Origin of the sequence: Aureimonas altamirensis (assembly GCF_023702225.1) — a bacterium.
In the GTDB taxonomy this organism is placed as follows: domain Bacteria; phylum Pseudomonadota; class Alphaproteobacteria; order Rhizobiales; family Rhizobiaceae; genus Aureimonas; species Aureimonas altamirensis_B.
In genome coordinates this window covers 1-56,252 of record NZ_JAMQCO010000004.1, presented here as the reverse complement: position 1 = coordinate 56,252, position 56,252 = coordinate 1, and the positions used below count along the sequence as shown (strand labels likewise).

Below are 56,252 nucleotides of genomic sequence, written 5' to 3'. Positions count from 1 at the left end.
ATACACGAAGGGCCGCTTCGGAAACGAAGCGGCCCTTTTCATGTCTGCCGGTATGGCCTCAGGCCTCGGCCGCCTGCAGCCGGCGCTCGCGGCGATAGACGGAATAGGCCGCCCATGCGCTCCAGATGAGGATAAGCGCGGTGATGGCCAGGACCGTGCCGCTGATCGGCCGCTCGACGAAGGTCATCAGGTTCCCCCGCGAGATCAGCATGGCGCGGCGGAAATGCTCTTCCATCAGGGGCCCCAGGACGAAGCCCAGCAGCAACGGGGCCGTCGGCAGGTCCAGAAGCCGCATGAGGTAGCCGAGGCCGCCGAAGAAGACGACCAGCCAGACGTCGAACGGGTTGTTGTTCACCGTGTAGACGCCGATGCAGATGAACATCAGCACGGCCGGGTACAGCAGGTGGTAGGGGATCAGCAGCAGCCGGACCCATAGTCCGATCAGCGGCACGTTCAGCACCACCAGCAGGAGGTTGCCGATCCAGAAGCTCATGATGAGGCCCCAGAACAGGCTGGCCTGCTCGGTCATCAGTTGCGGCCCGGGCGCGATGCCGTGGATGATGAGCGCACCCAGCATCAGCGCCATTGTGGGGCTGCCGGGAATGCCAAGCGCGAGCGTCGGGATGAAGGAGGTCTGGTCGGCGGAGTTATTGGCCGATTCGGGCGCCATGATACCCTCGATCGCGCCCTTGCCGAAACGCGACCTGTCCTTCGCCACCCGCTTCTCCACGGCGTAGGCCATGAAGGCGGCGACCGATGGGCCGGTGCCCGGCAAGGTCCCGAAGAAGGAGCCGATGCCGGTGCCGCGCGCCATCGGGCCGATGGAGCGGCGCAGATCGTCCTTCGTGGGCTTCATGGCCTTCAGGGTCACGCTGGAGCGGTCGATGGCATTGGCCGACACGTTGCGGATTCCGACGATGATCTCCGATACGCCGAACAGGCCCATCGCCAGCGCGACGAGGCTGATGCCGTCGGCGAGTTCGAGCCAGCCGAAGGTGAAGCGCTGGCCGCCGGAATAGATGTCCATGCCGACGCAGCCGAATGCGATGCCGAGGACCACCATGGCCAGCCCCTTGATGGCCGAGCCGTCCGAAATGGTCGAGGCGGCGACGAGGCCCAGCACCATGAGCGCGAAGTAATCGGCCGATCCGAAGGAGAGGGCATAGGCCGCGATGGTTGGCGCGAACAGCATCATCAGGATGATGCCTATGGTTCCGCCGACGAAGGAGGCGACCGTCGTCATCAGCAGCGCGACGCCGCCGCGCCCCTGCTTGGTCATCGGGTACCCGTCGAGGCAGGTGACGGCGTTCGCCGGCGTGCCGGGGATGTTCAGCAGGATGGAGGCCGTGTTGCCGCCATAGCTCGTCCCGTACCAGATGCCGGCAAGCATGATCAGCGCCGCGGTCGCATCCAGATGGAAGGTGATGGGAAACAGCATCGAGATTGCTGCGAGCGCGCCGAGGCCGGGGATGACACCGACGACGGTGCCCAGGAAGACGCCGACGAAGCAGTAGAAGAGGTTGTTGAGGCTGAGGGCCGTGGACAGGCCCAGGGCGATATTGCCGTATAGCTGGTCCATCAGTGCGGCCACCGCGCCATGGTGAGCGGCAGGCCCAGGCCGGCCTTGAAGATCAGCCAGGCCAGGGTCGCCATCACGACGATGCTCGCCAGGATGGACACCGGACGGAAGGTGCGCTCGGCAAGCGTGGCGACGACGACGAGCGCGGCGATGGCCGGAATGAGGCCATAGGGCCGGATGAGCATCGCGAAGGCCGCGATGCTGGCCAGCACCGCCAGGGTGGAACGGATCTCGATATCCTCGAACGTGCCCTGCCGGAAACAGGCCGGTATCATGATGGCGACGCCGAACAGCGCCAGTATGATGCCGATGGCGACGGGGAACATGCCCGGGCCCATCCGGCGCACGCTGCCGAGGTCCAGCGTGCCCTGCGCATAGAGCGCGATCCACACGCCCGCCGCCAACAGCAGCGCACCTCCGATAATGTCTCGATAGTCTCGCGACAGCAATATCGCCTCCCTTATTGCCTGTTCGAATGCGCCTTGCTGCCGAATTGCCGCCGGCCAGTCCAACCCGGCGGCGATCACGACTATTCACAAGGTCGTCAGGACAGGCCCCCGTGCGGGGGGTGGGGCGTCTTGCACAAGGTGCGGCTTCGGCCCTATCTACAGGAGGAGACGCCCCCGTCGTGATTCTGGCTTACCGGTCATGATCGCCGGGAGGCGGCAACGTAGACGGAAGCCAAATTTCATGAAGCATCCACTCGAAACCGCGCTGAACCTGGTACCGATGGTGGTCGAGCAGACCAATCGCGGCGAACGGGCCTATGACATTTTCTCCCGTCTCCTTAAGGAGCGCATCATCTTCGTGACCGGCCCCATCGAGGATTCGATGGCCACGCTGATCTGCGCGCAGCTCCTTTTCCTCGAGGCGGAAAACCCCAAGAAGGAAATCGCCCTCTACATCAATTCGCCCGGCGGGGTGGTGACGAGCGGCATGGCCATCTACGATACGATGCAGTTCATCAAGCCGGCCGTATCGACGCTGTGCGTCGGGCAGGCTGCCTCGATGGGCTCGCTTCTTCTGTGCGCGGGCCACAAGGACATGCGGTTCGCGACGCCCAACGCGCGTATCATGGTGCATCAGCCCTCGGGCGGCTTCTCGGGCCAGGCTTCGGATATCGAACGCCATGCCCAGGACATCATCAAGCTGAAGCGTCGCCTCAACGAGGTTTACGTCGAGCATACGGGCCAGGACTACGAAACCATTGAACGCACGCTCGACCGTGACCATTTCATGACGGCGGAGGAAGCCCAGTCCTTCGGCCTCATCGACAAGGTCTACTCGTCGCGCGATGCGCTCGAAGCCGCGCTTTCCAGCGGGCAGTGACGGCGTCGGCCGCGGCGGCGCGACACGAAGCAAGTGTCGGTCAAGCTGCCGCGGCTAACGTGGGTTCGAGCAAAACTGTCACATTCGCCCATTGGAATGCGGATTGGGCCCGAAGGTCATATTGTGGGCGCCCGGCTAAGCGAATAGCTTTTCCGTGCAGCCCACCGGCGGAACCGCCGCAAAGGCGGTTCCCGAGCGGAAGGAACGGAACATGAGCAAGATCAGCGGCGGCGACTCCAAGAACACGCTCTATTGCTCTTTCTGCGGAAAGAGCCAGCATGAGGTCCGCAAGCTGATTGCGGGGCCGACGGTCTTCATCTGCGACGAATGCGTCGAGCTGTGCATGGACATCATCCGGGAAGAGAACAAGTCTTCCATGGTGAAGTCGCGGGAGGGCGTGCCCACCCCGCAGGAGATCATCGCGGTTCTGGACGATTACGTGATCGGCCAGTCCTTCGCGAAGAAGGTCCTGTCTGTCGCGGTGCACAACCACTACAAGCGGCTGGCCCATGCGGCCAAGAACAACGATGTCGAGCTGGCCAAGTCGAACATCCTCCTGATCGGCCCCACCGGCTGCGGCAAGACGTTGCTTGCCCAGACGCTGGCCCGCATCCTGGATGTCCCCTTCACCATGGCCGACGCCACCACGCTGACGGAAGCCGGCTATGTGGGCGAGGATGTCGAGAACATCATCCTCAAGCTGCTGCAGTCGGCCGACTACAATGTCGAGCGGGCGCAGCGCGGCATCGTGTACATCGACGAGATCGACAAGATCAGCCGCAAATCCGACAACCCGTCCATCACGCGCGACGTGTCGGGCGAGGGCGTCCAGCAGGCCCTCCTGAAGATCATGGAAGGAACGGTCGCGTCCGTGCCGCCGCAGGGCGGCCGCAAGCATCCGCAGCAGGAATTCCTTCAGGTCGATACCGCGAACATCCTGTTCATCTGCGGCGGCGCCTTCGCCGGGCTGGATCGCATCATTTCGGACCGGGGCCGCAAGACGTCGATCGGATTCGGCGCCAACGTCCTGTCGCCGGAAGACAGGCGCACGGGCGAATTGTTCCGCCAGGTCGAGCCGGAGGATCTCCTCAAATTCGGCCTCATCCCCGAATTCGTCGGCCGTCTGCCGGTTCTGGCAACGCTCGAGGATCTCGACGAGGTCGCTCTCGTGCAGATCCTGGTGCAGCCGAAGAACGCGCTGGTGAAGCAGTATCAGCGGCTGTTCGAGATGGAGAATGTCGAGCTGTCGTTCCACGAGGATGCCTTGAAGGCGATCGCCCGCAAGGCCATCGAGCGCAAGACAGGCGCGCGCGGCCTGCGGTCCATCATGGAAGCCATGCTGCTGGACACGATGTTCGACCTGCCGACGCTGGAAGGCGTCCAGGAAGTCGTCATCTCGGAGGATGTCATCGAGGGCAACGCCCGGCCCCTGTACATCTACGCGGACCGTAAGGACGAGAAGGAGAACGTCAGCGCCTGACGCAGACGTTTGCGGCGTCCGCGGCCCGCAAGGGATAGCGGCGCCTTCTTATCCGACAGGCCCGCGTCGCACCCAGCGGCGCGGGCCTGTCGCGTTTCCTGCCCCGGCGACGGGCGTTTTTGCAAGGCAGCATGACGCTTGAATGTCGGTTGGTTTGAGACCACATTGAGATTGGTAGTGGGCGGCGCGCCGGGTGCTTGAACGAAGGCCCGGCAGGCTGGCCCAAGGCGGCTTCGCCGCAGAAAGGATAGTTGATGTCCATCGATCAAACGGTACAAGCCGGCTCTCCCGAGACCCTGTACCCGGTGCTCCCCTTGCGGGACATCGTCGTATTCCCGCATATGATCGTGCCGCTGTTCGTGGGGCGCGAGAAATCCATCAAGGCTCTCGAGGAGGTGATGGGTGCGGACAAGCAGATCCTGCTGGCGACGCAGCGTAACGCCACCGACGAGGATCCGGCGCCCGACGCCATCTACGAGATCGGTACGCTTGCCAACGTGTTGCAACTGCTGAAGCTGCCCGACGGGACCGTCAAGGTGCTGGTGGAAGGGATTTCGCGCGCGCATATCGACCGCTTCACCGACCGTGCCGAGTGGCACGAGGCGGTGGCCAGCATCGTGCCGCCTCGCGCGGAAGATCCGGTCGAGATCGAGGCGCTGGCGCGCTCGGTGATCTCGGAGTTCGAAAATTACGTAAAGCTCAACAAGAAGATTTCGCCCGAAGTCGTTGGCGCGGCAGGGCAGATCGACGATTATTCCAAGCTGGCCGATACGGTCGCCTCGCATCTGGCGATCAAGATTTCCGAAAAGCAGGAGATGCTGACCCTGGTCGGGACGCGCGAGCGGCTCGAAAAGGCGCTGGCCTTCATGGAGTCGGAGATTTCCGTCCTGCAGGTGGAGAAGCGCATCCGTTCCCGCGTCAAGCGGCAGATGGAGAAGACGCAGCGCGAGTACTATCTGAACGAGCAGATGAAGGCCATCCAGAAGGAGCTCGGCGACGGCGAGGAAGGCCGCGACGAGATGGCCGAGATCGAGGAGCGCATCAAGAAGACGCGCCTTTCGAAGGAGGCCAAGGAGAAGGCCAATGCCGAGCTGAAGAAGCTTCGGCAGATGAGCCCGATGTCGGCCGAGGCGACGGTGGTCCGCAATTACCTGGACTGGCTGCTGGGCCTGCCCTGGGGCAAGTTCTCGCGCGCCAAGATCGACCTGAAGAAGGCCGAGGCGTTGCTGGATGCCGAGCATTACGGCCTCGACAAGGTCAAGGAGCGCATCGTCGAGTATCTTGCGGTGCAGAGCCGCCAGTCCAAGCTGAAGGGTCCGATCCTTTGCCTCGTCGGACCTCCGGGCGTGGGCAAGACGTCTCTTGCCAAGTCCATCGCCAAGGCGACGGGCCGGGAATACGTGCGCGTAGCGTTGGGCGGCGTCCGCGACGAAGCGGAAATCCGCGGCCACAGGCGCACCTATATCGGCTCCATGCCCGGCAAGGTCGTGCAGTCGATGAAGAAAGCCAAGAAGGCCAATCCGCTGTTCCTGCTCGACGAGATCGACAAGCTGGGCCAGGACTATCGGGGCGATCCTTCCTCGGCGCTTCTCGAGGTGCTGGACCCGGAGCAGAACTCGACCTTCATGGACCATTATCTCGAGGTCGAGTTCGACCTTTCGTCCGTGATGTTCGTGACCACGGCCAACACGCTGAACATCCCCGGGCCGCTGATGGACCGGATGGAGATCATCCGCATCGCGGGTTACACCGAGGACGAGAAGGTGGAGATCGCCAAGCGGCATCTGCTGCCCAAGGCCATCCGTGACCATGCCCTGCAGCCGAACGAGTTTTCGGTCGGCGACGACGCCCTGCGCGAGATCGCCCGCCGCTACACGCGTGAAGCCGGCGTACGCTCATACGAGCGTGAGGTCATGACGCTCGCCCGCAAGGCGGTGACGCTGATCCTGAAGGGCGAAACCAAGCGAGTGGACGTGACGGCCGAGAACATCTCCGACTATCTCGGCGTGCCGCGTTATCGTTATGGCGAGGTGGAGGCCGACGACCAGGTCGGCGTCGTGACCGGTCTGGCCTGGACGGAGGTCGGCGGAGAGCTGCTGACCATCGAAGGCGTCATGATGCCGGGCAAGGGCCGCATGACCGTGACGGGCAATCTGCGCGACGTGATGAAGGAATCGATCTCCGCTGCCGCATCCTACGTGCGCAGCCGTGCGGTCGATTATGGGATCGAGCCGCCGCTCTTCGACCGCCGGGATATCCACGTGCACGTGCCGGAAGGCGCGACGCCCAAGGACGGACCCTCGGCGGGCGTGGCGATGGCGACGTCCATCATCTCGGTCATGACGGGCATTCCGGTGCGCCGGGATATCGCCATGACGGGCGAGATCACGCTGCGCGGTCGCGTGCTTCCGATCGGCGGGCTCAAGGAAAAGCTGCTTGCCGCGCTACGGGGCGGGATCAAGAAGGTCCTGATCCCGGAGGACAATGCCAAGGATCTGGTCGATATTCCGGACAATGTGAAGAACAATCTGGAGATCGTGCCGGTGTCCCGCATCGGCGAGGTGCTCAAGCATGCGCTGGTTCGTCAGCCCGAACCGATCGATTGGGATGAGTCGGCGCACCCGCTTCCTGCGGTCGACAATGCCGACGATACGGCCGTGACGACGGCCCACTAGGCCGCATTTGCGACACAAAGTGGAAAAATGCCGCCTTCGGGCGGCATTTTTTGTGCGGAAAGGCCAGTTTTGCGGGCTTTCGGGGCTTGCAGAGCTTGAATGATGGGGCGCTTTTGACCATCGTCTGCACCCAACCGGTGCGGTGCGCCGTAGTCAGGAGGATAACTGATGAACAAGAATGAACTCGTTTCGGCCGTGGCTGAAAAGGCCGGTCTCAGCAAGGCACAGGCGACCGAAGCGGTCGACGCCGTCTTCACCTCGATCGAGGGTGCGCTCTCGGGCGGTGACGACCTGCGTCTCGTCGGCTTCGGCACCTTCTCGGTTTCGCGTCGCGAGGCCAGCAAGGGTCGCAACCCGTCGACGGGTGCGGAAGTCGACATTCCGGCACGCAACGTGCCGAAGTTCACGCCCGGCAAGGGCCTGAAGGACGCCGTCAACAAGCGCTAAGCTTCAGGCAGACAGGTTTGCCGGTCCTCGAGGCCGGCCAAAAGGGGTGGGCGCCTTCTGTGTCCACCCCTTTTTCATGGCCGTTTTCCAATATTGCCGGACTCGGTCCCGGCCGATTTTCGGTGTCGGATGGCGTCGCTCCACTGGGAGGTGAAGCGATGGCTCTGGTGACGGCTACGGGTTCGGCATTCGGCTTCGGCCTGGCGACATGGCTCTGCATGGTCTGGCAAAGCCGATACGTGGCCGTCACCGGACTCATGCTCGCAACGCTCCTGGGCGGGCTGCTCGCCTATTGCGCCGCAATTCTGACCTACTGGCTCACCCCCTTGGGCGATGCCGAGGTCATGCAACTCTTCCATCTGTCCGTCATGTCCGCAATGGCGGGCGCCGTACCGGGCGCCGCGTACGGAAAGGCCATCGGCCGCAGGCTCGGTCGAAAGATGCGCGCTTCAGATGCAGGGGGAATGGTGGGCGATGAGAGACTCGAACTCCCGACATCCTCGGTGTAAACGAGGCGCTCTACCAACTGAGCTAATCGCCCGCGCGCCATGTCGAGGCCGCGTCTGGAGCGACTGCCTACCGGTTCGTCCCCTGATTTGCAAGCCGATCTTTTCAGGGCGCTGAACGGCGCAGGACGATTCGTGCGCCTGCATCGATTCGCCGGAGGCGAGCGTATCGACGGCCGGTCCTAAGTCATTGAAATGGCGTCTTCGACGGAAGAAAGTTTCGAACGGTTCGCGATCTGCTTGACAGGGGGGCGGGGCTCCCTTAAACGACCGCTCACGCCGCCGACGCAAGCAGTCGCCGGCGCCAAGCGCGGGTGTAGCTCAGTCGGTTAGAGTGCCGGCCTGTCACGCCGGAGGTCGCGGGTTCGAGCCCCGTCACTCGCGCCATTCTCTCCTGTAATGATCTCCAGAAATTTTACGACGACGATCGCGATGCATCGCAAAACGAGGACTCGTCATGGGCTTCGTCGCATCGATCCAAAAGCTTGATGACGCGGTCACTTGCGTGAAGTTTAGGAAGGGTCTAATCGTCCGCCATCGCGCTGCGGTGCGGGATCGACCAGGCGGTTGAATCGGCATCGTATCCGCATATGTCAGACGTCAGCGTCGAAATGCTTGTGTCGTAACGGAGCCTGGGCTCCATACGGTCGCGGTTCGGAAGGTTGATCCCGTTGAACGAACTTCTCGCCTCTTATCTGCCGATCGTCATCTTCGTGGGCGTGGCGCTGTTGATCGGCGTCGCCTTGCTGGTGTCGCCGTTCCTGCTGGCCTTCAAGGCCCCGGACGACGAAAAGCTGTCCGCCTACGAGTGCGGTTTCAACGCCTTCGACGACTCGCGCATGAAGTTCGACGTCCGCTTCTATCTGGTGTCGATCCTGTTCATCATCTTCGACCTGGAAGTCGCCTTCCTGTTTCCCTGGGCGGCCACGTTCGGAGATCTCGGCTGGGCCGGCTTCTGGTCCATGATGGTGTTCCTCGGCGTGCTGACGGTCGGTTTTGTCTATGAATGGAAGAAAGGCGCCCTCGAATGGGATTGAACGACAGTTCCTCCGGCGTTCTCGATCGGTCCAACCTGACCGTCGCCCCGGCGTCCGACCCTTTCGTGACGGACGTCAACAACGAGCTTGCGGACAAGGGTTTCCTCGTCACCTCGACGGAAGACCTCATCCAGTGGGCGCGAACCGGATCCCTCATGTGGATGACGTTCGGCCTTGCCTGCTGCGCCGTCGAGATGATGCAGATGTCGATGCCGCGCTATGACGCCGAGCGGTTCGGCTTCGCGCCGCGCGCCAGTCCCCGCCAGTCGGACGTGATGATCGTGGCAGGCACGCTGACCAACAAGATGGCCCCGGCGCTGCGCAAGGTCTACGACCAGATGCCCGAGCCGCGCTACGTGATCTCCATGGGGTCCTGCGCCAACGGCGGCGGCTACTACCACTATTCCTATTCGGTGGTCCGTGGCTGCGACCGCGTGGTGCCCGTGGATATCTACGTTCCCGGTTGCCCGCCGACGGCCGAGGCCCTGCTGTACGGGGTGCTGCTGCTGCAGAAGAAAATCCGCCGTACCGGCACGATCGAGCGTTGAGGGTCAGGACTAATGGAAGAACTGGCCCAATATCTCACGGAATCGCAGATCGGCGGCAAGATCGTCGAAAGCAAGGTCGCCTTCGGGGAACTGACGTTGCGGGTCGCCCCCGCAGACATCGTCTCCGTGCTCACCTTCCTCCGCGACGATCCGTCCTGCCTGTTCAAGAACTTTACCGATATCTGCGGTGTGGATTACCCGCAGCGCGCCGAGCGGTTCGAGGTCGTCTATCATCTCCTCTCGCCGCGGCATAACCAGCGCATACGCGTCAAGCTGCGCCTGGAGGAAGACGAATCCGTGCCGTCGGCGACCGGCGTGTTCCCCGGCGCCGACTGGTACGAGCGCGAAGCCTTCGACATGTACGGCATCCTGTTTTCGGGCCATCCGGACCTGCGCCGCCTGCTGACGGACTACGGGTTCGAGGGCCATCCGCTGCGCAAGGACTTTCCGCTGACCGGCTTCGTCGAGGTGCATTACGACGAAGAGTTGAAGCGTGTGGTCTACGAGCCGGTCGAGTTGCGCCAGGAGTTCCGCAACTTCGACTTCCTGTCTCCCTGGGAAGGGCCGGAATACGTCCTGCCCGGCGACGAGAAGGCGAACTGACATGAGCGAGTCTGCCTCCAACCCCCTGGCGCTGACGGGGCGCTGCCTGTGCGGCGCGGTACGATTCACCGCGACGCCTCGCAAGCCCGAGATGGATGTCTGCCATTGCAGCATGTGCCGGACGTGGACAGGCGGCGTCTTCATGGCCGTTCCGTGCGGCGACAGCGTGTCGGTGGAGGACGAGTCGTCCCTGAAGGCGTTCGCGTCGTCGCAGTGGGGCGAGCGCGTCTTCTGCGCCGATTGCGGGACGAGCCTGTTTTGGCGCCTGCGCGATGGCGGCGAGACGATGGTGTCGGTGCACGCATTCGAAGACATCGCCTCGTTCAGCTTCACCGAAGAGATCTTCATCGACGAGAAGCCGGCGCTCTACGACTTCCGTAACGACACGCGCAAACTCACCGGGGCCGAAGTGATGGCCGCCTTCGCGGCGGGTCAGGGATCGTAACATGGCTGAGATCGACGTCAGAAACTTCAATATCAATTTCGGGCCGCAGCATCCTGCCGCGCACGGCGTGCTGCGCCTCGTGCTGGAGCTCGACGGGGAGGTCGTCGAGCGGGTCGATCCGCATATCGGCCTCTTGCATCGCGGTACCGAAAAGCTGATCGAAACGAAGACATACCTGCAGGCGATTCCCTATTTCGACCGGCTCGACTATGTCGCGCCGATGAATCAGGAGCATGCCTTCTGCCTTGCCGTGGAGCGGCTGGCCGGCGTCTCGGTGCCGACGCGCGGACAGTTGATCCGCGTTCTCTACAGCGAGATCGGGCGCATCCTTTCGCATCTTCTCAACGTGACCACCCAGGCCATGGACGTCGGCGCGCTGACGCCCCCGCTCTGGGGCTTCGAGGAGCGCGAGAAGCTGATGGTCTTCTATGAGAGGGCCTGCGGCGCGCGCCTCCATGCAGCCTATTTCAGGCCCGGCGGCGTCCATCAGGACCTTCCGCCCGAGCTGGTGGACGACATCGGAGCCTGGTGCGATCCGTTCCTCAAGCGCGTCGACGACATCGACGAACTGTTGACCGGCAACCGCATCTTCAAGCAGCGCAATGTCGATATCGGCGTCGTCGATCTCGACGATGCATGGGCGCTCGGCTTCTCGGGGGTCATGGTGCGCGGATCGGGCGCGGCGTGGGATCTGCGCAAGAGCCAGCCGTACGAATGCTACGACGAGATGGATTTCGACATCCCCATCGGCAAGAACGGGGATTGCTACGACCGTTATCTCATCCGCATGGAAGAGATGCGCCAATCCACCTACATCATGAAGCAGTGCATCGAGCGCCTAGCCGGCCGCGACCGCGTCGGTCCGGTATCGGCGGTGGACGGCAAGCTGGTGCCGCCCAAGCGCGGCGAGATGAAGCGTTCGATGGAGGCGCTCATCCATCACTTCAAGCTCTATACCGAGGGTTTCCACGTCCCCGAGGGCGAGGTTTTCGCCGCCGTCGAGGCACCCAAGGGCGAGTTCGGCGTCTATCTCGTGGCGGACGGAACCAACAAGCCCTATCGCTGCAAGATCAAGGCTCCGGGATTCTCGCACCTGCAGGCGATGGATTTCCTGTGCCGCAAGCACATGCTGGCCGACGTATCGGCCATTCTGGGCTCGTGCGATATCGTCTTCGGCGAGGTCGATCGCTGAAAGGTTCGCCGACCGCCGCGCGGTTTGCGCGGCGGCCTGTTTTCATACCCGGCCATGCGGTCTCGACCGCTGGCGTTTTGCGCGTTCTATGATAGAACGCGCCGCAACATGGAACGTTGTAACCGTTCTGAAGTAGAGGTCCGATGTCCGTCAGGCGTCTCGCGGAAGATTCCGTCCAACCCCAGAGTTTCTCCTTCTCCAGCGAGAACGAGGGCTGGGCGGAAAAAACGATCCGCAAGTATCCCGAAGGCCGGCAGCAGTCGGCGGTGATTCCGCTGCTGATGCGCGCGCAGGAGCAGGAAGGCTGGGTCACCAAGGCCGCGATCGAGCATGTCGCCGGCAGGCTCTCGATGCCGCTGATCCGGGTTCTCGAGGTTGCGACCTTCTATACCCAGTTCCAGTTGGCGCCCGTCGGCACGCGGGCGCATATCCAGGTCTGCGGCACGACGCCCTGCATGTTGCGCGGATCCGACGCGCTGAAGGACGTCTGCAAGCGCCGGATCCACCCCGACCAGTTCCACGCCAATGAAGACGGCACCCTGTCCTGGGAAGAGGTCGAGTGCCTCGGCGCCTGCGTCAACGCTCCGATGGTCATGATCTTCAAGGATACCTATGAAGATCTGACGCCCGAGCGGCTCGAAGAGATCATCGACGCCTTCGCGGCCGGCGAGGGGGCTTCGGTTCCGGTCGGCCCCCAGATCGACCGGCATCTGTCTGCGCCGATCGGCGGCGCGACGACGCTCAACACGTTCGACGACAGTGCCGACATCGGGCGCGCCCAGGCGTCCGGGCCCGCTTCCGGATCCTCCGTGACCGGCGAGGCGGCTGGCGTCGCCCCGTCCGAGGCTGCGCGCGTGGACACCTATACGGAAGAGACCGACCCGACCATCAAGGGGCCGGCACCGGATTCTGCCAAGTCCAGCCCGGCGGCCGAGGAGGCCGCGAGCGCCGACCCGGCCACCAATGGCGGCGGCGGCACGACGGGCGGTACGCGGCAGGGCGAAACCGGTGCGGCCCGCAAGGAATCGGATGCCGAGAAGTCGGCCGTCGACGGCGGCGATGCACCGCAAGCCGTGGCCGCTGCCGAAGGGGAGCCCGGCGGGCTCCTGCACGAGGTGCCTGCCGATGCCGACGACCTCAAGGTGCTGAACGGCGTCGGGCCGAAGATCGAGGCCGCACTGAACGAGATCGGCGTGTATCGTCTGAGCCAGGTCGCCGGCTGGACGCAAGCCGAGCTTGCCTGGGTCGACAAGCGGCTCGGGCTCGGCGGGCGGGCCGCGCGTGACGGCTGGGCCGAACAGGCCCGTGCGCGCCTGGCCGAGAAAGGTGAGTGAGGGCTGAACGATGCTGCAGGATCAGGACCGGATCTTCACCAATATCTACGGCTTGCGCGACAAGAGCCTGAAAGGCGCGATGGCGCGCGGGCACTTCGACGGCACCAAGGACATCATCGACAAGGGTCGGGACTGGATCATCAACGAGATGAGGGCCTCCGGCCTTCGCGGCCGGGGCGGCGCGGGCTTCCCCACCGGGTTGAAATGGTCGTTCATGCCCAAGGAGGTGGGCGAGCGTCCGCATTATCTCGTCATCAACGCCGACGAGTCGGAGCCCGGCACCTGCAAGGATCGCGAGATCATGCGGAACGATCCGTTCACGCTGATCGAGGGATGCGTCATCGCAGGCTTCGCGATGGGCGCGCACAAGGCCTACATCTACGTCCGCGGCGAATATATCCGCGAGCGCGAGGCGCTGCAGCTCGCGATCGACGAGTGCTATGACGCCGGACTTCTGGGCCTTGGCAACAAATGCGGATGGGACTTCGACATCGTCGTCCATCATGGCGCCGGCGCCTATATCTGCGGTGAAGAGACCGCGCTTCTCGAAAGCCTCGAGGGCAAGAAGGGCCAGCCGCGGCTGAAGCCGCCTTTCCCTGCCAATATGGGCCTGTACGGGTGCCCCACCACCGTCAACAACGTCGAGTCCGTGGCTGTCGCCCCCACCATCCTGCGGCGCGGCGGGGCGTGGTTCGCCGGCATCGGGCGTCCCAACAATGTCGGCACCAAGCTGTTCATGGTATCGGGCCATGTCGAGCGGCCGTGCACCGTGGAAGAGGCGATGGGCATCACCTTCCGCGAGCTAATCGAAAAGCATGCGGGCGGTATCCGCGGCGGATGGGACAACCTGCTGGCCGTCATTCCGGGCGGCGCGTCCTGCCCCGTGGTGAAGGCAGAGGATATCATAGACTGCCCGATGGATTTCGACGGTCTGCGAGGGGTCAAATCCTCGTTCGGTACGGCCGCCGTCATCGTGATGGACCGCAGCACCGACATCGTGCGGGCCATCGCGCGGCTTTCCTATTTCTTCAAGCACGAAAGCTGCGGCCAGTGCACGCCGTGCCGTGAAGGCACGGGCTGGATGTGGCGGCTGATGGAGCGGATGGTCGTCGGCAACGCGCAGAAGCGCGAGATCGACATGCTGCTCGACATCACCAAGCAGGTGGAAGGCCATACGATCTGTGCGCTCGGCGACGCGGCGGCATGGCCCATCCAGGGCCTGATCCGCAATTTCCGGCCGGAGATCGAGCGGCGGATCGACGAATTCACCCGTAATGCCGAAAGGGGTCCGAGCCCGATCCTTGAAGCGGCTGAGTAGCATGGCGTTTGGGGGCAGCGGTCGCGCGGCCCCGTCGGATTGCCGGCAACGGCTCGGGACTTGAGAAGAAGCAGATGGCAAAGATCAAAGTCGACGGAACGGAAATCGAAGTACCCGACCACTACACGCTGCTGCAGGCGGCGGAAGAGGCGGGTGCGGAAATCCCGCGCTTCTGCTTCCATGAGCGGCTTTCGGTCGCCGGAAATTGCCGCATGTGCCTGGTCGAGGTGAAGGGCGGGCCGCCGAAGCCGGCCGCCTCGTGCGCCATGGGCGTGCGCGACCTGCGCCCCGGGCCGAACGGCGAGACGCCGGAGATCTTCACCAACACGCCGATGGTCAAGAAGGCGCGCGAAGGGGTGATGGAGTTCCTCCTCATCAACCATCCGCTGGATTGCCCGATCTGCGACCAGGGCGGCGAATGCGACCTGCAGGACCAGGCCATGGCCTTCGGCGTCGATGCATCGCGCTATCGCGAAAACAAGCGCGCCGTCGAAGACAAGTATATCGGCCCGCTGGTCAAGACGATCATGACGCGCTGCATCCACTGCACGCGCTGCGTCCGCTTCACCACCGAAGTCGCCGGCATCTCCGAGCTGGGCCTGATCGGCCGTGGCGAGGATGCCGAGATCACCACCTATCTCGAACATGCGATGACGTCGGAGCTGCAGGGCAACGTCATCGACCTGTGCCCGGTGGGTGCGCTCACCTCGCGTCCCTATGCCTTCCAGGCACGCCCATGGGAGCTGACCAAGACCGAGTCGGTCGACGTGATGGACGCCGTCGGTTCCGCCATTCGCGTGGATACGCGGGGCCGCGAGGTGATGCGCATCCTGCCGCGCGCCAATGACGACATCAACGAGGAGTGGATCTCCGACAAGACCCGCTTCATCTGGGACGGCCTGCGCACGCAGCGCCTGGACCGCCCCTATGTCCGCCGCGACGGACGGCTCCAGGCGGTTAGCTGGTCCGAGGCCTTCGCGGCCATCCGCGCAAGGCTGGACGGCGTTCCCGGCGAGCGTGTCGGCGCCATCGCGGGCGATCTCGCCGCCGTCGAAGACATGTGGGCCCTCAAGGGGCTGATGGGCGCTCTCGGCAGCGTCAATATCGACTGCAGGCAGGACGGCGTCGCCCTGGACCCCGCCCATGGCCGCGCGTCGTATGTCTTCAACAGCGGCATCACCGGTATCGAGGAGGCCGACGCGCTCCTGTTGATCGGCGTCAATCCGCGTTTCGAGGCTTCCGTTCTCAACGCGCGCATCCGCAAGCGCTGGAGGCAGGGCAATTTCCCCATCGGCCTGATCGGGCAGAATGCCGATCTGCGCTACGGGGCAGCCTATCTCGGTGCGGGCGTGGACACGCTGACCGGCCTCAAGTCCGACAATGGCGCCTTCTACGACGTCCTGTCCAAGGCCGAGCGGCCGATGATCATCGTCGGTTCCGGCGCCCTGTCGGGCGACAACGGAGCAAGCGTCCTGGCGGCGGCGGCGGCGCTGGCCCGCGACGTCGGCGCCAGCGGCGGCACGTGGGCAGGCTTCAACGTGCTGGCCACGGCAGCTTCGCGGGTCGGTGGCCTGGATATCGGTTTCGTGCCGGGCGAGGGCGGTCGCAAGGCGGCCGAGATGGCGTCCGGCGGCGTCGATATCCTCTTCAACCTCGGCGCCGACGAGATCGACGTGGCGGCAGGCCCCTTCGTCGTCTATATCGGCACGCATGGCGACCGTGGCGCGCACCGCGCCGACGTCATCCTGCCGGCCGCCGCCTACACCGAAAAGTCGGGCACCTACGTCAACCTCGAGGGCCGCGTACAGGTAGGCCAGAGGGCTGCCTTCCCGCCTGGCGATGCGCGCGAGGATTGGGCCATCTTCCGCGCCTTGTCGGCGGTGCTCGGAGTAACGCTGCCATACGACTCCTTGAACGCGCTCCGCGCCGACCTTCATGCGGCGCATCCGCACCTCTCCCGCGAAGAGAAGGTCGCCGCGGACCAGTCGGTCCTGACGAAACTTGCCGAATCTGCGCCGACCAGTCTCGGAGGGGGCGCCTTCACGGCAGCCGTTTCCGATTTCTACCTGACAAATCCGATCGCACGCGCATCCAGGATCATGGCGGAATGCTCCCGCCTTGCTCAGGAAACGCATGTCGAAGCGGCCGAGTAGGACGAGTTAAGTTATGGAATTCTTCGGAACCTATGTCTGGCCGGCCATCGTGATCCTGGCGCAGAGCCTCCTCTTCCTGGTGGTTCTGCTTGTCCTGATCGCCTATATCCTGCTCGCCGACCGTAAGATCTGGGCCGCCGTCCAGATGCGGCGCGGGCCGAACGTCGTCGGGCCCTGGGGCCTGTTCCAGTCCTTCGCGGATCTGCTGAAGTTCGTGCTCAAGGAGCCGATGGTTCCTGCGGCATCCGACAAGATCGTCTTCCTGCTCGCGCCGCTCGTGGCGGTGACACTGGCCCTGGCAACCTTCGCGGTCGTGCCGGTGGCGGAAGGCTGGGTGATCGCCGATATCAATATCGGTATTCTCTACATCTTCGCCATCTCCTCACTCGAGGTCTACGGCGTCATCATGGGCGGCTGGGCGTCCAACTCCAAATACGCGTTTCTGGGCGCGCTGCGCTCGGCCGCGCAGATGGTGTCCTATGAGGTGTCCATCGGCTTCGTCATCGTGACGGTGCTGTTGTGCGTCGGCTCGCTCAACCTGACCGACATCGTCCTGGCGCAGAGCACCGGCGTCGGAACCATGCTGGGCCTGCCCGGCAGCTTCCTCGACTGGCACTGGCTGGCGCTGTTCCCGATGTTCGTCATCTTCTTCATCTCGGCGTTGGCCGAGACGAACCGCCCGCCCTTCGACCTTCCGGAAGCGGAATCCGAACTCGTCGCCGGCTTCATGGTCGAGTACGGTTCCACGCCGTACATGATGTTCATGCTGGGCGAGTATGCCGCCATCACCCTGATGTGCTCGCTGATGACGATCCTCTTCCTTGGCGGCTGGCTGCCTCCGTTCGACTTCGCGCCCTTCACCTGGGTGCCGGGCGTCATCTGGTTCCTGCTCAAGGTCGCCTTCTGCTTCTTCCTCTTCGCGATGGTGAAGGCCTTCGTGCCGCGTTACCGCTACGACCAGCTCATGCGGTTGGGCTGGAAGGTATTCCTGCCGATCTCGCTGGCCTCGGTGGTCGTCGTCGCCTTCGTTCTCCAGGTCACGGGGTGGGCCGCGTCATGAGCGCACTCGCACAGAACATCAAGTCGCTTTTCCTGATCGAGTTCGTGAAGGCCTTCGGCCTTTCGATGCGATATTTCTTCGCGCCCAAGGTGACGCTGAACTATCCGTATGAAAAGGGCCCGGTCAGCGCGCGCTTCCGCGGCGAGCATGCCTTGCGCCGCTATCCCAACGGGGAAGAGCGCTGCATCGCCTGCAAGCTGTGCGAGGCCATCTGCCCCGCCCAGGCCATCACCATCGAGGCCGGCCCGCGCCGCAACGACGGCACGAGGCGCACGGTGCGCTACGACATCGACATGGTGAAGTGCATCTATTGCGGCTTCTGCCAGGAGGCGTGCCCCGTCGACGCCATCGTGGAAGGGCCGAACTTCGAGTTCTCGACCGAAACGCGCGAAGAGCTCTATTACGACAAGGAAAAGCTGCTGGCGAACGGCGACCGCTGGGAGCGGGAGATCGCCCGCAACATCGCCATCGACGCGCCATACCGCTGAGCGGGAAGGGCGGCCCGCCGCCCCTTTCGCGCCCAAGATTTGAAACTCGATGCCGCGCCGTTTCGGCGCGGTTCCGCCGGACGACCAAAGGAGCCCGAGGATGCTGGGCCTTCAGGCACTCTTCTTCTACATATTCGCGCTGATCACCGTCGGCGCCGCGCTCATGGTTGTGTTCTCCCGCAACCCGGTTCACTCGGTGCTCTTCCTGATCCTCACCTTCGTGAGTGCGGCGGGGCTGTTCCTGTTGACCGGGGCCGAGTTCCTGGCGCTGATCCTCATCGTCGTCTATGTCGGCGCGGTGGCGATCCTGTTCCTGTTCGTCGTCATGATGCTTGATCTCGACATCGGGCAGGTGAAGCGCGGCGCGCTCAAATACGCGCCCATCGGCGCGCTGGTGGGCCTCGTCATCCTGGCTCAGCTGGTGATCGCGGTGACGGGCAGCTACTTCAACCCCGAGCTGGCCGGCAATACCGTGATGCCCATTCCGCCGATGGACCAGGTGTCCAATATCGAGGCGCTCGGGCAGGTTCTGTACACGCGCTACATCTTCTTCTTCCAGATGGCTGGGCTGGTGCTGTTCGTCGCCATGATCGGCGCGATCGTGCTGACGTTGCGCCACAAGGAAGGCATCAAGCGGCAGTCGATCCCGGAGCAGGTGCGTCGCACCCCGGAGACATCCATCGAGATTCGCAAGGTCGAGAGCGGCAAGGGCATCTGAGGATAGTACAATGGAAGTCGGTCTCGGACATTATCTCACTGTCGGCGCTATCCTCTTCGTTATCGGGGTGTTCGGCATCTTCATGAACCGCAAGAACATCATCACGATCCTGATGTCGATCGAGCTGATCCTGCTTTCGGTCAACATCAATCTCGTGGCGTTCTCGGCCTTTCTCAACGATCTGGCCGGCCAGGTGTTCGCGCTGTTCATCCTCACGGTCGCGGCCGCGGAGGCTGCCATCGGCCTTGCGATCCTCGTCACCTTCTTCCGTAACCGCGGCTCCATCGCCGTGGACGACGTCAGCACGATGAAAGGCTGAGGCGGGCACCGCACATGTATCAGGCAATCGTCCTACTGCCGCTTCTGGGCTTTCTCATCGCCGGTCTCTTCGGCCGCGCGATCGGGGCCAAGGCATCCGAATACGTCACCAGCGGGCTGGTCATCCTGGCCGCCGTGCTCTCCTGGGTGGGCTTCGTCACCTTCGGCATGGGCGACGGCGAGCCGATCCGCATCTCGATGCTGCAATGGGTGCAGTCGGGCTCGCTGAGCTTCGACTGGTCGCTGCGCATCGATCGGCTGACGCTCATCATGCTGGTGGTGATCAACACCGTTTCGGCGCTCGTGCATGTCTATTCCATCGGGTACATGCACCACGATCCACACCGCCCGCGCTTCTTCGCCTATCTGTCGCTGTTCACCTTCGCCATGCTGATGCTGGTGACGGCCAACAATCTGGTGCAGATGTTCTTCGGCTGGGAAGGCGTCGGTCTCGCCTCCTACCTGCTGATCGGTTTCTGGTACAAGAAGCCCTCGGCCAACAAGGCGGCGATGAAGGCCTTCGTGGTCAACCGCGTCGGCGATTTCGGCTTCCTTCTCGGCATCTTCGGCCTGTTCGTCGTGTTCGGCTCGGTCCAGCTCGACACGATCTTTACCAACGCCATCGGCATGGCCGGAGAGGCTGCCGGGCATGGTGCGGAAGCTGCCGCCGCGGCCACCGCCACGCCGGCCGGCACCGACATCATGTTCCATTTCGGAAGCTGGGGCTTCACCTATGGCGGGGCGATGACGGTCATCTGCCTCCTGCTGTTCATGGGGGCCATGGGCAAGTCGGCGCAGCTCGGCCTGCACACCTGGCTGCCCGATGCCATGGAAGGCCCGACCCCCGTTTCCGCGCTGATCCACGCCGCCACCATGGTGACGGCGGGCGTCTTCATGCTGGCGCGCATGTCGCCGGTGTTCGAACTCGCGCCCAGCGCCCTGACCTTCGTCACCTTCATCGGCGCGACAACGGCCTTCTTCGCGGCGACGGTCGGCATGGTGCAGAACGACATCAAGCGCGTCATCGCCTATTCGACCTGCTCGCAGCTCGGCTACATGTTCGTCGCCCTGGGCGTCGGTGCCTATGGCGCGGCGGTGTTCCACCTGTTCACGCACGCCTTCTTCAAGGCGCTTCTGTTCCTCGGGGCCGGCTCGGTGATCCATGCCGTCTCGGACGAGCAGGACATGCGCAACATGGGTGGCCTGCGCAAGCATATTCCGCTGACCTACTGGATGATGGTCATCGGTACGCTGGCGCTGACGGGCTTTCCCTTCACGGCGGGCTACTATTCCAAGGACGCCATCATCGAAAGCGCCTTTGCCGGACACAACAGCTTCGCCATGTACGGCTACATCATGCTCGTGGTGGCGGCCCTGATGACGAGCTTCTATTCCTGGCGGCTCATCTTCATGACGTTCCATGGCAAGCCGCGCGCCAGCCACGAGGTGATGCACCATGTGCACGAGTCGCCCCCGATCATGACGGTGCCGCTGTTCGTGCTGGCAGCCGGCGCGCTCCTGGCGGGCATCGTGTTCTATCCGTTCTTCCTGGGCGGCAGCTACGACGCCTTCTGGCACGGTGCGATCTTCACCGGGCCGCAGAACCATATCCTGCACGAGATGCATGAGGTGCCGGGGCTGGTGATCTGGTCGCCCACCATCGCGATGGTCATCGGCTTCGTGCTGGCCTGGCTGTTCTACATCCGCCAGCCGCAGCGCCCGGCGCAGATCGCGGCGCGCAATCCGGGCCTGTACAAGTTCCTGCTGAACAAGTGGTACTTCGACGAGCTCTATGACTTCCTTTTCGTCCGGTCGGCCAAGGCCATCGGCCGCTTCCTCTGGAAGACGGGCGACGGCAAGATCATCGACGGCTACGGGCCCAACGGCATTTCGGCGCGCGTCGTCGACGTGACCAACCGCGTCGTCCGGCTGCAGACCGGCTACCTTTATCACTATGCGTTCATCATGCTGATCGGCGTCGCGGCGCTCGTCACCTTCATGATGTTCGGGGGAATGAACTGATGTCCGGTTGGCCGATCCTCTCGACCGTCACCTTCCTGCCGCTCGTCGGCGCGGCGCTGATCTTCTTCATCCGCGACGACAGCGAGCTGGCGCGGCGCAACATCCGCAACGTCGCGCTTCTGACGACGCTGTTCACCTTCGTCCTGTCGCTCGGCATCTGGATCGGCTTCGACGATACGCAGGCCGGCTTCCAGTTCGTGGAGCGTGCGGACTGGCTCGGCGTCGGCGGCATTTCCTATTATATGGGGGTGGACGGCATCTCGATGCTGTTCGTGATCCTCACCACCTTCCTGATGCCGATCTGCATCCTGGCGAGCTGGGAGAGCGTCACCTCGCGCGTCAAGGACTACATGATCGCCTTCCTGGTGCTGGAAACGCTGGTCATCGGCGTTTTCTGCGCACTGGATATCGTGCTCTTCTACGTCTTCTTCGAAGGCAGCCTCATCCCGATGTTCCTGATCATCGGCGTGTGGGGCGGCAAGCGGCGCGTCTATGCCAGCTACAAGTTCTTCCTCTACACCTTCCTCGGCTCGGTGCTGATGCTGGTGGCGTTGATGGCCATGTACTGGACGGCGGGCACCACCGCGATCCCGGATCTCCTGGCGCATGACTTCCCGGCAGGCATGCAGACCTGGCTGTGGCTGGCGTTCTTCGCGTCCTTCGCGGTCAAGATGCCGATGTGGCCGGTGCATACATGGCTGCCCGACGCGCATGTCGAGGCGCCCACGGCCGGCTCCGTCATCCTGGCGGGTATTCTGCTGAAACTCGGCGGCTATGGGTTCATACGCTTCTCGCTGCCGATGTTCCCGCTGGCTTCGGCCGATTTCGCGCCGCTCGTCTACACGCTGTCGGTGATCGCGATCATCTACACGTCCCTCGTCGCGCTGATGCAGGACGACATCAAGAAGCTGATCGCCTATTCGTCGGTCGCCCATATGGGCTTCGTGACCATGGGCATCTTCGCCGGCAATGCGCAGGGCGTGGAGGGGGCGATCTTCCAGATGCTGTCGCACGGCCTCATCTCGGGCGCGCTGTTCCTGTGCGTCGGCGTCATCTACGACCGCATGCACACCCGCGAGATCGCCGCCTATGGCGGGCTCGTCAACCGCATGCCGGCCTATGCGACGGTGTTCCTGATCCTGACGATGGCCAATGTCGGCCTGCCGGGCACCAGCGGCTTCGTCGGCGAGTTCCTCACCTTGATCGGCGTCTACCAGGCCAATAGCTGGGTGGCGATCTTCGCGGCTACGGGCGTCATCCTATCGGCGGCCTACGCCCTGTGGGTCTACCGCCGCGTCGTGTTCGGCGCGCTCGACAAGGAGAACCTGCAGAACATCCTCGACCTGTCGCGGCGCGAAAAGGCGATGCTGTATCCGCTGGTCGCCCTGGTCATCTTCTTCGGCGTCTATCCGATGCCGGTCTTCAACGTCACGGCCGCTTCGGTGGAGCAGCTGCTGAACGGTTATCATTCCGCCATCGAGGCCGTCTCGGCGGTCGCCTCGGTGCAGTAAGGACGGACAGGCGAACATCTCATGTCGATGCACGAATTCATCGCCCAAAGTCTTCCCATCGTCGGGCCGGAGCTGATCATGTCGGTCGGCGCCATGGTTCTTCTGATGGTCGGCACCTTCGTCGGCGAGCGCAGCGGGCGGCTGGTCATGTCGCTCGCGGTCGCCGTCATCCTCGGCACCGCACTCTGGCTTCTGGCGGTCACGCCCGAGGGGGTCGCCTTCGGCGGATCGCTGATCCTCGATCCCTTCGCCCGCTTCATGAAGGTGCTGGTGCTGCTCGGTTCCGCGGCGGCCGTGCTGATGACCATGAGTTTCGCGAAGAACGAGCGGTTCGACCGTTTCGAGTTTCCGGTGCTGATCATGCTGGCGACGGTCGGCATGATGGTCATGGTGTCGGCGGGCGATCTCATCGCCCTCTATCTCGGCCTCGAACTGCAGTCGCTGGCGCTGTACGTCATCGCCGCGATCAACCGCGACAATGTCCGCTCCTCGGAGGCCGGCCTCAAATATTTCGTTCTGGGCGCGCTGTCGTCGGGCATGCTGCTGTACGGTGCGTCGCTCGTGTACGGCTTCACCGGGCAGATCGGCTTCGTGGAGATCGCCGCGGCGCTGACCGCCGAGGGGCGGTCTTTCGGTCTGCTGGTCGGTCTCGTCTTCGTCATCGCCGGCCTTGCCTTCAAGATCTCGGCGGTGCCGTTCCACATGTGGACGCCGGACGTCTATGAAGGCGCGCCGACGCCCGTGACCGCCTTCTTCGCGGCGGCGCCCAAGGTGGCCGCCATGGCGCTGCTGACGCGTTTCACCGTCCAGAGCTTTCTGCCGCTCGCCGCCGATTGGCAGCAGATCCTGGTCTTCGTGTCGATCGCGTCGATGGTTCTGGGCGCCTTCGCCGCCATCGGCCAGCGAAACATCAAGCGCCTCATGGCCTATTCCTCCATCGGCCATATGGGCTACGCGCTGGTCGGCCTTGCCGCGGCGGACGAGGCGGGCGTGACCGGCGTCATGATCTACATGGCCACCTACATGGCGATGACGCTCGGCACGTTCGGCGTCATCCTGTCGATGCGCCGCAAGGACGGCATGGTCGAGAATGTCGACGACCTGGCCGGCCTGTCGCGGACCCATCCCATGATGGCGCTGGCCATGACCGTGCTGATGCTGTCGCTTGCAGGCCTGCCTCCGCTGCTGGGCTTCTGGGGCAAATACTATGTGTTCATGGCGGCCGTGGGCGCCGGCCTGATCCCGCTGGCGATCATCGGCGTCGTCGCTTCCACCGTGGGCCTGTTCTACTACCTGCGCGTCGTCAAGGTGATGTGGGTGGACGAGCCGGCGGAGTCCTTCACGCAGATGCCGACGGAGCTGCGCGTCGTCACGGGGCTTGCGACGCTGTTCATTTTCCCGGCCTACATCTTTCTGGCCGCCCCGCTGTTCGCGGCGGCCCAGGCGGCGGCCCGGACCTTCTTTTGACAGCGGCGCCGGCGGCACTCGGCCGGGCGCGTCGCCTGGCGCTGGAGGAGGTGGATTCCACCAATTCCATCGCCATGGAAGCGGCGCGTGCCGGCGACCCGGGGCAGCTCTGGGTCACGGCATTGCGCCAGACGCAGGGGCGCGGCCGCAGGGGAAGAAGCTGGGTTTCGGAGCGCGGCAATCTCTATGCCAGCCTTCTGCTTGTGGATGCGGCCCCGCTTTCCTGCCTCGGCCAATTGCCACTGGTGATCGCGCTCGGTCTTGCCAGGGCCCTCGCAGGCCTGCGCGGTATCGAACCCGAAGCCGTACGCATCAAATGGCCGAACGACATCCTGCTGGACGGCCGCAAATGCGTCGGCATCCTGATCGAAAGCGAGCGGCTGCCCGATGGAAGGCAGGCCGTCGTCATCGGGGCCGGCATCAATGTCGCCGCAGCACCTGACGGTCAGCCTTATGGGGTGACCACCCTTGCGGACAACGGCTTCAAGGGCAATCTGGAGGATGTGTTCCGCGCCATCGCGATCGAGGTCGAAGCGGCCCTTGCGCTATGGCGTGGCGGGCGCGGCTTTCCCGACGTCCGGGCCGGCTGGCTGGAGCGGGCGCGCGGTCTCGGGCAGGCGATCCGCGTCAACCTGCCCGACCGCTCCATCGACGGCATCTTCCACGCGCTGGATACGGAGGGGCGGCTGGTGCTGAAGCGCGACGATGGCGCCCTCGAGACGCATTCGGCCGGCGATGTGTTCCTGCTGGGGGAGGACACGGCGGGCGTTATCTGCGATAAGGCGCGCTGACGAAGCCGGCGCGGCCCCCGAGGGCCGCCTGCGGGCATCCTGGAGAGTTTCGGTGGCCCGCCGTCCAACGGGCATGATGACAACGCGCGCCCGCAGGGCTGCGCCATGACGGAAGTGAACGACACGTGAGTCAACTTGTATTCGTGCCGCTGGGCGGCATCGGCGAGATCGGCATGAATCTCGCCCTCTACGGCTATGGGCCGGAAAATAACAGAGAGTGGATCGCCGTGGATTGCGGCGTCGCCTTTGCCGGGCCGGAGCAGCCGGGGGTCGACCTGATCTTCCCCGATATCCGGTTTCTGGAAAGCCAGCGCCACAACCTCAAGGCCATCATCATCACGCATGCGCACGAGGATCACTTCGGCGGCTTGCTGGATCTCTGGCCGCGGCTGAAGGCGCCGGTCTATGCGACACCCTTCACCGCCGCGCTGCTGGAGGCCAAGCGCGAAGGCGAGGCCGGGGCCGCCAAGGTTCCGGTCAACGTCTTTGCCGCCGGCGACCGCTTCAAGGTCGGTCCCTTCGAGATCGAGGCCGTCAACGTGACGCACTCCATCCCCGAGCCGGTGGCGCTGGCCATCCGCACGCCGCTGGGTACGGTCGTCCATACCGGCGACTGGAAGATCGACCTGACGCCGGCGCTCGGCAAGCCGACGGACGAGGCGCGGCTGCGCGCCATCGGCGACGAGGGTGTCCTTGCCCTGGTCTGCGATTCGACCAACGCCATGCGCGAGGGCGTTTCGCCGAGCGAGCAGGACGTCAACCGCAGCCTCGCCCAGATCATCAAGGCGGCAGAAGGCCGTGTCGCGCTGACGACCTTCTCGTCCAATATCGGCCGTATACGCTCGATCGCGGAAGCGTCCGCCGAAGCGGGTCGGCAGGTGCTGCTGATGGGCAGGTCCATGAAGCGGATGGCCGACGTTGCCGCCGAACTCGGCTACATGGACAAGTTGCCGCCGTTCCTGTCCGAGCAGGACTTCGGCTACATCCCGCGCGAAAAGGCCGTCATCGTGCTCACGGGCAGCCAGGGCGAGGCGCGGGCCGCGCTGGCACGGCTCGGGCGCGACGAGCATCCGGCCGTCGCGCTTTCCAAGGGCGACATGGTGATCTTCTCGTCGAGAGCCATTCCCGGCAACGAGAAAGCCATCAACGAGATCAAGAACAACCTGATCGAACTCGGCGTCGAGGTCGTGGAGGATCACGACAAGCTCGTTCACGTATCGGGCCATCCGCGCCGCACCGAACTGCGCCAGATGTACGAGTGGATCCGTCCGGCGATCGCGGTGCCGGCGCATGGCGAAGCGCAGCATCTGGAGGCGCATGCACAGCTTGCCCGCGACCTCGGCGTGCGCAACGTCGTTTCGCTTCGCAACGGGCGTATGGTCCGGCTGGCGCCCGGCCTTCCGGAAGTTATAGACGAGGTGCCCGTCGGGCGCATCTACAAGGACGGCTTCCTTGTCGGGACGCAGGACGAGATGGGAATCGGCGAGCGCCGCAAGCTGTCCTATGCCGGCCATGTCTCGGTCGTCGTCCAGCTCAACGGACGGCTGGAATTGCGTTGCGACCCCGAATTGTCGATGATCGGCCTGCCGAAGGAAGATTTCGAGGGCGAGGACATGGAAGAGGCGCTTGTTGATGCCGCCGCCGGCGCCGTCGAAAGCATTCCCAAGGCGCGCCGCAAGGATTTCGAGCTGGTGCGCGAAGCCGTACGCCGGGCCATCCGCGGCGAAGCCAACGACGCCTGGGGCAAGAAACCGCTCGTGACGGTCTTCGTCATCGGAGGATAAGTTGATCGGACGCCTGAACCACGTCGCCATCGCCGTGCCCGACCTGGCCGCCGCCGTCGCCCTGTATCGCGATGTGTTGGGCGGCGCCGTCTCTGCGGAACAGGTGTTGCCGGAGCACGGCGTGCGGCTGGTCTTCGCCGATCTTCCGAACACCCGCATAGAGCTGATGGAGCCGCTGGACGATACGTCGCCCATCGCCGGCTTCCTGCAGAAGAATGGCCGGGGCGGCATCCATCACATCTGCTACGAGGTCGGCGATATCGCCGCGGCGGCCGATGAACTGGTGGGCAAGGGGGCACGGATCCTTGGCGACGGCAAGCCGAGGATCGGCGCCCACGGCAACCCCGTCCTGTTTTTGCACCCTGCTGATTTTCTAGGCACGCTCATCGAGCTGGAAGAGGTTCGCTGATGGGTATCCTCACCGCGATCGCCATCTATTTCGTGATCTGGTGGACGGTCCTGTTCGCCATCCTGCCCATCGGGGTCCGGTCCCAGGCCGAGAATGAAGACATCGTCCTCGGCACGACCCACAGCGCCCCGGCGGACCCCCGGCTAGGCTACAAGGCGATCCTGACCAGCATCGTTTCGGCTGCGATCTTCGGCGCTTTCTACCTGGTCACGGAAGTCTACGGTTTCACCTTCAACAGCCTGCCGCACATCATTCCCGGGACGTGAGGGGCCGAAAGCGCAGGCGAAAAAAAATGCGAGGCTTTCGCCTCGCATTTTAGTTGCAGGTCTGGATCTCACACCGGGTGTTGAAACCGGGGCAGCGGCTTTAGCGCGCCGGAGATCACGTCCTCCCAAGACTAGACCGCGAATGCGACACCGTCTCCGATGCCTTGGTATTGGAGAAACCATATTACAAGAGTTTAATGTCTGTCATCAGGAATTTTGCGTTTCGTGTCACTTTTTTGAACAAATCGCCTGCGTCCTTGGCAGCGGGTTGTGCGAAGCCGGATTCGGGCAGGGCATCATCCCGATCATGCTTTGCAAGCCCTCGAACTGACGATAAGAAGTCGGTTCATTTTCCGGCCATCCAATACCTTTCGGGGCATCATGCGTCTCTCCAGCTATTTTCTTCCCATCCTCAAAGAGACACCGAAGGAAGCCGAGATCGTCTCCCACCGGCTGATGCTCCGTGCCGGCATGATCCGCCAGCAGGCCGCGGGCCTTTATTCATGGCTGCCGCTCGGCAAGAAGGTGCTGGACAAGGTCTGCGACATCATCCGGGAGGAGCAGAACCGATCCGGCGCGATCGAAATCCTGATGCCGACGATCCAGTCGGCGGATCTCTGGCGCGAGAGCGGCCGCTATGACGATTACGGCAAGGAGATGCTGCGGATCACCGACCGGCACGAGCGCGATCTGCTGTTCGGCCCGACCAACGAGGAGATGGTCACCGATATCTTCCGCTCCTATGTGCGCTCCTACAAGGATCTGCCGCTCAACCTGTACCATGTGCAATGGAAGTTCCGCGACGAGGTGCGCCCGAGATTCGGCGTCATGCGCTCGCGCGAGTTCCTGATGAAGGATGCCTACTCCTTCGACGTCGACTACGAATCGGCCAAGGTGGCCTATGATCGCATGTTCGTGGCCTATCTGCGCACCTTCGAGCGCTGCGGCCTGAAGGCCATTCCCATGCGGGCCGATACCGGCCCCATCGGCGGCGAACTGAGCCACGAATTCATCATCCTCGCATCGACCGGCGAGAGCGAGGTGTTCTGCCAGCGCGACTATCTCGACATTAAGGTGCCGTCGCACGACGTCGACTTTTCCGACAAGAATGAGCTGGCCGAGATCGTCAGCGAGTGGACCCGGCCCTATGCCGCGACCGAGGAGATGCACGACGAAGCCGCCTGGAACGCTCTTCCCGAGGCGGAGCGCGTCGCTGCGCGCGGCATCGAGGTGGGGCATATCTTCCATTTCGGCACGAAGTATTCCGAGCCGATGAAGGCCTTCGTGACCGGTCCGGACGGCAAGGACGCCCCGGTTCACATGGGGTCCTACGGCATCGGGCCGAGCCGGCTCGTGGCCGCCATCATCGAAGCCTCGCACGACGAGGCCGGCATCGTCTGGCCGAAGGGCGTTGCGCCCTTCGATATCGGCCTCATCAACATGAAGCCCGGCGATGCCGATTGCGACACCGCCTGCGAGGGTCTCTACCGCGAACTCGGCCGTGCCGGGCTCGATGTCCTCTATGACGACGAGGATACGCGGGCAGGGGCCAAGTTCGCCACGATGGATCTGATCGGCCTGCCGCTGCAGGTGATCGTCGGGCCGCGCGGCGCCAAGGCCGGCGAGGTGGAGATCAAGCATCGCGCTACCGGCGAGCGCGAGACCGTGCCGTTGGCAGGCCTCGTCGCGCGGCTGTCCGCATGACCGTGCCTGCCGGCGACCTGCCCGGCGCGGCCGGCGGCACGCGCCCCTTCTCGCGCTTCGAATGGATGATCGCGGGGCGATACCTACGCGCCCGCCGCCGCGATGCCGGCGTGTCGGTGATCGCCGGCTTCTCCTTTGTCGGCATCATGCTGGGCGTGGCCGCCCTCATCATCGTGATGTCGGTGATGAACGGTTTCCGGACCGAGCTTCTGACGCGCATCCTGGGCGTCAACGGCCATGTGATCCTGATGCCCATCGATACGCCGCTGCGCGATTTCGATACCGTGGCGCAGCGGATCGACGGCGTGTCGGGCGTCCAGTTCACCATGCCGCTGGTGCAGGGGCAGGTGTTGGCCAGCGGGGCCAACTCGGCCGGCACCGGCGCCCTCGTGAAAGGCGTGCGCGAGGCCGATCTGAAGAAGCTCGCCCCCATCGCCGACAATATCCGCGGCGGTACGCTGGACGGGTTCGACGACAGCGGCGGTGTCGCCGTCGGCAGCCGTCTGGCATCCTCGCTGGGCCTGGCCCTCGGCGACATGATCACCCTCGTATCGCCGGAAGGAGACGTCACCCCCTTCGGCAACACGCCGCGCGTCAAGGCGTATCCGGTGTCGGCGATCTTCGAGATCGGCCTGTCGGAATACGACGCCGCCTATGTCTACATGCCGCTGTCGGAAGCGCAGCTGTTCTTCAACAGCGAGGACCAGGCGCAGCAGATCGAGATATTCGTCGCCAACCCGGACGCGGTCGTGTCCCTGCAGGGGCCGATCGAGCAGGCCGCCGGGCGCCCCGGCTACACGGTGACCTGGCAGCAGCAGAACGCCAGCTTCTTCTCGGCCCTGCAGGTGGAGCGGAACGTGATGTTCATCATCCTGACGCTGATCGTGCTGGTTGCCGCGCTGAACATCATCTCCGGCCTGTTCATGCTGGTGAAGGACAAGGGCAGCGCTATCGCCATCCTGCGCACGATGGGCGCCACCAAGGGCGCGATCATGCGGATCTTTCTGATCACCGGCGCGTCGATCGGCGTCGCAGGCACGCTGGCGGGCCTTGTCCTGGGCGTGGTCTTCTGCCTCAACATCGAGAACCTGCGCCAATTCTTCTCGTGGATTTCGGGCACGACGATCTTCAACCCCGAATTCTACTTCCTGAGCCGCCTGCCTGCCGAAGTGCAGGTGGGAGAGGTCGTCACGGTGGTCGCGATGGCTGTCGGCATGTCCTTCCTGGCCACCTTGCTGCCGTCCTGGCAGGCATCCCGGCTCGACCCCGTAGAGGCCCTGCGTTACGAATGACCGATACGATGTTGAGGCTCGACGCAGTCGAGCGCCGATACACGCAGGGCGAGAACGAACTCGTCATCCTTGACAAGGCCGATTTCGCGATGGTGCCGGGCGAGATGGTCGCGCTGGTCGCGCCGTCCGGCGCAGGCAAGTCGACGCTTCTGCACATCGCCGGGCTGCTGGAGCGGCCCGACGGCGGAGAGGTCTATATCGGCGGACAGGCCTGCTGCGCGCTGTCGGATGCCGAACGGACGAGCGCACGGCGCAACGCCATCGGATTCGTCTACCAGTTCCACCATCTGCTGCCCGAGTTCTCGGCGCTGGAAAACGTCATGCTGCCGCAGATGATCGCCGGCCTGCCACGTCGCAAGGCCGCGGAACGCGCCGAACAGCTACTCGGCTACCTGCGTATCGGCAAGCGCGCCGAGCATCGCCCCGCGGAACTGTCCGGCGGCGAGCAGCAACGCGTCGCCATCGCCCGGGCCGTTGCCAACAACCCCTACGTCCTTCTGGCGGACGAGCCCACCGGCAATCTCGACCCGGTGACGTCGCATTACGTCTTCGACGCGCTCACCGCCCTCGTGCGACAGTCCGGCGTGGCCGCGCTGATCGCAACGCATAATCACGAACTGGCCCGGCGCATGGACCGCGTCGTGACCCTGGCCGACGGGCGCATCGTACCCTTCGACGGCCTCGGGGCCGAGACCTCTTAACCTTAACGCGCGCTCCGCTCCGCTTTGGGCTTGACGGGTAGGATCAAAAAGAGAACAAATAGCGAACGAAAACGGAAAGGATCATGACATGACCATCGTTCGTGAACTTCTCTCGCTTACCGCCATCTCGGGTTTCGTGCTTGGGTTCTCGCTCGTCATCCATGCCCTGTGACGATCGCTCCCGGCATGATTGCCGGGGATGACCTCGGCGACCGGGTTGCCGAGGGAAGACTCGAAGACCCGCCCGCGCTAGTGTCTGGCGGCACCGGCTGGCAGATCGCCGCCGATCCGGAATCCACCTGCAGGAGACGATGATGACCGAATCGACGGGCACCCCCGCACGACCGCTCAGGTTCATCCACCTCAGGGTGCACAGCGCCTATTCACTGCTCGAAGGCGCATTGCGGCTCGACCAGATCATCAAGCATGCCAAGGGCGACAATGCCCCCGCCATCGGGATCGCCGACACGAACAATCTGTTCGGGGCCCTCGAGTTTTCGGAAAAGGCGGCCAAGGCCGGTATCCAGCCCATCATCGGCTGTCAGCTCGACGTGGATTTTCAGGACGGGGAGGCGGATTCCGCCCGCGACAAGGAAAGCGCGACCGCACCGCTGGTGCTGATCGCGATGGACGATTCCGGCTACGAGAACCTCGTCGAGATCGTCTCAATGGCCTATCTGCGGCACGAAGGAGACCAGCGCCCGCATGTGCTGGCCGACTGGATCTCGGAGAAGGCAGGGGGGATCATCTGCCTGACGGGCGGTCCGCTCGGCCCGATCGGCACGGCGCTGGCAGCCGGCCGCATGGTGGTGGCCCGCCAGCGGCTGGAAGTCCTGCGCGCCGCCTTCGGCGACCGCCTCTACGTGGAGCTTCAGCGCCACGGGACGCGCGGCCGGCGAACGGAGCCGCAGATGCTCGATCTTGCCTACGAGATGGGGTTGCCGCTGGTCGCCACCAACGAACCGTTCTTCTTCTGTGCCGAAGACTTCGACGCACATGACGCACTCATCGCGGTCGCCAGCAACCGCCTCGTCAGCCATGAGGACAGGCGGCGGCTTTCGCCCGATCATTGCCTGAAGTCGCAGGACCAGATGGCGGCTCTGTTCGCCGACCTGCCGGAAGCGATCGACAATACGATCGAGATCGCCCGACGCTGCTCGTTCCGTCCCCGGACGCGGAAGCCTATCCTGCCGCGTTTCACCACCGGGGACGAGCCGGCGGAATCGGCCATCGACGCCGAGGCTGCCGAGCTGCGGCGCCAGGCGGAAGAGGGGCTCGAACGGCGGTTGCGCTCGCATGGGCCCGCGGCCGGGCAGAGCGAGCAGGATTACCGCGACCGGCTGGCCTTCGAACTGTCGATCATCGAGCGGATGAAGTTTCCGGGTTACTTCCTGATCGTGGCGGACTTCATCAAGTGGGCCAAGGCCAACGGCATTCCCGTGGGGCCGGGGCGCGGTTCCGGCGCGGGCTCGCTCGTCGCCTATTCGCTGACCATCACCGACCTCGATCCCCTGCGCTTCTCGCTGCTGTTCGAGCGCTTCCTGAATCCTGACCGCGTCTCGATGCCGGATTTCGACATCGACTTCTGCCAGGACCGGCGCGAAGAGGTTATCCGCTACGTGCAGGCGAAGTACGGGCGCGACCAGGTGGCGCAGATCATCACCTTCGGTTCCATGCAGGCGCGCGCCGTCCTGCGTGATGTCGGCCGCGTCCTGGAGATGAGCTACGGCCATGTCGACAAGCTGTGCAAGCTCGTGCCGGCCAACCCCGCCAACCCGGTGACGCTGGCGCAGGCCCTCGAGGAAGAACCGCGCCTGCAGGAAGCGCGCGAAAAGGAAGAGGTGGTCGACCGGCTGATCGCCATCGCACTCAAGCTGGAGGGGCTCTACCGCCACGCGTCCACCCACGCCGCCGGCATCGTGATCGGCGACAGGCCGCTGTCGCAGCTCGTGCCGATGTACCGGGATCCGCGGTCCGACATGCCCGTGACCCAGTACAACATGAAGTGGGTGGAGCAGGCCGGGCTCGTCAAGTTCGACTTCCTGGGCCTGAAGACGCTGACTACCCTGCAGACGGCGGTTCAACTAATCGCGCGGCAGGGGGTGGACATCGATCTCGGTTCCATCCCGCTCGACGACGCCGCATCCTACGAGATGCTGGCGCGTGGCGAGACGGTGGGCGTGTTCCAGGTGGAATCGGTGGGCATGCGCAAGGCGCTCATCGGCATGCGCCCCGACTGCTTCGAGGATATCATCGCGCTGGTGGCCTTGTACCGGCCGGGGCCGATGGAGAACATCCCGGTCTACAACGCACGCAAGCACAAGGAAGAAGAGGTGGAGATCATCCACCCCAAGATCGAGCCGATCCTGCGCGAAACGCAGGGCGTGATCGTCTACCAGGAACAGGTGATGCAGATCGCCCAGGTTCTGGCAGGCTACACGCTCGGGGAAGCCGATCTTCTGCGCCGCGCCATGGGCAAGAAGATTCGTGCCGAGATGGACAAGCAGCGCGAGCGCTTCGTCGAGGGTTGTATCGAGGGCGGTATCGCGAAGGGGCAGGCCAACACGATCTTCGACCTTCTGGCCAAGTTCGCCGATTACGGTTTCAACAAGAGCCACGCCGCCGCCTATGCCCTTGTCGCCTATCATACGGCCTATCTGAAGGCGAACTATCCGACGGAGTTCCTGGCCGCGTCGATGACGCTGGACATGAACAACACGGACAAGCTCAACGACTTCCGCAACGACGCCAAGCGCCTCGGCATCGAGGTGGTGGCGCCATCCGTGCAGACGTCGTTCCGCCCCTTCGAGGTGGAGAAGGGGTGCATCTTCTACTCCCTGGCCGCCATCAAGGGCGTCGGCGAGCATGCGGTGGACCATATCGTGTCGGAGCGCGCCAACGGGCCGTTCCGGTCGCTCGAGGATTTCTGCGCCCGGATCGATCCGAAGATCGTGAACAAGCGGACGCTGGAATGCCTCATCACCGCCGGTGCGCTGGATTGCTTCGGCCACGACCGCGCCCGGCTGTGCGGCAATATCGAGCGCCTGTCGGCCTATGCGATCATGGTCAATGACGGGCGGCTGAGCGGCCAGCACGACATGTTCGGCGGCGGCGGCGAGCCGGAGCCGCTGGCCCTGAAGGATGCGCCCCTGTGGACGACGGCCGAACGCCTGCTGCGCGAGTTCCAGTCCATCGGCTTCTATCTGTCGGCGCACCCGCTGGACGAGTACAAGGCCGCGCTGAAGCGGTTGAACGTGCAATCCTACGCCGAATTGTCGGCATCGGTGCGCAAGGGAGCGACGGCGGGCCGCGTGGCCGGAACCGTTACCAGCCGGCAGGAGCGCAAGACGCGGACCGGCGGCAAGATCGGCATCGTGCAATTGTCGGATCCCACCGGCCAGTTCGAGATCGTCCTGTTTACCGAGATGCTGGTGAATTTCCGCGACATGCTGGAGGCGGGCGCCTCGGTTATCGTCTCCGTATCGGCGGAGGAGCGGCCCGAGGGCATATCGCTGCGGGCGCAGGGCGTGGAAAGCCTGGAGGCGCAGGCAGCCCGCATGCAGAAGGCCATGAAGATCTTCATGCGCGATGCGCGCCCCCTGGCCACCTTCCGCAGCCATCTGGCCGCCGGCGGCGACAGCGAGGTTTCGCTGGTGCTGGTGCAGGACAATGGCGAGCGGGAGGTCGAACTGCTCCTGCCGGGCCGGTTCCGCGTGTCGCCGCAGATGGCCGGCGCGATCAAGGCCGCGCCCGGGGTGCTGGATGTCGAACTGAGCTGAACGTCAGTCGATGGCGCCCATCGCCTGCAGGATCGCATGGGCTGCCCGGATGCGGTCGGCATTCGGGTAGTTGCGATTGGCCAGGATGGCGATCCCGGCCTGCCGATCGGGCAGGAAGGCGACATAGGCTCCGAAACCGCCGGTAGAGCCCGTCTTGTTGTAGAGCGCGTGGGGCAGGACCGGTTCCGTTTCCAGCGGACGGGCGTCCTGCGGCTTCATCGCCATGTCGGTCGAATTGCCTGCCAGCAGCGCGTCGAGGTCGGCCGGGTCTTCGTAGATCTCCCAGCCATAGGCCTGCAGCATCGGCCCGATCCGGAACTGCGGCTTCTGCGCCTCCGCCAGGCTGCCGCCGAGACTGTCGGCGTCCATCTGGGCTTCCAGAAACCGCGCAAGGTCGGATGCCGTCGTCTTGATGCCGTAGGCCTCCGTATCCAGCGCACCCGGATTGACGCGCACCTGCCGGCCGTCGCGGTTGAGGCCCCATGCGTAATCGTCCATGCGCTCGTCCGGTACATGGGTGTACGTGTTGCGCAGCTCCAGCGGCAAGATGATCTCGCGTTGCATCAGTTCGGCGAAATCGCCGTCCATGGCGGCGGCCACCGCCGCACCATAGAGGCCGATGCTCGGGTTGGAGTATCGGCGGCTGTCGCCCGGCGCGCCATCCGGCTTCCAGCCCCTGAACCAGGCATTCATGGATGCCTCGTCGCTGACCCCATCGGGAAACTGCAGGGGCAGGCCACCGGCCGTATAGGTGGCGAGGTTCATGACGGGGGTCCGCCCCAGCGCGCCGTCCGCCAGCCAGGGAAGAAAGGTGCCGGCGGCATCGTCGTCCTTTAAAAGCCCTTTCCGCTTGGCGACGCCGCCGAGCGCGGCAGTGAACGTCTTGCTGACGGAGCCGACCTCGAAGATGGTATCGTCGGTGACGGGAATGCCTCCGTCGCGTGCGGCAACGCCGTAATTGAAGACATGGCTTTCGCCGTCCTGCGTGACGGCGATGGCAAGTCCCGGCACGTCGTGCCGCTGCATGATCGTGCGGGCCGCGTCATCGGCAGCCGCCCTGACTTCGGCTTCGCCGGCCAGCGCCTGCGGCGCAAGGAAGAGGGCGGCGGACGCCGCCAGGGCGATGCGGGAATGATTCGTCATCGATGCAGCTCCGAGTTACCCGCCATCCTTGGCGCGGGACTGCGGCCGAAACGTGTAGCCGGTTTCGATGGAGCGATCTCCGAAGCGTCCACGCAGCGCATCGAGCGCGGCTTCCGCCATGGCGCGCTTCTCAAGGCCTGGATCCAGCATGTCGGGCGGGTCGGCGTGGACCGCCGGTGCGAATTCGTTGCAGCCGATGCCGAGCAGCCGGAAACGCGTTCCGTCCAACTCGCGCAGGAGAAGCTCGCGCCCCGTCGCGAAAAGCCGGTCGGCCAGGCGGGTTGGGTCCGCCAGCTTACGATTGCGCGTCCGCGCGCGGAAATCCGCAGTCTTCAGCTTCAACACGACGGTCGTGCCGGCAAGGTCGGTCTGCTTGAGCCTGTGCGCGACCTTTTCGCAAAGCGTCCGCAGGATCGGCAGCAACTCTTCCGGTCGCGACAGATCCTTGTCGAATGTCGTCTCGGCGGAGATGCTCTTTGCCTCCCCGGATGGGTCGACGCGCCGGTCGTCGATCCCGCGCGAGAGGCGCCACAGGCGTTGGCCCATGACGCCGTACCGCCGCATCAGCGTCTCCTGTTCCATCTCCTGCAACTGCGCGATCATCGTGATGCCGTCCACCGCCAGGCTGCGCGCCGTGGCAGAACCGACGCCCCAGATCGACGTAACCTTGCGACCGGCCAGAAGGGTTGTCGTTTCGGCCTTGCCGATTACGGAAAAGCCCCGCGGCTTCTGCAGGTCCGACGCCAGCTTGGCCAGGAACTTGTTGTGCGACAGGCCGATGGAGACGGTGATTCCAAGGTCGCGTTCGACGGCCTCGGCCAGGCGCGCCAGCGACAGTGCCGGCGTTGCCTTGTGCAGCAGTTCGGTGCCTTCGAGATCCAGGAACGCCTCGTCGATGGACAGGGGCTCCACCAGCGGCGTGAGGCTGCGCATCCGCTCGCGCACGGCCAGCCCGACCTGGCGGTATTTTGCCATGTCGGGCTTCAGCACGACGGCATGCGGACAGAGTTCGAGCGCCTTGAACATCGGCATCGCCGAGCGCACGCCATAGATTCGCGCGTTGTAGCAGCAGGTCAGCACCACGCCGCGCTTGCGCCCGCCGATGATGACCGGCTTGTCGGCAAGGTCGGGCCGTTCGCGCTTTTCCACCGTCGCATAGAATGCGTCGCAGTCGATATGGGCGATGGACAGCGCATTCAGTTCGGGATGGCGCAGGACGCGCGGACTGCCGCAGGCGATGCAGCGGCGCGCTCCGGCCGGCTGCGCGGTCAGGCAGTCGCGGCAGAAGGCGCCTTCATCGCTCAATTCGTCACTCTCCCGAAAGAAGACGGCCGATACGATCCTCGGCCTCCTGCCAGGTGCGGGCGCTGCCGACGCCCGGAGGCAAGCTGGGAAGATACGGCCAGAACAGCCGGCTGGCCATAAGATGGAGCAGCCGGGTCTTCGGCGCGCTCCGGCGGACCTTCTCCAGGTTCGAGGGCAGGTCGTCGACGAAGGCGATGGTGCCGGGCCATCGCTCCTGCAGTTCGCAGATGACTGCGCCCTTGTCCCGCTCGGTGGCGATCATCGGATAGGGCAGGCCGGATGCGTCGAGATGCAGCCTCCGCGTTTCGTGCCAGCGGGGCGCCATCGCCGTCAGGAAGACGATATCCGCCCGGCCGGCGAGCCGCTCGAGAGCGTCGACGACACCCGCAACGGGCATCTGCCGTACGGCCTGTTCCTCGTACAGGCGGTGCATGAGGCCCTTGAGTTCGTCGCCGCCGAGGGCCGCCCCGGTGGATTGCGAGTGCACCGAACCGGTCAGCCGGAAGGCATCGGGCTTTAGACGGGCTCCGACCTCGGCGAGCAGCGCGACGAACGGGTCGATGAACTGCAGCACGACCTCGTCGATGTCGAGCACGAGCAGGCGATCATGATGCCTGTCGATATCGGATATGCGGGGGCCGGCCGTCTCCGGCTTGCGGGAGGCCATCTTAATCTGAGGTTCCGAACGCAGGGGCGAGGGCGCACCGCGCCGCACCGACGAGATCGGGCGCGATACCGGCATGGGCCGCAAAGGCGACGAGCGTCTTCTCGTTGCCGAGGATGTAATCGAGAACGCCGGCCAGGAAGGCCTGGCTTTGGGCCGCCTGCCGCAACTCGCCGACGGTCAGGCCTGACAGGGCCAGGAAGCGAAGAAACTCCTCCTCGTTCTGCGCCAGAAAGGACAATGCTTCTATGGACAGGCTCTCGGCTGCCTCCGGAGCCATGGTGCGTGACTTTCGGCCGTATGAATCAAGCATGAAGAAGCGTCCGACAATTTGCGTTGTTCGCGATTCTGAATTCTTAAATGATATCGTTCTACGACTCGATGCGAGGATGCGGGAGAAGTCTGCCTGTCCGCAACATCGGCCGGACTTTGGAGTATTGCGGATGTCCAAGACAGTGATGATCGTCGAAGACAATGAGCTGAACATGAAGCTCTTCCGCGACCTGATCGAGGCCAATGGCTACCGGACGGTGCATACGCGCAGCGGGCTGGCGGCGATGGACCTGGCGAGAGAGCATCGGCCCGACCTGATCCTGATGGACATACAGCTACCCGAGATTTCAGGCCTGGATGTGACGCGCAAGCTCAAGGCCGATGACGAATTGAAGTCGATTCCCGTGATCGCCGTGACGGCCTTCGCCATGAAGGGCGACGAGGAGCGAATCCGGCAGGGCGGCTGCGAGGCCTACATTTCCAAACCGATCTCCGTCACGCACTTCATCGACACGATCAGGCAGTTCCTGGGCGACACGGCATAAACGCAAAAGGCCCGGCGATGCCGGGCCTCGATACAGAGCGGGCAGAGCCCGAACGCGAAGAGGTTTACTTGATCTTCGCTTCGCGGAACTCGACGTGCTTGCGCGCGACCGGATCGTACTTGGTCTTGACCATCTTCTCGGTCATCGTACGGCTGTTCTTCGTCGTGACGTAGAAATAGCCGGTGTCAGCGGTGCTGAGCAGCTTGATCTTGATCGTGGTTGCCTTGGCCATTGCGGTTATCCGTTCGGGAATAGGTGAACCGGCAGAACGGTGCACCCACCGCCGGCATTTGCGGCGGACACTACTCAGAAAGGCCGTGAAGTCAAGTTCTACCGCTTGTTTTCGCCAGTCGAACCGCCATGAAAACGAAATAGGCCGCGAACATGGACGCGATCGACCACGCGAAGCCGCTGCTGCCGAATATGTCCATGGCGCCGCCGATCCATTGCGGGCCGACCAGCATGCCGATCGAATAGCAGAAGATGAAGGCCGCGTTGGCCGACGCCAGATCCGCACCGGACAGGCGCGAGCCCAGATGCGCCAGCCCCACCGTATAGAGCCCGGCCACGACGCCGCCCCAGACGAAAAGCACGGCGGCCATGGCCCACCAGTTCAGTGACAGGAAGGGCAGGGCGAGCGAGCCGGCAAGGCCGACGAGGGCGAACAGAAGCAGGAGGTGCCGTCTGTCCCGGACACGGTCGCTGATGAGGCCGATGGGAATCTGCAGGGCGACGCTGCCGAGCCCGACGGCCGTCAGAAGCTGCGCCGCCGACGCCTCGTCCATGCCGAGCCGGCTGCCGAAGATCGGAAAGAGGGCAAAGCCACCGGCTTCGACCGCGCCGAACACGAGCACCGCCGCGGTGGCGGCCGGCACGGAAAAGATATGGCGGCGGAAACCGGCGTCGCGATGGGATTTCTCGATAGGGGGCTCGCGGTGCCAGGCCGCCACCAGCGGGATCGCCGCCGCAAGGATGATGCCGGCGCCCAGCGCAAACGGCGTCAGGCCTTGCGAGCCGACCTGCGAGAAGATGAACGGCCCGCCGGCGAAGCCCAGGGCCAGCGATGTGGCGTAGATGCCCAGAACAAGCCCCCGCCGTTTGGGGGGCGCGGCCGTGTTGATCCAGAATTCCGAGAGGACGAACATCGTCGTCACGGCGAAATGGAACACCAGCCGCAACGGAAACCAGGCCGCCAGCGAGGTGAAGTAGTAGAAGCCGAGCGCCGAGGCCGATGCGGCGAGAATGCAGGCCATCATGGTCTGCCGCACGCCGAAGCGGCGGGCCATCGGTGTCGTCAGGGGGGTGGCGATGAGCGACGCGAGGCCGGCCACCGCGGTGTTGAGGCCGATCATCGTCGGAGAGACGCCGCGCCGCTCCAGGATGACGCTGAGCAGCGGCAATCCAAGGCCGAGGGCTATGCCCACCGCCGTAATGGAGGCTATGGCGGCGGCGGCGCCGAGCCAGTCGGTGACCTCGTCCGACTGCAATTCCGGCCGCCTTGCATCCTGCTTCATGACGTCCCGCCGCTTAGACGAAGATGGTTTTAAAGCCGTTCGGCTGCCGGCGATGCACGACCATCGGCGCCGACGAATCGAACAGATTGCCGTCTGCGATGCGTCGTATAAGGCCGGAAAGTATCAACTGCGTGATTTCCGCCAGCGGTTGGCGCTTCAACTCCGCAAAGCTCATCCACGCCACGTCGTCCAGCTCGTCAGTCGGCAGCGCATCGGCTGGGGTGCGCCATGCGATATGCCGGGCATCCACGGCGAAGAAGCGCGCGTCGAAGCGGCGCTTCTGGCCAGGCGGCGTGATGGCGCGCGCCACCGGCGTCAGGAGATCGGGCGCGGGTTGGACCGCACGCTCCTCGAAGGCGGCCCAGGCCGGACACGGCGCGCGGAACGCACCCGGCCTGCCGATCATGATTCCCGCCTCCTCGTAACCCTCGCGGATGGCGGCAAGCGCTATCGCGGCGGCGCGGTTGGCGGTGAAGCCGCGGCGCGTACCGGCCAGAAGCCGCTCGCATGCGGGCGGGGAGATCCTGTAGCGGCGCGCCAGCCGGCTGTCGTCCAGGTCGACCCGGCCCCCCGGAAACACCGTCTTGCCGGCCATGAAGACATGGCCCGAAGCGCGGCGGCCGGCCAGAACGCGCGGTTCGGGGCCGCTGGCGTCGATGACGAACAGCGATGCGGCATCGTGTATGGCGGGTTTGATCCGTGTCGGCGCGTCCATGGCGATCAATGGTGCGTCGTCTCGTCCTCGCCGCCGAAGCCATGCATGCGCAGGGCCCATTGGAGGCCGATCGTGGCCCCCTTGATCGGCTGCAGGAGAGCGAGGGTGAAGACGGTCGTGAGCGGAACCCAGATCGCCAGATGCGCCCATAATGGCAGGTCGCCGACTTCCTCGACTCCCATGAACAGGGCGACGACGACATGGCCGACGATGAAGATCGTCAGATAGGGCGGCAGGTCGTCGGCGCGATGATGATGGTAGGTTTCGCCGCATCGTGCGCAGGCATCGACGCTCCGCAGGAAGCTCTTGAACAGGCGGCCCTTGCCGCAATTGGGACAACGGCACAGGAAACCACGCTTCAACGCGGTGGCAAGGTCGCGGTGCCCGGCCTTGCCATCGAGCTCCAGCCGGGTTTCCTGCCGCACCGTCATCAACCCCTCCTTCTGCGGCCACGGGGCGGGCCGCTTCGGCCACCCGGCCGTTTCATGCGTCCGCGCGCCTTATGGTGCGACGCGGTAGAGCCGGGCAGCTTGCGCGGCTCGCTCAGCATCTCGAAGCGCATCGATCCGGCCAGGGGAATGGCCTCCACCAGCCGCACCTCCACCGTATCGCCCAGCCTGTAACCGAGCTGGCTGCGCTGCCCGACGATCATATGGCCCGTTTCGTCGTAATGGTAGTAATCATTGCCGAGGCTGCCCATCGGTACGAAACCGTCCGCGCCGAAGGTGGGAAGCTGCACGAACAGGCCGGCCCGCGTGACGCCGGTGATGCGCCCGTCGAAGCTGTCGCCGACCTGGTCGGCCAGATGATGGGCGATCAGCCTGTCGACCGTATCGCGCTCGGCCGCCATGGCGCGGCGCTCGGCCTTCGAGATCTCTTCGGCCGTCGCCTCCAGCGTTTCCTCGTCCTGGCGGCTGAGCCCGCCTTGCCCAAGGCCGAGCGCGGTTACGAGCGCGCGGTGCACGATCAGGTCCGCGTAGCGGCGGATCGGCGAGGTGAAATGCGCGTAGCGCATCAGGTTCAGGCCGAAATGGCCGATATTGTCCGGCGTATAGGCGGCCTGGCTCTGCGAGCGCAGGACCACTTCATTGACGAGGCTTTCATGTTCCGTATCGCGCACCTGCGACAGGATCTCGTTGAAGTGGGATGGGCGCAGGGCGCCGCTTTTCGCCAACGGAATCTCAAGTGTCCGCAGGAAGTCGCGCAGCGATTCGAGCCGCGCCAGGGAAGGAGAATCGTGGCCGCGATAGATCAACGCCTGGCGCGCGCCCTCCAGTGTTTCGGCGGCGGCCACGTTGGCCTGGATCATCATCTCCTCGATCAGGCGGTGCGCATCCAGGCGCTCCGGTACGACGACGCGGTCCACCTTGCCGTCCGGCCGCAGCTTGAGCTTGCGCTCGGGCAGGTCCAGCTCCAGCGGCTGGCGGCGCCGACGCGCTTCGGATAGCGCCGCATAAGCGCTCCACAGCGGCCGCAGCACATCGGAAACGAGGTCGGCCGGCACGTCGCCGACGGCCCCATCGATGGCAGCCTGTGCATCCTCGTAGGCCAGCCTGGCGTGGCTGCGCATCATGATGCGATGGAAGCGGTGGCCGCGTTTGCCGCCGTCCTTGCCGAACACCATGCGCACGGCGATGGCCGGGCGGTCCACCCCCTCTCGCAGCGAGCATAGATCGTTGGAGATACGCTCGGGCAGCATCGGCACCACCCTGTCGGGAAAATAGACCGAATTGCCGCGCAACCGCGCTTCCGCATCCAGCTTCGTGCCGGGCCGCACATACCAGGATACGTCGGCGATGGCGACCGTCACCACATGGCCGCCGGGGTTGGCCGGGTCCGGATCGGGCGCCGCGTGCACGGCGTCGTCATGGTCCTTGGCGTCGCGCGGGTCGATGGTCACCAGCGCAAGCGCGCGCCAGTCCTCGCGATGGTCCATGTCCGCCGCACCGGCCTTCTCGGCTTCGTCCATCACCGCCCTGGGGAAGACATGCGGAATGCCGTGGGCGTGAAGCGCGATGGCGGATATGGCCTTTTCGGTGCCGAGCGCACCCAGCACCTCGACCACGCTCGCCATCGGCAAGCCGGCCTTGTGGACGCGATGCGGCTCCACCTCCACGAGGTCTCCGTCGCGGGCGCCCTTCATATCGTCGGCGGCTACCATGAATTCGGGCTGCTGGCGCTCCACCGGTTCGACCCGGCCGCCTCCGCCCCGGCGGCTGCGGAAGACGCCGAGCGCCAACGCCTTCCGGCGGTCCAGCACGCGGATAACCCGGGCGGCCGGTCCGCCTTCCTCGTCGTAGTCGAGATGCGCCAGAACCCTGTCGCCGACGCCCGCCGCCGGGCCGCTGCGCGGCTGGCGCAGCCGGAAGCGGGGAGTCTCGCCGAGCTCGTCCTCGTTCCAAGAAACCGGATCGGCGATCAGCCCGCCTTCGTCGTCGCGGCTGCGCACGTCGAGAACGCCGATGGCAGGCCGCGCCCCCGGCGTCGAGTAGCTCTTGCGCCCGCCCTCCAAAAGGCCCTCGGCCTGAAGGTCGTTCAGGATATCCTTGAGCGCGGCTCGCATGTCGCCCTTGATGCCGAAAGCCTTGGCGATGTCACGCTTGGTGGCCCGGGTGGGGTTTTCCGCGATGAAGCGCAGGACTTCCTCGCGGGTCAGGTCCGGCCGGCCCTTGTCCTGTTGCCGGGTTTCTCCCTTCGGGCGCCGCGCCATGCTACTCCTTGTCCGCCTTCGCCTTCGCGCCGGGCTTTGCTTTTGCCTTCGGCGTCGCTGCAGCCTTGGCCTTGGGTGCGGCCGTCTTCTTTGCCGCCGGCTTCCGGGCCGGCGCCTTCTTCACCTTCGCGCCGGTCTTCTCGGCCCGCTCGTTCAGGAGCTGGATCGCCTCCTCCAGCGTGACGCTGGCCGGATCCTTGCCCTTGGGCAGGGTCGCGTTCACCTTGCCGGCATTGACATAGGGCCCGAAGCGTCCGTCCCGCACGGTGATCGCGCCGCCGATGGCAGGATGCTCGCCGAGCGTGGCGATTGCCGCCGGGGTCGATCGCCCGCGCCCTCCGCGCTCCTTCTTTTCGGCCAGCACCGTGACGGCCCTGTTGAGGCCGACCGAGAAGACGTCCTCGATGGATTCGAGGTTGGCATAGGCGCCGTCATGCTGAAGGAACGGCCCATAGCGGCCGAGCCCGGCCAGGATCGGCTTGCCGCTTTCTGGATGCGTGCCGACCTCGCGCGGCAGGTTGATGAGCTTCAGCGCCTTGTCGAAATCGAGTTCGGCCGGCACCCACCCCTTCGGCAGGGACGAGCGCTTGGCTTCCTTGCCCTCTCCGCGCTGGACGTAAGGGCCGAAGCGCCCGTTGCGAAGCGTGATCGCTTCGCCCGTATCGGGGTCGGTTCCCAACTCCTGCGGGTCATTCGTGGTTTCCGCCGCCTCGGCCGACATGTTGGTGCCGAGCTGCCGCGTGAAACCGCATTCCGGATAGTTGGAACAGCCGACGAAGGCGCCGAAGCGGCCGAGCTTAAGCGACAGCTTGCCGTTGCCGCAACGCGGGCAGGTGCGTGGATCGCCCCCGTCTTCCCGCTCCGGAAAGACGAGCGGAGCCAGTTCCTCGTTCAGCGCATCGAGGACGTCGGTGACGCGCAGCTCTTTCGTCTGGTCGACATGGGAGGAGAAGTCCCGCCAGAACTCGCGCAGCACGTCCTTCCACGACAACTCGCCGGCCGAGATCTGGTCGAGCTTGCCTTCCAGGTCGGCGGTGAAATCGTATTCGACATACTTGTCGAAGAAGTTGTGGAGGAAGGCCGTCACCAGGCGGCCCTTGGAGTCCGGCAAGAGCTTGCGCTTGTCCTGCACGATGTATTCGCGGTCTTCCAGCGTCTGCAACGTCGCAGCGTAGGTGGATGGCCGGCCGATGCCGAGCTCTTCCATCTTTTTGATCAGCGAGGCTTCCGAATAGCGCGGGGGTGGCTCGGTGAAGTGCTGGCTGGAATCGATACCGAGGCGCTTGAGGTCTTCCCCCTCGCGGATTTCCGGCAGCCGCGCCGACTCGTCGTCGTCATCCTGGGCGTCCGCTGTGGGGCGGCTGTCGTCGCGGTGGTCGATATAGGCCCCGATGAAGCCGTCGAACCGGATGACCGAGCCGGTCGCGCGAAGGTTGGCCCTGCTGCCGGCGTTTTCCGCCAGGATGTCCACGGTGGTGCGCTCGATTTCGGCCGACGCCATCTGGCTGGCGATCGCCCGCTTCCAGACCAGTTCGTAAAGCCGCGCCTGGTCCCTGTCGAGGAAGCGCTCCATGTCCTTGGGATGGCGGTCGAAGCTGGTCGGGCGGATTGCCTCGTGCGCTTCCTGGGCATTCTTCGCCTTGGTGGAATAGAAGCGCGGCTTTTCCGGCAGATAGCGGTCGCCGAAGGTGGAGGCGATAGCCTTGCGCGCGGCTGTCACAGCCTCCGGCGCCATCTGCACGCCATCGGTACGCATGTAGGTGATGAGACCCACCGTCTCGCCGCCGATATCCATGCCCTCGTAAAGGCGCTGCGCCACCTGCATCGTGCGGGATGCGGAGAAGCCGAGCTTGGCGGACGCCGCCTGCTGCAAGGTCGAGGTAGTGAAGGGCGGTCCGGGATTGCGCTTGGTGGGCTTGGCCTCGACACCCGTGGCGCGGAAGCTCGCGCCTTCCAGCATGGTGCGGATCTTGCCTGCCAGCTCGCCATTGTCCACGGCAAGCCTGTCCAGCTTGCGGCCGTCGAAGCCGGTCAGGCGGGCGGTGAAGCCATCGGCGCGTGGCGTTTCGAGCCGGGCCAGGATCTTCCAGTATTCTTCAGGCTTGAAGCGCTCGATCTCGGCCTCGCGGTCGCAGACCAGGCGCAACGCCACCGACTGCACGCGGCCAGCCGAGCGCGCACCCGGCAATTTGCGCCACAGGACGGGCGAAAGGGTAAAACCGACGAGGTAATCCAGGGCGCGGCGCGCAAGATAGGCATCTACCAGCGGCGCATCGATCTCGCGCGGGTTGGCCATGGCTTCCAGCACGGCCTGCTTGGTGATCGCGTTGAAGACGACGCGGCGCACCGGCTTCTGGCCGATGACGCGCTTCTGCCGCAGCACCTCCAGCACATGCCAGGAAATGGCCTCGCCCTCCCGGTCGGGGTCGGTGGCGAGGATGAGGCCGTCCGCCCCCTTGACCGCCTGGGCGATCTCGCTCAGCCGCTTCTGGCTCGGCTTGTCGACTTCCCATTCCATGGAGAAGTCCTCGTCCGGGCGCACGGAACCGTCCTTGGGCGGCAGGTCGCGCACATGGCCGAACGAAGCGAGCACCTTGTAGTCGCTTCCGAGATACTTGTTGATCGTCTTCGCTTTGGCCGGCGATTCGACGATGACGACGTCCATAGGCAATTGGTCCCGGATGTTTGATGCGCGGCGGCCGATTCCGACACCGCGCCCGAATCATGATGCTGCGCTCACATGGACAGCGCGGTTGCGCCGGTCAAGCCCGACAGTGGAATCCACCGGACGGCGGATCAACGGTAAAGAGACACCCGTCCACCGGCATGACGCTGCAGCCGGCCCGCCAGATCCAGCTCCATCAGCAACTGCTGGATGCGGGGCGCGGAGCTGCCCGTATGCGCGATCAACTCGTCCACGGTCACCGGCGCGGTGCCCAGCGCGTCGACGAGGATGCCGTCCTCTCCGGCCATGACGTCCTCGAGCCCGATCAGGCTGTCAGCGCGGCGCTGCAATCCGGCGTCCAGCCCGAGAGCCTCGGCAAGATCGGCTCCATCGCGTATCAGGATGGCGCCCTGCCGGATCAGGAGGTTCGGTCCTTCCGCACGGGCATCGAGCGGAGAGCCGGGAACGGCCATCACCGGACGCCCCATCCCCTGCGCCAGGCGGGCGCTGATGAGGGAGCCGGATCGCAAGGCGGCCTCAACCACCAGTAATCCGTCGGCAAGCCCGGCCACGAGCCGGTTGCGTCGCGGAAAATCCGCGGCGCGGGCCGTCCAGCCGAACGGCATTTCGGATATGAGCCACCCGCCATGATCGAGGATGCGTCGCATGAGCGGCTTGTTCTCGGGCGGATACGGCCTGTCCAGCCCTCCGGCGAAAACCCCCGCCGTACCGGTGGCGAGGCTGCCCTCATGGGCCGCTGCGTCTATGCCCCGCGCCAGGCCGGAAACGACGGCGAGCCCGGCCTGGCCGGCCGCTTCCGCCAGGCTGCGCGCAAGGCGGCTGCCGGCCATGGACGCATTGCGCGCGCCGACGATGGCAAGCGCCCTTCGCTTCGCAAGCGTCGCATCGCCCATTACAGTCAGGACGGGAGGCGGCGGCGTCAACCGCGCCAGGGCGGGCGGGTAGTCGGCCTCGCCATGGAAGACGATGCGCGCGCCGAAACGCGCAGCCTTTTCGATTTCGGTTTCGGCTTGCGCGCGATCGGCCGGCTGGACACGACGGCCGGCCCTGCCGGCGCCTTCCGCCATCGCGTCTATCGCACTCGTGGCATCGCCATGGGCGGCGATCAGCGCCTTGAAGCCGGCCGGGCCGATGCCGCGCCCACGCGCCAGCCGCAACCGCGCCAGCCTTTCTTCATCCGGCAGGATCGCGTCGGCAGGCATGCCTGTCAGCCCTTCGAGCCGATTTTCGTTTCCGTTCCAGCTAGAAGCCGGCGGATATTGCCATGATGCTTCAAGTAGACAAGGACGGTCAGAAGCGCCGTCAGCCCGGCGATGAAGCTGTCGCCCCACAGCCACAGCGCTATCGGAACCACGAGCGTTGCCGTCAGGGCGGCAAGCGATGAATATCGGAACAGGAGCGCCATCGCGAGCCAGATGACTGCGAAGACGGCAACCCCCATCGGGGCGAGACCCAGGAGAACACCGATATAGGTGGCGACGCCCTTGCCGCCCTTGAACCCCAGCCAGACCGGAAAGAGATGTCCCAGGAAGGCGAACAGGCCCGCGATCCCGGCAGCCTCGACGCCCCAGCGCCAGCCGACCAGGACAGGCACGGTGCCTTTCAGGATATCGCCCGTCAAAGTCAACGCGGCCAACAGCTTGTTGCCGGTTCTCAATGCGTTGGTTGCGCCGATGTTGCCGGATCCGATCTTGCGGATATCGCCGAACCCGAAGGCACGGGCCAGCACGAGCCCGAAGGGTATGCTGCCGCACAGATAGCCGAACGCCGCTGCCAGAAGCGCGGTCTGTACGGGCAGGTCCCCGAGAATTCCGGTCATGCTGCATCCTCCGCCAGCCGATAGACGACTTTCCCGCCGACGATGGTGCAGACGGCGCGGCCCTGGAAGCGGGCATTCTCGAATGCGGTGTTTTTCTGCAGGGAGCGGATGTCGCCGGCGCCGAAGATGAAGGGCCGGTCGAGGTCGACAAGCGCGATGTCCGCCGGCTTTCCGGGCGCCAGCGTGCCGCTGTCCAGCTTGAGCAGCCGGGCGGGGCCGATGGTCAGGGCGGACAGAAGGCGCATCAGGGGCACCGCGCCCGAATGATAGAGCCGCAAGGCGGCGGGCAGCAGGCTTTCGAGGCCGATGGCCCCGGCCGTGGCCTCTGCGAAAGGCCGGCGCTTGACGTCGGCATCCTGCGGGTCGTGCGACGAGACGATGATGTCCAGCGTCCCGTCGGCCAGCGCATCCACCATGGCCTGCCTGTCTTCTTCGCGGCGCAGCGGAGGCGACAGGCGGAAGAAGGTGCGATACTCGCCGATATCGTTTTCGTTGAGCGTCAGGTGGTTGATGGACACGCCCGCCGTCGCCGACACGCCCTTGTCCTTCGCAAGGCGCATGGCATCCGCCGACATGCCGCAGGATAGCTGCGCGGCGTGGTATCGAACGCCTGTCAGCGCGGCCAGGCGCAGATCCCGCTCCAGCGGTATCGTCTCGGCCTCGCGCGCAATGCCCGGCAGGCCGAGCCACGAGGCCAGCAGCCCTTCGTTCATCACGCCCGAACCGGTCAGTGCGGCGTCCTGCGTCTCGTGGCAGAACAGGGCATCGAAATCGCGCACATAAGTCATGATGCGGCGGATCAGCGCCGGGTTCGACAGGGTGCGGCGCCCCTCGGTAAATGTATGGACGCCGGCCTCCGTAAGGATGCCGATCACGGTCATTTCCTGGCCCTGCAGCCCGCGCGTCAGGGCTGCGGACGGAAACACGTTTACGGCGCATGTCTCGCGCGCGGTCCGCATGACGAACTGGGCCAGCGCCACTTCGTCGATCACCGGGTTGGTGTCGGGCATGGTCAGGATGGAGGTGACGCCGCCGGCAGCCGCGGCCTCTCCGACGGAATGGATCGTTTCGCGATGCTCGAAACCCGGCTCGCCGATAAAGACGCGCGCATCCACGAGACCCGGCATGGCGAGAAGGCCGCGTGCATCGATGACATCCGCACCGTCCGGCCGTCCGGCATTCAGGGCATCACGGCCGCAGGCGGCCACCGCACCGTCCCTCACGATGATCGCGCCGACCTCGTCCAGGTTGCGCGATGGGTCGATTATCCTTGCGTTTTCAATAACGAGCGGGCGCGTCCTCATGTGTTGTCTCCGTCGGTTCCGGCCAACCATTCCATGACGGCCATGCGCACGGCGACGCCCATTTCCACCTGTTCCTCGATCACGCTTTGCGGCCCGTCGGCGATGCCGGAGGCGATTTCGACGCCGCGGTTCATCGGGCCCGGATGCATGACGAGCGCGTCGGGCCGGGCCAGTGCGAGCTTTTCGGCGTCCAGTCCGAAATGCCGGAAATATTCGCGTACGGAGGGCACGAACGCCCCCTCCATGCGCTCGCGCTGGAGCCGCAGCATCATGACCACGTCCACGTCGCGCAGGCCTTCGGCCATGTTGCGATGAACGCTGACGCCCATGTCCTCGATGCCCGAGGGCATCAGCGTGGAAGGCCCTATCACGCGGACTTCGGCCCCCAATGCGTTCAGCAGCAGGATGTTGGAGCGTGCGACGCGGCTGTGCAGCACATCGCCGCAGATGGCGACGGACAGTCCGGCTACCCGGCCTTTCCGGCGGCGGATGGTGAGCGCATCCAGCAGCGCCTGCGTCGGATGCTCGTGCGCGCCATCGCCGGCGTTGACGACGGAGCAATCGACCTTCTGCGCCAGAAGCGCGACCGCCCCGGCGGCGTGATGGCGCACCACGAGGATATCGGGGCGCATCGCATTCAGCGTCATCGCCGTATCGATGAGGGTTTCGCCCTTCTTCACCGAGGAATTGGCCACCGACATGTTCATCACGTCGGCGCCGAGGCGCTTGCCGGCCAGCTCGAACGAGGATTGGGTACGGGTGGAAGCTTCGAAGAAGAGGTTGATCTGCGTACGCCCCTTCAGGGCGGACTTCTTCTTGTCGCGCGAGCGGCTGACGGCGATCTCGCTTTCGGCGAGATCGAGCAGATGATGAATCTCCGGCAGCGAAAGGTGCGCGATGCCGGTCAGGTGCCGGCGCGTCGGGGCGGGGGTGGTCTGTGCTGGGCTCATATCGAGTCCTGCTCATAGGCCAGCCCGGCCAGCCTGTCGAGCGCGCCCTGCAGGATGAAGGCGGCCGCCGCCGAATCGATCTTGGCGGCGCGCTTGCGGCGCGACAGGTCCGCCTCGATCATGCCGCGCTCGGCCGCCACCGTGGAAAGCCGCTCGTCCCAGAAGGCGATGGGCCTGTCGTCCAGCCGGCTGTAATTGCGTGCGAAGGCCCGTGTCGATTGCGCGCGGGGCCCCTCGCTGCCATCCATGTTGAGCGGCAGCCCCAGCACGATGGCGCCGCATCGGGCCGCGTCCAGCGCCTTGCGCAGGGCCTGCGCGTCCTGCGTGAACTTGGCGCGCGCCAGCACCGGGCGCGGCGTCGCGAAACGCAGGCCAAGGTCCGAGACGGCAAGCCCGATGGTCTTCGTGCCGAGGTCCAGCCCGGCCACCACGGTGCCGCCTGGCAAGAGGGCGGAAAGATCCGCAATATCCACGATGGCCATCGGTTCTTGATCCTCCGGGGTGGGGTGTCACATATCGCGTATCACGCAAGCGGAGCGCTTCTAGCATGAGACTGACCTATTACGGCCATTCGGCCTTCCGGATCGAGACCGGGTTGAGCACGATTCTCGTCGATCCGTTCCTGACGGGGAATCGCCATTTCAGCGGCGATGTCGCCGAGGCGGCGAAAGGGGTTACGCATATCGCGCTGACGCACGGTCATTCCGACCATGTCGGCGATACGCTGGATATAGCCCGGCAGACGGATGCGCGGGTGATCGGCAATTTCGAGTTGGCGAGCTGGCTCGCCGGAAAGGGCGTCGCAAACGTGGAGCCCGGCAATACCGGCGGCACGCTCCGCTTCGACGACTTTTCCGTCACCCTCACGCAGGCGTTCCATTCGTCCGGCGCGATCGGGGAGGACGGTTCGGTCACCTATCTCGGAATGCCGAACGGGCTCGTCTTCCATTTCTCCGACGGGCCCAGCATCTACCACATGGGCGATACCGACATCTTCGGCGACATGGCCCTGATCCAGGAGCTGCATCATCCGCAGATCGGTCTCGTGCCGATGGGCGATCGGTTCACCATGGGCGCGGCCGTCGCTGCACTTGCCTGCCGCCGCTACTTTTCGTTCCAGAAGATCGTGCCGATCCATTGGGGCACCTTCCCGCCGCTCGACCAGGGAACCGAGCGTTTCGAGGAAGCCATGGACGAGGACGCATCGCGCGTTCTGAAACCGCAGATAGGCGTCGCCTTCGAGGTTTGATGCCTCGGGGCCGCAGCGCGTTCGGGCGGCACCGTTGCCCCCGGACGCCCGGCCCGATATAGCGACGGGGCAAACCTCGTCATCCCTGTTTGGAAGGCCGTACCCGTGTCCGTCGATAAAGAAACCGTCCGTCGCGTCGCCCGTCTGGCGCGCATCGCCGTTTCCGAAGACCAGCTCGATTCGATGCAGGGCGAGTTGAACGCCATCCTGGGCTTCGTCGAGCAACTGGGCGAGGTGGATGTGACGGGCGTGGAGCCGATGACCTCGGTCACGCCCATGGCCATGAAGAAGCGGCAGGATACGGTGACGGACGGCGACAAGGTGGCGGACATCCTCGCCAATGCCCCCGTGTCCGAGGACAATTATTTCGTCGTGCCGAAAGTGGTCGAGTGAGTAGGCCAGGAATCCGCGCGTCCATGCTTTCCAGAACTGCGATATCACGATGACCGAACCGACAAGCCTCACCATCGCGCAGGCGCGTGACGCGCTCAAGGCGCGCAGCCTTTCCGCCGTCGAGCTGACCGACGCCTATCTTGCCGCCATCGAAGCGGCCAACCCGACCTTCAATGCCTATGTCAGCGTGACCGCGGACAAGGCGCGCGGCATGGCGAAGGCCTCGGACGAGCGGTTGGCGGCCGGCAAGGCCGGCGCGCTCGAGGGCATACCCCTCGGCGTCAAGGACCTGTTCGCCACCGAAGGCGTGCATACCCAGGCGGCAAGCCATATCCTCGACGGGTTCCGCCCGCGTTACGAATCCACCGTCACGGCCAATCTGTGGGCCGATGGGGCGGTGATGCTCGGCAAGCTCAACATGGACGAGTTCGCCATGGGCTCGTCCAACGAGACCAGCCATTACGGCCCTGTGGTCAACCCCTGGCGCGCCGAGGGCTCCAACCGCAATCTCGTACCCGGCGGGTCGTCCGGCGGTTCGGCCGCTGCCGTCGCCGCCCATTTGTGCGCCGGGGCGACGGCCACGGACACCGGCGGCTCCATCCGCCAGCCGGCGGCCTTCACGGGTACGGTCGGTATAAAGCCCACCTATGGGCGCTGCTCGCGCTGGGGCACGGTGGCCTTCGCCTCGTCGCTGGACCAGGCCGGGCCCATAGCGCGCGATGTGCGCGATGCCGCCATTCTTCTGAAGTCGATGGCCTCCGTGGACGACAAGGACACCACTTCGGCGGACCGCCCCGTGCCGGATTACGAGGCTTCCGTCGGGCGTTCGGTGAAGGGCATGCGCATCGGCATCCCGCGCGAATACCGGGTCGACGGCATGCCGGAAGAGATCGAGGCCCTGTGGCAGCAGGGCATCGCATGGCTGCGCGATGCCGGCGCGGAAATCGTGGACGTGACGCTGCCGCATACGAAATACGCCCTGCCGGCCTATTACATCGTGGCCCCGGCGGAAGCGTCGTCCAACCTCGCCCGGTATGACGGCGTGCGCTACGGCCTGCGCGTGCCCGGCAAGGATATAGCGTCGCTCTACGAGAATACGCGGGCGGCCGGCTTCGGCGCGGAGGTCAAGCGCCGCATCCTCATCGGCACCTATGTTCTGTCTGCGGGTTACTACGACGCCTACTATCTCAAGGCGCAAAAGATCCGTACGCTGATCAAGCGGGATTTCGAGACGGTCTTTGCAGACGGCGTCGATGCGCTTCTGACGCCGGCGACGCCCAGCGCGGCCTTCGCCATCGGCGACGAAGAGATGAACTCCGACCCGGTCAGGATGTACCTGAACGACGTGTTCACCGTCACGGTCAACATGGCGGGCCTGCCGGGCATCGCCGTGCCGGCGGGGCTTTCGGGGCAGGGTACGCCGCTGGCGCTGCAGTTGATCGGTCGCCCCTTCGACGAGGAGACGCTGTTTGCGACGGCCTCGGTGATCGAGCAGGCGGCCGGCCGTTTCACGCCCGCCAGATGGTGGTAGGCGAACCCTTCCGGCAAGACAGGATGCGCCGTCATGCGGCTGCGTCGAACGACACGAGATAGTTGAATGGCCATCGTCGATACGCGCATACCCGATCCGAAGAAGTTCATTTCCGGCGCCACCGGCGATTGGGAGATCATCGTCGGAATGGAGGTCCACGCCCAGGTTCTGTCCGAGGCGAAGCTGTTTTCGGGCGCCTCCACCACCTTCGGCGCCGGGCCGAACGAGAATGTCAGCCTTGTCGATGCGGCGATGCCGGGCATGCTGCCCGTCATCAACGAGGAGTGTGTCCGGCAGGCGGTGCGCACCGGCATCGGCCTGAAGGCGAAGATCAACAACCGCTCGATCTTCGATCGGAAGAACTACTTCTACCCGGATCTGCCGCAGGGCTACCAGATTTCCCAGTTTCAGCAGCCGATCGTCGGCGAAGGCATCGTCAAGGTGTCCGTCGGGCCGGACTCGAAAGGCGAGTTCGAGGAGATCGAGGTCGGCATCGAGCGCCTGCACCTGGAGCAGGATGCCGGCAAGTCCATGCACGACCAGCATCCCACCATGTCCTATGTCGACCTGAACCGTTCGGGCGTGGCGCTGATGGAGATCGTCTCCAAGCCGGATATCCGGTCGGCGGAGGAGGCGCGCGCCTATCTGACCAAGCTTCGCACGCTTCTGCGCTATCTCGGCACCTGCGACGGCAACATGGACCAGGGTTCGATGAGGGCCGACGTCAACGTATCGGTGCGCCGGCCGGGCGGCGATTTCGGGACCCGGTGCGAGATCAAGAACGTCAATTCCATCCGCTTCGTCGGACAGGCGGTTGAGGCCGAGGCGCGTCGGCAGATCGCCCTGATCGAGGATGGCGGGACGGTGGTGCAGGAAACGCGCCTTTTCGACCCCGCTAAGGGCGAGACGCGGTCCATGCGCACCAAGGAAGACGCGCACGACTACCGCTACTTCCCCGATCCGGACCTTCTGCCGCTGGAGTTCGACGACGCGTTCGTGGCGGCCCTCGGCGAAAGACTGCCGGAGCTGCCGGACGACAAGCGCGCGCGGCTGATCGCCGGTGGGCTTTCGGCCTATGACGCGTCCATCCTTGTGTCGGAAAAGGCGGTTGCGGACTTTTTCGAGCAGGTCGCCGAAGGGCGCGATGCCAAGCAGGCGGCAAACTGGGTGATCAACGATCTTCTGGGAGCGCTCAACAAGAACGGGCTGTCCATCGACGAAACACCGGTGACGGCCGCACAGATGGGCGCCGTGCTGGACCTGATCCGCGAAGGCGTCATCTCCGGCAAGATCGCCAAGGACCTCTTCGAGATCGTCTGGACGGAAGGCGGCGACCCGCGCGAGCTCGTCGAGAGCCGGGGCCTGAAGCAGGTGACGGATACGGGCGCGATCGAAAAGGCCGTGGACGCGGTTATCGCGGCCAATCCGGAGAAGGTCGAGCAGGCCAAGGCCAAGCCGACGCTGGCCGGCTGGTTTGTCGGGCAGGTCATGAAGGCGACGGGCGGCAAAGCCAACCCCCAGGCCGTGAACGACCTCGTCAAGGCGCGCCTGGGGCTGGATTGATTGGACTTTTACGCCGGGTCGGCGCATATGCAGGTCAGGCAAGGCCGGGCATGCCCGGCAAACCGGGAATGACGCGATGAAGTTGAAAGACTGGCTGCTGGAAATCTTCACCTGGTGGAACGGCCAGACCATCGGAACCCGCTTCTACACCTGGCGCTTCGGCAAGCGCGTGGGCGAGGATGAGCGCGGCAACGTCTTCTACCAGAACGCGGACGGATCGCGTCGCTGGGTCGTCTTCAACGGCCCGGTGGAGGCGACGGCCATCGGAACCGGCTGGCATGGCTGGATGCATTTCCGTGTCGATACGCCGCCATCGCAGGAAGATTACCAGCCGCGCCCGTGGCAGAAGCCGCATCAGCAAAACCTGACGGGCACCGCGTTGGCCTATCGCCCCAAGGGCTCGCTTCTCAACACGGCGGAGCGCCCGCGCGTTACGGGCGATTACGACGCCTGGCAGCCGTGAGCTTGCAGCCTTTCCGTAAACGGGCGGCGCTGGCCGCCCTCGCGCTTGCCGCGATGGCGATCCCTGCCGACGCCGCGCGGCTGGAAAACCGCGTTGCCGTTTTCTCGGGGCTCGACAAAATTACCGGGCGGATCACCAGCTTCGATGCCTATGTGAACGAAACCGTCCAGTTCGGCACGCTGCAGGTCACGCCGCGCGTGTGCTACAGCCGGTCGCCGGACGAGGCCCCGAAAACCGACAGCTTCGTCGAGGTGGACGAGATCACGTTGGAACGCGAGATCCGGCGTATCTTCACCGGATGGATGTTCGCGGATTCGCCTGGCCTGAACGCCGTGGAACATCCGGTCTACGACGTATGGCTCAAGGATTGCCGAGACGATTCCAGCGTGCCGCCGCCGCAGGGCTGACGGCCGACATTGCCGCTCGTGCCGGGCGAGGGGGCGGAAGCGCGGACGAAACCGCCCCGCCG

The 56,252-nt window shown here is 64.9% G+C and carries 51 protein-coding genes and 2 tRNA genes; 35 read left to right on the top strand and 18 right to left on the bottom strand.

Features of this window, described 5'->3' with window-relative positions; all coding sequences use genetic code 11:
• Nucleotides 1–58 precede the first annotated feature (58 nt).
• Together NDN16_RS07805 and NDN16_RS07800 are read right to left on the bottom strand one after the other, a co-directional pair.
• Nucleotides 59–1,579: a tripartite tricarboxylate transporter permease gene (locus NDN16_RS07805; RefSeq protein WP_251113068.1), complete on the bottom strand. Its 1,521-nt coding sequence runs from the start codon at nucleotides 1,577–1,579 to the stop codon at nucleotides 59–61.
• The gene (locus NDN16_RS07800; RefSeq protein ID WP_353050204.1) at nucleotides 1,579–2,106 is read right to left on the bottom strand and encodes a tripartite tricarboxylate transporter TctB family protein; all 528 of its coding nucleotides are present in this window, start codon (nucleotides 2,104–2,106) and stop codon (nucleotides 1,579–1,581) included. The genes NDN16_RS07805 and NDN16_RS07800 overlap by 1 nt, the downstream gene beginning before the upstream one ends.
• 163 nt (nucleotides 2,107–2,269) lie before the next feature.
• On the opposite strand from NDN16_RS07800, the gene NDN16_RS07795 reads away from it, so the two are divergent.
• The 4 genes from NDN16_RS07795 to hupB all read left to right on the top strand — a co-directional run bounded on the left by NDN16_RS07795 (nucleotide 2,270) and on the right by hupB (nucleotide 7,510).
• Nucleotides 2,270–2,908, top strand: coding sequence for an ATP-dependent Clp protease proteolytic subunit (locus tag NDN16_RS07795; protein WP_251113066.1), 639 nt, complete (start codon nucleotides 2,270–2,272; stop codon nucleotides 2,906–2,908).
• A gap of 211 nt (nucleotides 2,909–3,119) precedes the next feature.
• Nucleotides 3,120–4,388: an ATP-dependent Clp protease ATP-binding subunit ClpX gene (clpX, locus tag NDN16_RS07790; RefSeq protein ID WP_251113065.1), complete on the top strand. Its 1,269-nt coding sequence runs from the start codon at nucleotides 3,120–3,122 to the stop codon at nucleotides 4,386–4,388.
• 254 nt (nucleotides 4,389–4,642) lie between these two features.
• The gene (gene lon / locus NDN16_RS07785; RefSeq protein WP_251113064.1) at nucleotides 4,643–7,063 is read left to right on the top strand and encodes an endopeptidase La; all 2,421 of its coding nucleotides are present in this window, start codon (nucleotides 4,643–4,645) and stop codon (nucleotides 7,061–7,063) included.
• Between the two features lie 168 nt (nucleotides 7,064–7,231).
• Nucleotides 7,232–7,510 (top strand): DNA-binding protein HupB, encoded by a 279-nt coding sequence (gene hupB / locus NDN16_RS07780; protein ID WP_039190084.1) that lies wholly within the window; start codon nucleotides 7,232–7,234, stop codon nucleotides 7,508–7,510.
• 465 nt (nucleotides 7,511–7,975) lie between these two features.
• Here hupB and NDN16_RS07775 read toward each other — a convergent pair.
• Nucleotides 7,976–8,051, bottom strand: a tRNA-Val gene (locus NDN16_RS07775).
• A 275-nt stretch (nucleotides 8,052–8,326) separates the two neighbouring features.
• Here NDN16_RS07775 and NDN16_RS07770 point away from each other — a divergent pair.
• The 24 genes from NDN16_RS07770 (at nucleotide 8,327) to dnaE (ending at nucleotide 34,956) form a co-directional block, all read left to right on the top strand.
• A tRNA-Asp gene (locus tag NDN16_RS07770) sits at nucleotides 8,327–8,403 on the top strand.
• Nucleotides 8,404–8,687: 284 nt separating this feature from the next.
• On the top strand, nucleotides 8,688–9,053 hold the full coding sequence (locus NDN16_RS07765; protein WP_251113063.1) for an NADH-quinone oxidoreductase subunit A: 366 nt from the start codon (nucleotides 8,688–8,690) through the stop codon (nucleotides 9,051–9,053).
• Entirely contained in the window at nucleotides 9,023–9,601 is a 579-nt protein-coding gene (locus NDN16_RS07760) for a NuoB/complex I 20 kDa subunit family protein (protein WP_251113062.1), read from the top strand. Before NDN16_RS07765 ends, NDN16_RS07760 begins: the two co-directional genes overlap by 31 nt.
• Before the next feature lie 12 nt (nucleotides 9,602–9,613).
• Nucleotides 9,614–10,204 (top strand): NADH-quinone oxidoreductase subunit C, encoded by a 591-nt coding sequence (locus tag NDN16_RS07755; protein WP_251113061.1) that lies wholly within the window; start codon nucleotides 9,614–9,616, stop codon nucleotides 10,202–10,204.
• Nucleotide 10,205: 1 nt separating this feature from the next.
• Nucleotides 10,206–10,649: a GFA family protein gene (locus tag NDN16_RS07750; protein WP_251113060.1), complete on the top strand. Its 444-nt coding sequence runs from the start codon at nucleotides 10,206–10,208 to the stop codon at nucleotides 10,647–10,649.
• 1 nt (nucleotide 10,650) lies between these two features.
• Entirely contained in the window at nucleotides 10,651–11,841 is a 1,191-nt protein-coding gene (locus NDN16_RS07745) for an NADH-quinone oxidoreductase subunit D (protein ID WP_251113059.1), read from the top strand.
• A gap of 143 nt (nucleotides 11,842–11,984) precedes the next feature.
• Entirely contained in the window at nucleotides 11,985–13,175 is a 1,191-nt protein-coding gene (gene nuoE / locus NDN16_RS07740; protein WP_251113058.1) for an NADH-quinone oxidoreductase subunit NuoE, read from the top strand.
• Between the two features lie 10 nt (nucleotides 13,176–13,185).
• A complete protein-coding gene (nuoF, locus tag NDN16_RS07735) occupies nucleotides 13,186–14,493 on the top strand; it encodes an NADH-quinone oxidoreductase subunit NuoF (RefSeq protein WP_251113057.1) in 1,308 nt (435 codons plus the stop codon).
• A gap of 74 nt (nucleotides 14,494–14,567) precedes the next feature.
• Nucleotides 14,568–16,646 carry an NADH-quinone oxidoreductase subunit NuoG gene (nuoG, locus tag NDN16_RS07730; RefSeq protein ID WP_251113056.1) on the top strand — a complete coding sequence of 693 codons (2,079 nt, stop codon included), beginning with the start codon at nucleotides 14,568–14,570 and terminating at the stop codon, nucleotides 16,644–16,646.
• Between the two features lie 13 nt (nucleotides 16,647–16,659).
• Entirely contained in the window at nucleotides 16,660–17,706 is a 1,047-nt protein-coding gene (gene nuoH, locus NDN16_RS07725; protein WP_251113055.1) for an NADH-quinone oxidoreductase subunit NuoH, read from the top strand.
• On the top strand, nucleotides 17,703–18,194 hold the full coding sequence (nuoI, locus tag NDN16_RS07720; RefSeq protein ID WP_251113054.1) for an NADH-quinone oxidoreductase subunit NuoI: 492 nt from the start codon (nucleotides 17,703–17,705) through the stop codon (nucleotides 18,192–18,194). The genes nuoH and nuoI overlap by 4 nt, the downstream gene beginning before the upstream one ends.
• Before the next feature lie 103 nt (nucleotides 18,195–18,297).
• Nucleotides 18,298–18,912, top strand: a complete 615-nt coding sequence (locus NDN16_RS07715) for an NADH-quinone oxidoreductase subunit J (protein WP_251113377.1) — start codon at nucleotides 18,298–18,300, stop codon at nucleotides 18,910–18,912.
• Nucleotides 18,913–18,922: 10 nt separating this feature from the next.
• Entirely contained in the window at nucleotides 18,923–19,231 is a 309-nt protein-coding gene (gene nuoK, locus NDN16_RS07710; protein ID WP_039190122.1) for an NADH-quinone oxidoreductase subunit NuoK, read from the top strand.
• A 14-nt stretch (nucleotides 19,232–19,245) separates the two neighbouring features.
• Nucleotides 19,246–21,252: an NADH-quinone oxidoreductase subunit L gene (gene nuoL, locus NDN16_RS07705; RefSeq protein WP_251113053.1), complete on the top strand. Its 2,007-nt coding sequence runs from the start codon at nucleotides 19,246–19,248 to the stop codon at nucleotides 21,250–21,252.
• A complete protein-coding gene (locus tag NDN16_RS07700) occupies nucleotides 21,252–22,763 on the top strand; it encodes an NADH-quinone oxidoreductase subunit M (protein WP_251113052.1) in 1,512 nt (503 codons plus the stop codon). Before nuoL ends, NDN16_RS07700 begins: the two co-directional genes overlap by 1 nt.
• A 27-nt stretch (nucleotides 22,764–22,790) precedes the next feature.
• Complete coding sequence (nuoN, locus tag NDN16_RS07695) at nucleotides 22,791–24,230, top strand: NADH-quinone oxidoreductase subunit NuoN (protein WP_435301083.1); 1,440 nt, start codon at nucleotides 22,791–22,793, stop codon at nucleotides 24,228–24,230.
• Nucleotides 24,227–25,021 (top strand): biotin--[acetyl-CoA-carboxylase] ligase, encoded by a 795-nt coding sequence (locus tag NDN16_RS07690; protein ID WP_251113050.1) that lies wholly within the window; start codon nucleotides 24,227–24,229, stop codon nucleotides 25,019–25,021. The genes nuoN and NDN16_RS07690 overlap by 4 nt, the downstream gene beginning before the upstream one ends.
• Before the next feature lie 173 nt (nucleotides 25,022–25,194).
• Complete coding sequence (locus NDN16_RS07685) at nucleotides 25,195–26,805, top strand: ribonuclease J (RefSeq protein ID WP_251113376.1); 1,611 nt, start codon at nucleotides 25,195–25,197, stop codon at nucleotides 26,803–26,805.
• Nucleotide 26,806: 1 nt separating this feature from the next.
• Nucleotides 26,807–27,214, top strand: a complete 408-nt coding sequence (gene mce / locus NDN16_RS07680; RefSeq protein WP_251113049.1) for a methylmalonyl-CoA epimerase — start codon at nucleotides 26,807–26,809, stop codon at nucleotides 27,212–27,214.
• On the top strand, nucleotides 27,214–27,480 hold the full coding sequence (locus tag NDN16_RS07675) for a DUF1467 family protein (RefSeq protein ID WP_251113048.1): 267 nt from the start codon (nucleotides 27,214–27,216) through the stop codon (nucleotides 27,478–27,480). Before mce ends, NDN16_RS07675 begins: the two co-directional genes overlap by 1 nt.
• Nucleotides 27,481–27,861: 381 nt before the next feature.
• Nucleotides 27,862–29,184: a proline--tRNA ligase gene (gene proS, locus NDN16_RS07670; RefSeq protein ID WP_251113047.1), complete on the top strand. Its 1,323-nt coding sequence runs from the start codon at nucleotides 27,862–27,864 to the stop codon at nucleotides 29,182–29,184.
• A complete protein-coding gene (locus NDN16_RS07665) occupies nucleotides 29,181–30,476 on the top strand; it encodes a lipoprotein-releasing ABC transporter permease subunit (protein ID WP_251113046.1) in 1,296 nt (431 codons plus the stop codon). The genes proS and NDN16_RS07665 overlap by 4 nt, the downstream gene beginning before the upstream one ends.
• The gene (locus tag NDN16_RS07660; protein WP_251113045.1) at nucleotides 30,473–31,177 is read left to right on the top strand and encodes an ABC transporter ATP-binding protein; all 705 of its coding nucleotides are present in this window, start codon (nucleotides 30,473–30,475) and stop codon (nucleotides 31,175–31,177) included. The genes NDN16_RS07665 and NDN16_RS07660 overlap by 4 nt, the downstream gene beginning before the upstream one ends.
• 314 nt (nucleotides 31,178–31,491) lie before the next feature.
• A complete protein-coding gene (gene dnaE, locus NDN16_RS07655; RefSeq protein WP_251113044.1) occupies nucleotides 31,492–34,956 on the top strand; it encodes a DNA polymerase III subunit alpha in 3,465 nt (1,154 codons plus the stop codon).
• A gap of 3 nt (nucleotides 34,957–34,959) precedes the next feature.
• Here dnaE and ampC read toward each other — a convergent pair whose 3' ends face one another.
• Genes ampC through NDN16_RS07635 form a run of 4 tightly spaced genes read right to left on the bottom strand, consistent with a single transcriptional unit; the run spans nucleotide 34,960 to nucleotide 38,381 of the window.
• Nucleotides 34,960–36,099 (bottom strand): class C beta-lactamase, encoded by a 1,140-nt coding sequence (gene ampC, locus NDN16_RS07650; RefSeq protein ID WP_251113043.1) that lies wholly within the window; start codon nucleotides 36,097–36,099, stop codon nucleotides 34,960–34,962.
• A gap of 15 nt (nucleotides 36,100–36,114) precedes the next feature.
• Nucleotides 36,115–37,404 carry a DNA polymerase IV gene (locus tag NDN16_RS07645; protein ID WP_251113042.1) on the bottom strand — a complete coding sequence of 430 codons (1,290 nt, stop codon included), beginning with the start codon at nucleotides 37,402–37,404 and terminating at the stop codon, nucleotides 36,115–36,117.
• Nucleotides 37,405–37,408: 4 nt separating this feature from the next.
• Nucleotides 37,409–38,071 carry a hypothetical protein gene (locus NDN16_RS07640; RefSeq protein WP_251113041.1) on the bottom strand — a complete coding sequence of 221 codons (663 nt, stop codon included), beginning with the start codon at nucleotides 38,069–38,071 and terminating at the stop codon, nucleotides 37,409–37,411.
• Nucleotide 38,072: 1 nt separating this feature from the next.
• Nucleotides 38,073–38,381 carry a DUF3572 domain-containing protein gene (locus NDN16_RS07635; protein ID WP_251113040.1) on the bottom strand — a complete coding sequence of 103 codons (309 nt, stop codon included), beginning with the start codon at nucleotides 38,379–38,381 and terminating at the stop codon, nucleotides 38,073–38,075.
• 130 nt (nucleotides 38,382–38,511) lie between these two features.
• On the opposite strand from NDN16_RS07635, the gene NDN16_RS07630 reads away from it, so the two are divergent.
• On the top strand, nucleotides 38,512–38,886 hold the full coding sequence (locus NDN16_RS07630) for a response regulator (protein WP_251113039.1): 375 nt from the start codon (nucleotides 38,512–38,514) through the stop codon (nucleotides 38,884–38,886).
• Between the two features lie 64 nt (nucleotides 38,887–38,950).
• On the opposite strand, the gene rpmG is transcribed toward NDN16_RS07630, so the two are convergent.
• The 11 genes from rpmG to ruvX all read right to left on the bottom strand — a co-directional run bounded on the left by rpmG (nucleotide 38,951) and on the right by ruvX (nucleotide 51,066).
• Nucleotides 38,951–39,118, bottom strand: a complete 168-nt coding sequence (rpmG, locus tag NDN16_RS07625) for a 50S ribosomal protein L33 (protein WP_039190164.1) — start codon at nucleotides 39,116–39,118, stop codon at nucleotides 38,951–38,953.
• 91 nt (nucleotides 39,119–39,209) lie between these two features.
• Nucleotides 39,210–40,400 carry an MFS transporter gene (locus NDN16_RS07620; protein WP_251113038.1) on the bottom strand — a complete coding sequence of 397 codons (1,191 nt, stop codon included), beginning with the start codon at nucleotides 40,398–40,400 and terminating at the stop codon, nucleotides 39,210–39,212.
• 13 nt (nucleotides 40,401–40,413) lie between these two features.
• Entirely contained in the window at nucleotides 40,414–41,124 is a 711-nt protein-coding gene (locus NDN16_RS07615; RefSeq protein WP_353050203.1) for an NUDIX hydrolase, read from the bottom strand.
• Nucleotides 41,121–41,546 carry a DUF983 domain-containing protein gene (locus NDN16_RS07610; protein WP_251113037.1) on the bottom strand — a complete coding sequence of 142 codons (426 nt, stop codon included), beginning with the start codon at nucleotides 41,544–41,546 and terminating at the stop codon, nucleotides 41,121–41,123. Before NDN16_RS07610 ends, NDN16_RS07615 begins: the two co-directional genes overlap by 4 nt.
• Entirely contained in the window at nucleotides 41,546–43,825 is a 2,280-nt protein-coding gene (gene rnr, locus NDN16_RS07605; protein ID WP_251113036.1) for a ribonuclease R, read from the bottom strand. Before rnr ends, NDN16_RS07610 begins: the two co-directional genes overlap by 1 nt.
• 1 nt (nucleotide 43,826) lies before the next feature.
• On the bottom strand, nucleotides 43,827–46,490 hold the full coding sequence (topA, locus tag NDN16_RS07600; protein ID WP_251113035.1) for a type I DNA topoisomerase: 2,664 nt from the start codon (nucleotides 46,488–46,490) through the stop codon (nucleotides 43,827–43,829).
• Nucleotides 46,491–46,621: 131 nt separating this feature from the next.
• A complete protein-coding gene (gene dprA / locus NDN16_RS07595; protein ID WP_251113034.1) occupies nucleotides 46,622–47,713 on the bottom strand; it encodes a DNA-processing protein DprA in 1,092 nt (363 codons plus the stop codon).
• Nucleotides 47,714–47,718: 5 nt separating this feature from the next.
• Nucleotides 47,719–48,330 (bottom strand): glycerol-3-phosphate 1-O-acyltransferase PlsY, encoded by a 612-nt coding sequence (gene plsY / locus NDN16_RS07590; protein WP_251113033.1) that lies wholly within the window; start codon nucleotides 48,328–48,330, stop codon nucleotides 47,719–47,721.
• Nucleotides 48,327–49,634 carry a dihydroorotase gene (locus tag NDN16_RS07585; protein WP_251113032.1) on the bottom strand — a complete coding sequence of 436 codons (1,308 nt, stop codon included), beginning with the start codon at nucleotides 49,632–49,634 and terminating at the stop codon, nucleotides 48,327–48,329. Before NDN16_RS07585 ends, plsY begins: the two co-directional genes overlap by 4 nt.
• A complete protein-coding gene (locus NDN16_RS07580) occupies nucleotides 49,631–50,584 on the bottom strand; it encodes an aspartate carbamoyltransferase catalytic subunit (protein WP_251113031.1) in 954 nt (317 codons plus the stop codon). The genes NDN16_RS07585 and NDN16_RS07580 overlap by 4 nt, the downstream gene beginning before the upstream one ends.
• Complete coding sequence (gene ruvX / locus NDN16_RS07575; RefSeq protein WP_251113030.1) at nucleotides 50,581–51,066, bottom strand: Holliday junction resolvase RuvX; 486 nt, start codon at nucleotides 51,064–51,066, stop codon at nucleotides 50,581–50,583. Before ruvX ends, NDN16_RS07580 begins: the two co-directional genes overlap by 4 nt.
• A gap of 65 nt (nucleotides 51,067–51,131) precedes the next feature.
• On the opposite strand from ruvX, the gene NDN16_RS07570 reads away from it, so the two are divergent.
• The 6 genes from NDN16_RS07570 (at nucleotide 51,132) to NDN16_RS07545 (ending at nucleotide 56,190) form a co-directional block, all read left to right on the top strand.
• Nucleotides 51,132–51,833 carry a metal-dependent hydrolase gene (locus NDN16_RS07570; RefSeq protein ID WP_251113029.1) on the top strand — a complete coding sequence of 234 codons (702 nt, stop codon included), beginning with the start codon at nucleotides 51,132–51,134 and terminating at the stop codon, nucleotides 51,831–51,833.
• A gap of 105 nt (nucleotides 51,834–51,938) precedes the next feature.
• Nucleotides 51,939–52,226 carry an Asp-tRNA(Asn)/Glu-tRNA(Gln) amidotransferase subunit GatC gene (gene gatC, locus NDN16_RS07565; RefSeq protein WP_251113028.1) on the top strand — a complete coding sequence of 96 codons (288 nt, stop codon included), beginning with the start codon at nucleotides 51,939–51,941 and terminating at the stop codon, nucleotides 52,224–52,226.
• A 49-nt stretch (nucleotides 52,227–52,275) separates the two neighbouring features.
• Nucleotides 52,276–53,757 carry an Asp-tRNA(Asn)/Glu-tRNA(Gln) amidotransferase subunit GatA gene (gene gatA / locus NDN16_RS07560; RefSeq protein WP_251113027.1) on the top strand — a complete coding sequence of 494 codons (1,482 nt, stop codon included), beginning with the start codon at nucleotides 52,276–52,278 and terminating at the stop codon, nucleotides 53,755–53,757.
• Nucleotides 53,758–53,823: 66 nt separating this feature from the next.
• The gene (gene gatB / locus NDN16_RS07555) at nucleotides 53,824–55,320 is read left to right on the top strand and encodes an Asp-tRNA(Asn)/Glu-tRNA(Gln) amidotransferase subunit GatB (protein ID WP_251113026.1); all 1,497 of its coding nucleotides are present in this window, start codon (nucleotides 53,824–53,826) and stop codon (nucleotides 55,318–55,320) included.
• 76 nt (nucleotides 55,321–55,396) lie between these two features.
• Nucleotides 55,397–55,783 (top strand): NADH:ubiquinone oxidoreductase subunit NDUFA12, encoded by a 387-nt coding sequence (locus NDN16_RS07550; RefSeq protein ID WP_435301071.1) that lies wholly within the window; start codon nucleotides 55,397–55,399, stop codon nucleotides 55,781–55,783.
• Nucleotides 55,784–55,785: 2 nt separating this feature from the next.
• Nucleotides 55,786–56,190: a DUF2155 domain-containing protein gene (locus tag NDN16_RS07545; protein WP_435301082.1), complete on the top strand. Its 405-nt coding sequence runs from the start codon at nucleotides 55,786–55,788 to the stop codon at nucleotides 56,188–56,190.
• The last annotated feature ends 62 nt before the right edge of the window (nucleotides 56,191–56,252 follow it).

Bases quoted from the DNA above. Each gene is read 5' to 3' on its own strand.
- NDN16_RS07675 (WP_251113048.1), top strand. From the start codon at position 27,214: ATGGGTATCCTCACCGCGATCGCCATCTATTTCGTGATCTGGTGGACG.
- NDN16_RS07635 (WP_251113040.1), bottom strand. From the start codon at position 38,381: ATGCTTGATTCATACGGCCGAAAGTCACGCACCATGGCTCCGGAGGCA.
- NDN16_RS07630 (WP_251113039.1), top strand. From the start codon at position 38,512: ATGTCCAAGACAGTGATGATCGTCGAAGACAATGAGCTGAACATGAAG.
- NDN16_RS07745 (WP_251113059.1), top strand. From the start codon at position 10,651: ATGGCTGAGATCGACGTCAGAAACTTCAATATCAATTTCGGGCCGCAG.
- gatA (WP_251113027.1), top strand. From the start codon at position 52,276: ATGACCGAACCGACAAGCCTCACCATCGCGCAGGCGCGTGACGCGCTC.
- nuoE (WP_251113058.1), top strand. From the start codon at position 11,985: ATGTCCGTCAGGCGTCTCGCGGAAGATTCCGTCCAACCCCAGAGTTTC.
- NDN16_RS07750 (WP_251113060.1), top strand. From the start codon at position 10,206: ATGAGCGAGTCTGCCTCCAACCCCCTGGCGCTGACGGGGCGCTGCCTG.
- dnaE (WP_251113044.1), top strand. From the start codon at position 31,492: ATGACCGAATCGACGGGCACCCCCGCACGACCGCTCAGGTTCATCCAC.
- hupB (WP_039190084.1), top strand. From the start codon at position 7,232: ATGAACAAGAATGAACTCGTTTCGGCCGTGGCTGAAAAGGCCGGTCTC.
- NDN16_RS07700 (WP_251113052.1), top strand. From the start codon at position 21,252: ATGTCCGGTTGGCCGATCCTCTCGACCGTCACCTTCCTGCCGCTCGTC.
- nuoI (WP_251113054.1), top strand. From the start codon at position 17,703: ATGAGCGCACTCGCACAGAACATCAAGTCGCTTTTCCTGATCGAGTTC.
- ruvX (WP_251113030.1), bottom strand. From the start codon at position 51,066: ATGGCCATCGTGGATATTGCGGATCTTTCCGCCCTCTTGCCAGGCGGC.
- NDN16_RS07580 (WP_251113031.1), bottom strand. From the start codon at position 50,584: ATGAGCCCAGCACAGACCACCCCCGCCCCGACGCGCCGGCACCTGACC.
- gatB (WP_251113026.1), top strand. From the start codon at position 53,824: ATGGCCATCGTCGATACGCGCATACCCGATCCGAAGAAGTTCATTTCC.
- lon (WP_251113064.1), top strand. From the start codon at position 4,643: ATGTCCATCGATCAAACGGTACAAGCCGGCTCTCCCGAGACCCTGTAC.
- ampC (WP_251113043.1), bottom strand. From the start codon at position 36,099: ATGACGAATCATTCCCGCATCGCCCTGGCGGCGTCCGCCGCCCTCTTC.
- NDN16_RS07660 (WP_251113045.1), top strand. From the start codon at position 30,473: ATGACCGATACGATGTTGAGGCTCGACGCAGTCGAGCGCCGATACACG.
- NDN16_RS07795 (WP_251113066.1), top strand. From the start codon at position 2,270: ATGAAGCATCCACTCGAAACCGCGCTGAACCTGGTACCGATGGTGGTC.
- NDN16_RS07640 (WP_251113041.1), bottom strand. From the start codon at position 38,071: ATGGCCTCCCGCAAGCCGGAGACGGCCGGCCCCCGCATATCCGATATC.
- NDN16_RS07805 (WP_251113068.1), bottom strand. From the start codon at position 1,579: ATGGACCAGCTATACGGCAATATCGCCCTGGGCCTGTCCACGGCCCTC.
- dprA (WP_251113034.1), bottom strand. From the start codon at position 47,713: ATGCCTGCCGACGCGATCCTGCCGGATGAAGAAAGGCTGGCGCGGTTG.
- NDN16_RS07665 (WP_251113046.1), top strand. From the start codon at position 29,181: ATGACCGTGCCTGCCGGCGACCTGCCCGGCGCGGCCGGCGGCACGCGC.
- NDN16_RS07610 (WP_251113037.1), bottom strand. From the start codon at position 41,546: ATGACGGTGCGGCAGGAAACCCGGCTGGAGCTCGATGGCAAGGCCGGG.
- plsY (WP_251113033.1), bottom strand. From the start codon at position 48,330: ATGACCGGAATTCTCGGGGACCTGCCCGTACAGACCGCGCTTCTGGCA.
- NDN16_RS07755 (WP_251113061.1), top strand. From the start codon at position 9,614: ATGGAAGAACTGGCCCAATATCTCACGGAATCGCAGATCGGCGGCAAG.
- nuoG (WP_251113056.1), top strand. From the start codon at position 14,568: ATGGCAAAGATCAAAGTCGACGGAACGGAAATCGAAGTACCCGACCAC.
- NDN16_RS07760 (WP_251113062.1), top strand. From the start codon at position 9,023: ATGGAAGAAAGGCGCCCTCGAATGGGATTGAACGACAGTTCCTCCGGC.
- NDN16_RS07620 (WP_251113038.1), bottom strand. From the start codon at position 40,400: ATGAAGCAGGATGCAAGGCGGCCGGAATTGCAGTCGGACGAGGTCACC.
- topA (WP_251113035.1), bottom strand. From the start codon at position 46,490: ATGGACGTCGTCATCGTCGAATCGCCGGCCAAAGCGAAGACGATCAAC.
- NDN16_RS07550 (WP_435301071.1), top strand. From the start codon at position 55,397: ATGAAGTTGAAAGACTGGCTGCTGGAAATCTTCACCTGGTGGAACGGC.
- proS (WP_251113047.1), top strand. From the start codon at position 27,862: ATGCGTCTCTCCAGCTATTTTCTTCCCATCCTCAAAGAGACACCGAAG.
- rnr (WP_251113036.1), bottom strand. From the start codon at position 43,825: ATGGCGCGGCGCCCGAAGGGAGAAACCCGGCAACAGGACAAGGGCCGG.
- NDN16_RS07585 (WP_251113032.1), bottom strand. From the start codon at position 49,634: ATGAGGACGCGCCCGCTCGTTATTGAAAACGCAAGGATAATCGACCCA.
- nuoL (WP_251113053.1), top strand. From the start codon at position 19,246: ATGTATCAGGCAATCGTCCTACTGCCGCTTCTGGGCTTTCTCATCGCC.
- NDN16_RS07570 (WP_251113029.1), top strand. From the start codon at position 51,132: ATGAGACTGACCTATTACGGCCATTCGGCCTTCCGGATCGAGACCGGG.
- nuoF (WP_251113057.1), top strand. From the start codon at position 13,186: ATGCTGCAGGATCAGGACCGGATCTTCACCAATATCTACGGCTTGCGC.
- NDN16_RS07685 (WP_251113376.1), top strand. From the start codon at position 25,195: ATGAATCTCGCCCTCTACGGCTATGGGCCGGAAAATAACAGAGAGTGG.
- nuoH (WP_251113055.1), top strand. From the start codon at position 16,660: ATGGAATTCTTCGGAACCTATGTCTGGCCGGCCATCGTGATCCTGGCG.
- clpX (WP_251113065.1), top strand. From the start codon at position 3,120: ATGAGCAAGATCAGCGGCGGCGACTCCAAGAACACGCTCTATTGCTCT.
- rpmG (WP_039190164.1), bottom strand. From the start codon at position 39,118: ATGGCCAAGGCAACCACGATCAAGATCAAGCTGCTCAGCACCGCTGAC.
- nuoK (WP_039190122.1), top strand. From the start codon at position 18,923: ATGGAAGTCGGTCTCGGACATTATCTCACTGTCGGCGCTATCCTCTTC.
- nuoN (WP_435301083.1), top strand. From the start codon at position 22,791: ATGCACGAATTCATCGCCCAAAGTCTTCCCATCGTCGGGCCGGAGCTG.